The 56,591-nt window shown below is 64.9% G+C and carries 52 protein-coding genes and 3 tRNA genes (1 of these 55 cut by a window edge); 32 read left to right on the top strand and 23 right to left on the bottom strand.

Features of this window, described 5'->3' with window-relative positions; genetic code table 11:
• The 6 genes in view from CIMIT_RS05005 to CIMIT_RS05030 are tightly spaced (at most 60 nt apart) and all read right to left on the bottom strand, a layout consistent with a single transcriptional unit that may run on beyond the window.
• Positions 1–471, bottom strand: partial view of a spermidine synthase gene (locus tag CIMIT_RS05005; RefSeq protein ID WP_038590032.1) — the 5' portion only. 324 nt of this gene lie to the left of the window's left edge; the window shows 471 of its 795 coding nt (coding positions 1–471); its start codon is at positions 469–471; its stop codon lies off the left edge, out of view.
• Positions 472–489: 18 nt separating this feature from the next.
• Positions 490–1,233 carry an ABC transporter permease gene (locus tag CIMIT_RS05010; RefSeq protein WP_038590035.1) on the bottom strand — a complete coding sequence of 248 codons (744 nt, stop codon included), beginning with the start codon at positions 1,231–1,233 and terminating at the stop codon, positions 490–492.
• A gap of 2 nt (positions 1,234–1,235) precedes the next feature.
• Positions 1,236–1,982 carry an ABC transporter permease gene (locus CIMIT_RS05015; RefSeq protein WP_038590038.1) on the bottom strand — a complete coding sequence of 249 codons (747 nt, stop codon included), beginning with the start codon at positions 1,980–1,982 and terminating at the stop codon, positions 1,236–1,238.
• Entirely contained in the window at positions 1,979–2,893 is a 915-nt protein-coding gene (locus CIMIT_RS05020) for an ABC transporter ATP-binding protein (RefSeq protein ID WP_038590040.1), read from the bottom strand. Before CIMIT_RS05020 ends, CIMIT_RS05015 begins: the two co-directional genes overlap by 4 nt.
• 60 nt (positions 2,894–2,953) lie before the next feature.
• Positions 2,954–3,649, bottom strand: coding sequence for a response regulator (locus CIMIT_RS05025; RefSeq protein ID WP_038590044.1), 696 nt, complete (start codon positions 3,647–3,649; stop codon positions 2,954–2,956).
• Positions 3,646–4,785 carry a sensor histidine kinase gene (locus tag CIMIT_RS05030; protein ID WP_157727799.1) on the bottom strand — a complete coding sequence of 380 codons (1,140 nt, stop codon included), beginning with the start codon at positions 4,783–4,785 and terminating at the stop codon, positions 3,646–3,648. Before CIMIT_RS05030 ends, CIMIT_RS05025 begins: the two co-directional genes overlap by 4 nt.
• Positions 4,786–4,891: 106 nt before the next feature.
• Between CIMIT_RS05030 and mnmA the strand changes: the two genes are divergently transcribed.
• Positions 4,892–5,971 (top strand): tRNA 2-thiouridine(34) synthase MnmA, encoded by a 1,080-nt coding sequence (gene mnmA, locus CIMIT_RS05035; protein ID WP_038590047.1) that lies wholly within the window; start codon positions 4,892–4,894, stop codon positions 5,969–5,971.
• Here mnmA and CIMIT_RS05040 read toward each other — a convergent pair.
• Positions 5,968–6,342, bottom strand: a complete 375-nt coding sequence (locus CIMIT_RS05040) for a PH domain-containing protein (RefSeq protein ID WP_038590049.1) — start codon at positions 6,340–6,342, stop codon at positions 5,968–5,970. The two genes, mnmA and CIMIT_RS05040, sit on opposite strands and share 4 nt — an antisense overlap.
• A gap of 37 nt (positions 6,343–6,379) precedes the next feature.
• Here CIMIT_RS05040 and CIMIT_RS05045 point away from each other — a divergent pair, with 37 nt between their 5' ends.
• A complete protein-coding gene (locus CIMIT_RS05045; protein WP_038594121.1) occupies positions 6,380–7,231 on the top strand; it encodes a uroporphyrinogen decarboxylase/cobalamine-independent methonine synthase family protein in 852 nt (283 codons plus the stop codon).
• The gene (locus tag CIMIT_RS05050; RefSeq protein ID WP_038590052.1) at positions 7,228–7,593 is read left to right on the top strand and encodes a hypothetical protein; all 366 of its coding nucleotides are present in this window, start codon (positions 7,228–7,230) and stop codon (positions 7,591–7,593) included. The genes CIMIT_RS05045 and CIMIT_RS05050 overlap by 4 nt, the downstream gene beginning before the upstream one ends.
• Here the strand turns inward: CIMIT_RS05050 and CIMIT_RS05055 are convergent.
• Entirely contained in the window at positions 7,590–8,264 is a 675-nt protein-coding gene (locus tag CIMIT_RS05055; RefSeq protein WP_038590054.1) for a 3'-5' exonuclease, read from the bottom strand. The two genes, CIMIT_RS05050 and CIMIT_RS05055, sit on opposite strands and share 4 nt — an antisense overlap.
• 58 nt (positions 8,265–8,322) lie before the next feature.
• Between CIMIT_RS05055 and ligA the strand changes: the two genes are divergently transcribed.
• Positions 8,323–10,353 carry an NAD-dependent DNA ligase LigA gene (ligA, locus tag CIMIT_RS05060; RefSeq protein ID WP_038590057.1) on the top strand — a complete coding sequence of 677 codons (2,031 nt, stop codon included), beginning with the start codon at positions 8,323–8,325 and terminating at the stop codon, positions 10,351–10,353.
• Here ligA and CIMIT_RS05065 read toward each other — a convergent pair.
• Genes CIMIT_RS05065 through CIMIT_RS05080 form a run of 4 tightly spaced genes read right to left on the bottom strand, consistent with a single transcriptional unit; the run spans position 10,350 to position 12,853 of the window.
• The gene (locus tag CIMIT_RS05065) at positions 10,350–10,850 is read right to left on the bottom strand and encodes an ArsR/SmtB family transcription factor (RefSeq protein ID WP_038590060.1); all 501 of its coding nucleotides are present in this window, start codon (positions 10,848–10,850) and stop codon (positions 10,350–10,352) included. The genes ligA and CIMIT_RS05065 overlap by 4 nt on opposite strands.
• 21 nt (positions 10,851–10,871) lie before the next feature.
• On the bottom strand, positions 10,872–11,117 hold the full coding sequence (locus CIMIT_RS05070; protein ID WP_038590063.1) for a hypothetical protein: 246 nt from the start codon (positions 11,115–11,117) through the stop codon (positions 10,872–10,874).
• Positions 11,114–12,130: a serine hydrolase domain-containing protein gene (locus CIMIT_RS05075; RefSeq protein ID WP_038590068.1), complete on the bottom strand. Its 1,017-nt coding sequence runs from the start codon at positions 12,128–12,130 to the stop codon at positions 11,114–11,116. The genes CIMIT_RS05070 and CIMIT_RS05075 overlap by 4 nt, the downstream gene beginning before the upstream one ends.
• Positions 12,131–12,169: 39 nt before the next feature.
• The gene (locus CIMIT_RS05080) at positions 12,170–12,853 is read right to left on the bottom strand and encodes an ACT domain-containing protein (protein ID WP_038590071.1); all 684 of its coding nucleotides are present in this window, start codon (positions 12,851–12,853) and stop codon (positions 12,170–12,172) included.
• 88 nt (positions 12,854–12,941) lie between these two features.
• Here CIMIT_RS05080 and CIMIT_RS05085 point away from each other — a divergent pair, with 88 nt between their 5' ends.
• The 7 genes from CIMIT_RS05085 (at position 12,942) to gatB (ending at position 20,453) form a co-directional block, all read left to right on the top strand.
• Positions 12,942–14,180, top strand: a complete 1,239-nt coding sequence (locus tag CIMIT_RS05085; RefSeq protein ID WP_038590073.1) for a cytochrome P450 — start codon at positions 12,942–12,944, stop codon at positions 14,178–14,180.
• Between the two features lie 81 nt (positions 14,181–14,261).
• Complete coding sequence (gatC, locus tag CIMIT_RS05090; protein ID WP_038590076.1) at positions 14,262–14,564, top strand: Asp-tRNA(Asn)/Glu-tRNA(Gln) amidotransferase subunit GatC; 303 nt, start codon at positions 14,262–14,264, stop codon at positions 14,562–14,564.
• A complete protein-coding gene (gene gatA, locus CIMIT_RS05095; RefSeq protein WP_038590079.1) occupies positions 14,565–16,055 on the top strand; it encodes an Asp-tRNA(Asn)/Glu-tRNA(Gln) amidotransferase subunit GatA in 1,491 nt (496 codons plus the stop codon).
• Positions 16,030–17,349, top strand: a complete 1,320-nt coding sequence (locus CIMIT_RS05100) for an MFS transporter (RefSeq protein ID WP_231910351.1) — start codon at positions 16,030–16,032, stop codon at positions 17,347–17,349. The genes gatA and CIMIT_RS05100 overlap by 26 nt, the downstream gene beginning before the upstream one ends.
• A 43-nt stretch (positions 17,350–17,392) precedes the next feature.
• Positions 17,393–18,424, top strand: coding sequence for a 6-phosphofructokinase (locus CIMIT_RS05105; protein ID WP_038590082.1), 1,032 nt, complete (start codon positions 17,393–17,395; stop codon positions 18,422–18,424).
• A complete protein-coding gene (locus tag CIMIT_RS05110) occupies positions 18,425–18,943 on the top strand; it encodes a mismatch-specific DNA-glycosylase (protein WP_038590085.1) in 519 nt (172 codons plus the stop codon).
• Between the two features lie 10 nt (positions 18,944–18,953).
• A complete protein-coding gene (gatB, locus tag CIMIT_RS05115) occupies positions 18,954–20,453 on the top strand; it encodes an Asp-tRNA(Asn)/Glu-tRNA(Gln) amidotransferase subunit GatB (protein ID WP_038590088.1) in 1,500 nt (499 codons plus the stop codon).
• 54 nt (positions 20,454–20,507) lie between these two features.
• Here the strand turns inward: gatB and CIMIT_RS05120 are convergent, their stop codons facing one another.
• A complete protein-coding gene (locus tag CIMIT_RS05120) occupies positions 20,508–21,920 on the bottom strand; it encodes a YkvI family membrane protein (protein ID WP_038590091.1) in 1,413 nt (470 codons plus the stop codon).
• A gap of 267 nt (positions 21,921–22,187) precedes the next feature.
• Here CIMIT_RS05120 and CIMIT_RS05125 point away from each other — a divergent pair, with 267 nt between their 5' ends.
• Complete coding sequence (locus CIMIT_RS05125; RefSeq protein WP_038590094.1) at positions 22,188–22,670, top strand: GNAT family N-acetyltransferase; 483 nt, start codon at positions 22,188–22,190, stop codon at positions 22,668–22,670.
• On the opposite strand, the gene CIMIT_RS05130 is transcribed toward CIMIT_RS05125, so the two are convergent.
• Positions 22,667–23,728, bottom strand: a complete 1,062-nt coding sequence (locus CIMIT_RS05130; RefSeq protein ID WP_038590097.1) for a glutathione S-transferase family protein — start codon at positions 23,726–23,728, stop codon at positions 22,667–22,669. The genes CIMIT_RS05125 and CIMIT_RS05130 overlap by 4 nt on opposite strands.
• Before the next feature lie 105 nt (positions 23,729–23,833).
• On the opposite strand from CIMIT_RS05130, the gene CIMIT_RS05135 reads away from it, so the two are divergent.
• Positions 23,834–24,595 carry a DoxX family protein gene (locus CIMIT_RS05135; protein ID WP_038590100.1) on the top strand — a complete coding sequence of 254 codons (762 nt, stop codon included), beginning with the start codon at positions 23,834–23,836 and terminating at the stop codon, positions 24,593–24,595.
• Here the strand turns inward: CIMIT_RS05135 and ilvD are convergent.
• The 4 genes from ilvD to CIMIT_RS05155 form a co-directional block, all read right to left on the bottom strand.
• A complete protein-coding gene (ilvD, locus tag CIMIT_RS05140; protein WP_038590103.1) occupies positions 24,592–26,430 on the bottom strand; it encodes a dihydroxy-acid dehydratase in 1,839 nt (612 codons plus the stop codon). The two genes, CIMIT_RS05135 and ilvD, sit on opposite strands and share 4 nt — an antisense overlap.
• A gap of 12 nt (positions 26,431–26,442) precedes the next feature.
• Positions 26,443–26,973 (bottom strand): PH domain-containing protein, encoded by a 531-nt coding sequence (locus CIMIT_RS05145; protein WP_038594127.1) that lies wholly within the window; start codon positions 26,971–26,973, stop codon positions 26,443–26,445.
• 65 nt (positions 26,974–27,038) lie between these two features.
• Positions 27,039–28,103, bottom strand: a complete 1,065-nt coding sequence (locus CIMIT_RS05150) for an HNH endonuclease signature motif containing protein (RefSeq protein ID WP_038590106.1) — start codon at positions 28,101–28,103, stop codon at positions 27,039–27,041.
• 98 nt (positions 28,104–28,201) lie between these two features.
• Positions 28,202–29,581, bottom strand: a complete 1,380-nt coding sequence (locus CIMIT_RS05155) for a mechanosensitive ion channel family protein (RefSeq protein ID WP_038590109.1) — start codon at positions 29,579–29,581, stop codon at positions 28,202–28,204.
• 366 nt (positions 29,582–29,947) lie between these two features.
• Here CIMIT_RS05155 and CIMIT_RS05160 point away from each other — a divergent pair, with 366 nt between their 5' ends.
• The 3 genes from CIMIT_RS05160 to ilvC all read left to right on the top strand — a co-directional run bounded on the left by CIMIT_RS05160 (position 29,948) and on the right by ilvC (position 33,393).
• Positions 29,948–31,756, top strand: a complete 1,809-nt coding sequence (locus CIMIT_RS05160; protein ID WP_231910365.1) for an acetolactate synthase large subunit — start codon at positions 29,948–29,950, stop codon at positions 31,754–31,756.
• Positions 31,757–32,278, top strand: coding sequence for an acetolactate synthase small subunit (gene ilvN, locus CIMIT_RS05165; protein WP_038590115.1), 522 nt, complete (start codon positions 31,757–31,759; stop codon positions 32,276–32,278).
• Positions 32,279–32,379: 101 nt separating this feature from the next.
• On the top strand, positions 32,380–33,393 hold the full coding sequence (ilvC, locus tag CIMIT_RS05170) for a ketol-acid reductoisomerase (protein ID WP_038590119.1): 1,014 nt from the start codon (positions 32,380–32,382) through the stop codon (positions 33,391–33,393).
• A gap of 120 nt (positions 33,394–33,513) precedes the next feature.
• On the opposite strand, the gene CIMIT_RS05175 is transcribed toward ilvC, so the two are convergent.
• Positions 33,514–34,197, bottom strand: coding sequence for an Ltp family lipoprotein (locus CIMIT_RS05175; protein ID WP_051904814.1), 684 nt, complete (start codon positions 34,195–34,197; stop codon positions 33,514–33,516).
• 297 nt (positions 34,198–34,494) lie between these two features.
• Positions 34,495–35,016: a hypothetical protein gene (locus tag CIMIT_RS05180; protein WP_038590123.1), complete on the bottom strand. Its 522-nt coding sequence runs from the start codon at positions 35,014–35,016 to the stop codon at positions 34,495–34,497.
• Positions 35,017–35,291: 275 nt separating this feature from the next.
• On the opposite strand from CIMIT_RS05180, the gene CIMIT_RS05185 reads away from it, so the two are divergent.
• The 9 genes from CIMIT_RS05185 (at position 35,292) to CIMIT_RS05225 (ending at position 46,572) form a co-directional block, all read left to right on the top strand.
• On the top strand, positions 35,292–36,188 hold the full coding sequence (locus CIMIT_RS05185) for a cation diffusion facilitator family transporter (RefSeq protein ID WP_038594133.1): 897 nt from the start codon (positions 35,292–35,294) through the stop codon (positions 36,186–36,188).
• A gap of 21 nt (positions 36,189–36,209) precedes the next feature.
• On the top strand, positions 36,210–37,979 hold the full coding sequence (locus CIMIT_RS05190) for a DUF262 domain-containing protein (RefSeq protein ID WP_038590126.1): 1,770 nt from the start codon (positions 36,210–36,212) through the stop codon (positions 37,977–37,979).
• On the top strand, positions 37,963–38,823 hold the full coding sequence (locus CIMIT_RS05195; protein WP_051904815.1) for a hypothetical protein: 861 nt from the start codon (positions 37,963–37,965) through the stop codon (positions 38,821–38,823). The genes CIMIT_RS05190 and CIMIT_RS05195 overlap by 17 nt, the downstream gene beginning before the upstream one ends.
• Before the next feature lie 86 nt (positions 38,824–38,909).
• Positions 38,910–40,493, top strand: coding sequence for a phosphoglycerate dehydrogenase (gene serA, locus CIMIT_RS05200; RefSeq protein ID WP_038590129.1), 1,584 nt, complete (start codon positions 38,910–38,912; stop codon positions 40,491–40,493).
• A 118-nt stretch (positions 40,494–40,611) separates the two neighbouring features.
• A complete protein-coding gene (locus CIMIT_RS05205) occupies positions 40,612–41,628 on the top strand; it encodes a 3-isopropylmalate dehydrogenase (RefSeq protein WP_038590132.1) in 1,017 nt (338 codons plus the stop codon).
• 130 nt (positions 41,629–41,758) lie between these two features.
• The gene (locus CIMIT_RS05210) at positions 41,759–43,255 is read left to right on the top strand and encodes a hypothetical protein (protein ID WP_038590135.1); all 1,497 of its coding nucleotides are present in this window, start codon (positions 41,759–41,761) and stop codon (positions 43,253–43,255) included.
• 41 nt (positions 43,256–43,296) lie between these two features.
• Positions 43,297–45,171 carry a DUF294 nucleotidyltransferase-like domain-containing protein gene (locus CIMIT_RS05215; protein ID WP_038590138.1) on the top strand — a complete coding sequence of 625 codons (1,875 nt, stop codon included), beginning with the start codon at positions 43,297–43,299 and terminating at the stop codon, positions 45,169–45,171.
• A gap of 1 nt (position 45,172) precedes the next feature.
• Positions 45,173–45,742, top strand: coding sequence for a 3'-5' exonuclease (locus CIMIT_RS05220; RefSeq protein WP_038590141.1), 570 nt, complete (start codon positions 45,173–45,175; stop codon positions 45,740–45,742).
• Positions 45,743–45,780: 38 nt separating this feature from the next.
• Positions 45,781–46,572: a fumarylacetoacetate hydrolase family protein gene (locus CIMIT_RS05225; RefSeq protein WP_038590145.1), complete on the top strand. Its 792-nt coding sequence runs from the start codon at positions 45,781–45,783 to the stop codon at positions 46,570–46,572.
• Positions 46,573–46,585: 13 nt separating this feature from the next.
• On the opposite strand, the gene CIMIT_RS05230 is transcribed toward CIMIT_RS05225, so the two are convergent.
• Complete coding sequence (locus CIMIT_RS05230) at positions 46,586–47,734, bottom strand: isochorismate synthase (RefSeq protein ID WP_038590150.1); 1,149 nt, start codon at positions 47,732–47,734, stop codon at positions 46,586–46,588.
• An 86-nt stretch (positions 47,735–47,820) separates the two neighbouring features.
• On the opposite strand from CIMIT_RS05230, the gene CIMIT_RS05235 reads away from it, so the two are divergent.
• The 7 genes from CIMIT_RS05235 (at position 47,821) to CIMIT_RS05265 (ending at position 55,025) form a co-directional block, all read left to right on the top strand.
• Entirely contained in the window at positions 47,821–48,891 is a 1,071-nt protein-coding gene (locus CIMIT_RS05235; RefSeq protein ID WP_144311815.1) for a CE1 family esterase, read from the top strand.
• Between the two features lie 57 nt (positions 48,892–48,948).
• Positions 48,949–50,439: a glutamate--tRNA ligase gene (gene gltX / locus CIMIT_RS05240; RefSeq protein ID WP_084674271.1), complete on the top strand. Its 1,491-nt coding sequence runs from the start codon at positions 48,949–48,951 to the stop codon at positions 50,437–50,439.
• Positions 50,440–50,664: 225 nt separating this feature from the next.
• A tRNA-Gln gene (locus CIMIT_RS05245) sits at positions 50,665–50,736 on the top strand.
• Positions 50,737–50,772: 36 nt separating this feature from the next.
• A tRNA-Glu gene (locus tag CIMIT_RS05250) sits at positions 50,773–50,845 on the top strand.
• Between the two features lie 999 nt (positions 50,846–51,844).
• Positions 51,845–53,122 (top strand): ATP-binding protein, encoded by a 1,278-nt coding sequence (locus tag CIMIT_RS05255; protein ID WP_038590156.1) that lies wholly within the window; start codon positions 51,845–51,847, stop codon positions 53,120–53,122.
• A 115-nt stretch (positions 53,123–53,237) separates the two neighbouring features.
• Positions 53,238–54,425, top strand: a complete 1,188-nt coding sequence (gene chrA, locus CIMIT_RS05260) for a chromate efflux transporter (protein ID WP_038590159.1) — start codon at positions 53,238–53,240, stop codon at positions 54,423–54,425.
• Between the two features lie 524 nt (positions 54,426–54,949).
• Positions 54,950–55,025 (top strand) — tRNA-Glu (locus tag CIMIT_RS05265).
• 51 nt (positions 55,026–55,076) lie between these two features.
• Here CIMIT_RS05265 and CIMIT_RS12695 read toward each other — a convergent pair.
• Positions 55,077–55,253 (bottom strand): hypothetical protein, encoded by a 177-nt coding sequence (locus CIMIT_RS12695; RefSeq protein ID WP_157727800.1) that lies wholly within the window; start codon positions 55,251–55,253, stop codon positions 55,077–55,079.
• Between the two features lie 91 nt (positions 55,254–55,344).
• Positions 55,345–56,571 (bottom strand): IS1249 family transposase, encoded by a 1,227-nt coding sequence (locus CIMIT_RS05270; protein ID WP_084674229.1) that lies wholly within the window; start codon positions 56,569–56,571, stop codon positions 55,345–55,347.
• Positions 56,572–56,591 lie beyond the last annotated feature (20 nt).

The raw sequence follows: 56,591 nt of genomic DNA on the forward strand, positions 1-56,591 counted from the left end.
CAGCTCGCGCGGGGTGAGCGCCTGGGCGAACACGTCGCGGATCATCACATCGCGGGTTGAAGGCTTAAACGAGTCCGTGATCTCGCGCGCGTCGCCGACGCGGATTTTCACGGCGGGGGAGCGGGGGACGTCGAAAAGCTCGCGTGCGAGCTCGGCGAGACGGCTGTCGATCTCCACGACGGTGTTGCGCGAGCCGGGCCACGCGGCGGCGAAGTAGCGCGGCAGCGAGCAGGCCGCCCCGCCCAGGTGCGTCAGGCGCGGCTTCGGCCAGCGGGGTGTGCTGCCGAGCTGGAGCGAGTCGAGGAAGTCCGCGATCCAGCGCATGTACTCGAAGTCCAGGCGCTGCGGCTTGCCGGGCACGATGTGCGAGCTGGGCACCCCGTTGACAAGCAACACCATCGAGCCGTCGGGTTCGTGGTGGATTTCAGCCTCGCCGCTGTCGATGGGGTACGTCTCGCTTTTCGCAGCCATGCTTTGGGAGGGTAGTCGTTAGGCTTGCACGTCGACGAAACGCAGGTACGCGATTGATGCGAGCCAGCCTGCCGCGGTGAGCAGCAGCGCACTCGGGGCAATGCTGGCGAGCGTGCCTAAATCGAGCGCGTCTGAGCCCGCGACCGCGGTGCTGCCCATCCAGAGCGCCTTCGTCACACCGACGGGCGGGAGGACGAACTGCGCAGCTGTGACGCCGGCAGCGATCGTGCCGAAAGAAAGGATGCTCGCCATCACGCCGAGCGCGACCGGCATGGCGAAGTTGCGAATCACCATGGAAGCGAAACTCTGCCACGCGGCGACTGCCGTTGCCGGAATCACGGCGAGCAGCGTAGAGGCGAGCAATGCTCGCGGAGGCAGGCCCGACAGCCCGGCGACCCAGCCGCCGATCGTGCTGAAGAGAATGAAGACGCACTGCATGAGGACTGTGAGCGCGACAATGACGGCGAGCTTGGCGGTAATCAGACTCGCGGCCGGCTGGGATGAGGTGAGCAGTATGTTCCAATTGCCGCCGCGGTGTTCCACCCGCCAGACGGCGGAGGCGAGGATGGCGATGCCTGCCACCATGAAGAGCATCCCGTAGAACAGCGTCGCTTGGGACCAGTAGCTGTGCCAGCCGGAGTCCAACACCCCGGAGTTGGCGGCGTAGTTGCCCGCACCGAAGACGACTGCGATCAGGGGGATGGCAAGGGGGACGATGGCGATGTGTGCACGCCGGAGTTTAGCGAACTCGTTGAAAAGCATGGCTAGATTTCCTTCCCGTTGAGCGCGCGCGTCGCGAAGTAAAAGCCCGCGCCAAGCAGCGCGATGTAGACGCACCACAGCGCCCACCCCGGCTGCGTCGGTACGGGACCTGCGTCCGCGAAAGTGTAGGGGAGCAGCACGGCGAAATACCCGAAGGGGTTGATCGCGGCGAGCCAAGCGGGAGACAACAGCGAAACGATGCCGCAGAATCCGCCGACGACGCCGCACGCGAGCACTCCGATCTGCGATTCGGTCACCGCCGCGAGCAGGACCATGGCACCGGCGAGTGCGATGCTCGTGATGACAGCCGCGAGCGCGTAGAGTGCCCAGGCCCCGGCGGTGCTTCCGCTCGGCATCGGGGCCCCGAGCAGGACCGGAAACGCGATACACCCGCCGAACTCGAGCAGCTTGAGCGCGGCAATCAGGGGCGCGAGCACGCACAGCTTGCGGCGCAGCAGTGATCCTTGGCGGGTGCCCGCTACCGCGTTGAGCAGCCACCCGCCGCTTGCGTGTTCGTTGTCCACCGCGCGGCTGGCAAGCAGCGCCACCTGCAGCGGGGTAAGAAACGCCAGCGCCATCGCGACACCGATGAGCTGCCCAGACCACGCCCCGCCTGGATCGGCGACAAAGGTGTCCACCTGCCCATCGGCGAAGAGGTTCATCGACGCGAACAGCACGATGCCGAACGAAAGCAGCCCACCGAGCAGCAGGATACGCGTGCGCCGCAGTTTCAGGATCTCGACGTTCATGCGCTCAGGCCCTCCCGTCCCGTCATGCTGATGAAGATCTCCTCGAGGCTTCGGCGTGCCCGCACCACCTGGTGGATCGGGACGTCGTGGGCGACAAGCTGTGCGCACACCGCGGCGACGTCGTCGTCGCTGAGCCCGGGCACCTCCACGCCGCCGGAAACGATGCGTGGCTGTCGCTCACGTAAAACCGAAGTGGCCGCAGTGACGGCAGGGGTTTGGATGAAGAGGTCGGGGAGGTGGGCGTCGAAAAGCTCGCGCTGCGAGCCCTGGAAGACCAGCTTTCCCTGGTTAATGATGCTCAGGCTCGTCGCCATCTTCTCAATTTCCGAAAGCAAATGGCTCGAGACGAGGACTGTGCGCCCCTCGTCGCGCGCAAGGCTGATGATGAGCTCGCGGATCTCCTCGATGCCGGCCGGGTCGAGACCGTTGGTTGGCTCGTCGAGAATGAGCAGCTGCGGGTCGCGCACAAGCGCGATCGCGATGCCGAGACGCTGCTTCATACCGAGCGAATACTTCTTGACCTGCTTATCCATGTGGCGTTCAAGCCGCACGAGGCGCACCGCGCGCTGGGCATGCGCCGGATCGGCCTTGAAAAGTCTTGTGACGATCCGCATGTTCTCGGCACCCGTGAGATGCGGGTACGCCGCCGGCGACTCGATGAGCGAACCGATGTCGGCGAGCACCTCGCCGCGCGTGGCTCTCGTCATCGGCCGGCCCATGACGGTGATTTCGCCGGCGGTGGGAGTAGTCAGGCCGAGCAGCATCTTCATCGTCGTCGACTTGCCGGAGCCATTCGGCCCCAGCAGCCCGTGCACCGCTCCCTGGGGTACTTCGAGCGCAAGCTTATCGACGACCGCCTGCTTACCGTAGGTCTTCGTCAGACCCCGCGTCGCAATAATTGGTGTATCCATGGCTTCCACTCTCGCGGGGAGCGGCGGCGAAAACGTCGGAGCCGGGGACGATCTTTCGCGTCATACCTCGGGATGAGCGAGCAGATCGGCGCGGTCAACGAGGCCGGTGCGGTAGGCAAACAACGCCGCGTGTACGCGGTCGCGCGACTGCGTCTTCGCCAGGATACGACCCACGTGTGTTTTCACCGTCGGCATGGAGATGAACATGCGCTCGGCGATCTCCGAGTTCGACCAGCCACGACCGATGGCGACGAGGACTTCGTGCTCGCGGGCGGTGAGCTCGTCCAGCGCGAGGCGGTCCGCTTTCGGGAGTGCGGGTGCTGTCTCCGTGTGGTTGGCGAGCCGGGAGATGATGCGCTTGGTGGCGCGCGGGGAGATGACGGCGTCGCCGGCGGCGACGGTGCGGATGGCGTCGAGAAGCACTTCGGGCTCAGCGTCTTTGAGGAGGAATCCGCTTGCGCCGCCGGAGAGTGCGTTGACCACGTAGTCCTCGTCGTCGAATGTGGTGAGGACGACCAACTTGGTCTCCGGGAAACGGCGGGCAAATTCGGCGGTGGCGGCGATGCCGTCGAGCACCGGCATCTGCACGTCCATGAGTACGAGGTCGACCGGGCGCTGCGCGTGTTGTTCGAGCGCCTCGGCACCGTTGGCAGCGAGCCACTCCACAGACAGATCCGGCTGAGAGTCGATCACCCGCTGGATTCCGTGGAGGAACAGTGCTTGGTCATCGACGATACCGACGTGGATTGTGGTCATGTATGCCTCCTCATGTCGGGAGCGGGGTACGGGACTCGGAGCGTGGCAGTCCAACGCTGCGGGTCGCTCGGACCGGCTTGCACCGACCCGCCGATGAGTGAGGTGCGCTCGCGCATCCCCCGCAGCCCCTGGCCGGCATGTTCCATTGGTGCCCCGGTGAAGGGGTTGGCCACCGTGATTACCAGTGCGTCGCTGTGCCACGCGACATCGAGCGCCGCAGAGCCATCGCCGTGTTTCAGCGCGTTTGTGAGCGCCTCTTGCACCACGCGCTGGACCGCCAGCGAGGTAGCCAGCGGCAGCTGCGCCGGAGGCGTGCCGGTGACCGTGTACTCCACGTCGAGGCCACCAAGCTGGCTCGTGCGGACGAGCTCGTCGAGATCAAGCGAGGAAGGCGAAGGCTCGACCGGGCGCGACTCGGGTGTGCGAAGCAGCGCGACGACCTCGCGCATCTGAGACAGCGATTTCCGGCCAACCTCGCCGACGGTGCGCAGTGCCTCGTCCTTCTCCTCTGGCTCGCCGTAGCGGCCGCCGTCGGCCTGCGCGACCATCACGGTCAACGAGTGAGTGACCACGTCGTGGATCTCACGCGCGAGGAATGCGCGTTGCTCGGACATGGCGTGCTCAAGTTCAGCCCGCTGTCGCTTCAGTGCCTGCTCCAGCTCACGAGCGGCGGCTTCCTCCGTCCGTCTGCGCAGCTCGCCGAGAAGCCCGGCCGCGACAAGCAGTGTGGCGCTCCACGCAAGGTAGGGGAGGCGCTCGTCGAGAGGCATGCTCCGCAGCACCGGCGAGACCAACGAGATCGCGAGGACATCGCCCACGATGACGACGGTGGCGGCGACATCGCGGAGCACGGGTGGCAAATTCCGGCGGATGAGGTACGCGGCAAACGTCGCCACGACAATATCCGTCACGGTCAAAAGTGGGCTCATCGCCCGCACCGCAAGCAGCGCTACGGCGATGAGCACCGTAGCCAACGGCCAGCGCCAGCGGGAAAACGGCGCGATGATCAGCCACACAACACCAGCCACAATCGTCCACACCGGGACGGAGACGCTGACGACGCCAAGCAACGCAAATGCCGCCAACACGCCGGCGAGGATGAAGTCGCGCGTGCGGAGCTTCGGTGAGGGCGTCATCTGCGGCATAGCCTTAACCTAGCGATAGGGCGCGCGGCATGCGTCATGCCACAGTATGATCCGGCGCGTTTTCCCCGCCCGCGCGCGGCGGGTACACTTCCGCCACATGCGAGTACTAGCGGCGATGAGTGGGGGCGTGGACAGCTCGGTGGCGGCTGCGCGCCTGGTAGAGCAAGGCCACGACGTCGTCGGAGTGCACCTCGCCCTGTCGAAGGACGCGCAGCAGACCCGCGAGTCGGCCCGCGGCTGCTGCTCGCTCGAGGACTCCGCGGACGCGCGCCGGGTGTGCGACAAGCTGGGCATCCCGTTTTACGTGTGGGACTTCTCGGATCGCTTCAAAGAGGACGTGATTGATAATTTCGTCTGGTCCTACGAGCACGGCGAGACCCCGAACCCGTGCCTGCGCTGCAACGAAAAGATCAAGTTCGCAGCCCTGCTTGAGCGCGCGGTGACCCTCGGCTTCGACGCGGTGGCCACCGGCCACTACGCAATCATCGACGACGACGGCAACCTGCGGCGCTCCACCGACCCCAACAAGGACCAGTCCTACGTCCTCGGCGTGCTCACCCGCGATGAGCTCAACCGCTGTCTCTTCCCGGTCGGCGATACGGAGAAGCCGCAGATTCGCGAGGAGGCCGCTGCGTACGGCTTTTCGACGGCCACGAAACCGGATTCCTACGACATCTGTTTTATCCCGGACGGCAACACGCAGGCCTTCCTCGGCCGCTCCATTGGCATGCGCCCCGGGCTGATCAAGGATCAGGACGGCACGGAGCTCAAGGAGCACGACGGCGCGTTCCAGTACACGATCGGCCAGCGCCGCGGACTGGATCTGCGAGTGCCGGCTGCCGACGGCAAGCCGCGCTACGTCACCGACGTGGACACGGAAACCGGCACCGTGACCGTGGGCCCCCGCGAGGCGCTCAAGGTCCACCAGATCACCGCGGACCGGCTCAAGGTGCTTCACCCGGTCATGGAGGGCGAGTTTGAGGCGAATGTGCAGATTCGGGCGCACGGTGGCGTCGTCAAGTGCACTGCGCGCATCGGTGACGACCGCATGACCCTTGACCTGCACACCCCGCTCGAGGGCGTGGCGCGCGGCCAGGCAGCGGTGCTTTACCTGCCGGATCCAGATGGCCTGGGCGATGTGGTGCTCGGCTCGGGAACAATCTGCGCGACGGCCTAGGACGCGCCGAACACGCAGGAGGCGATCAAGCGGTCGATGCCGCGGATATCGATCTCCTTGCCCAGGTTGATCTTGAAGTGGCCGACGTTGGTCCACAGCTCAAGTTCTGCGTTCCAGTCGAGCATCCTGCCGGCGTTTTCGGTCGACCACATGGTCACCGCTTTGAAGGGGATGGAATACATCTCGACCTTCTTGCCTGTCATGCCCTGCGCGTCGCGGATAATCAGGCGCTTGTTGGTAAACACGGCCGCGTCGCGGATTGTTTTGAACGCCTGGATAGCTTGTTCGCCGTGGGCGAGGATGTCCTGAATGTCGCTGGGGATAGGGCAGGGGGAGATGAAGGTCCAGCCCGTGAATTGTTCGAGAGCCATGCACAGAGCATACCCGCACGTCCGTATCATCGGTGCCGTGAATGCAACTGCTTTTGGGCTTGGGCCCTTGCCCGGCGCGGATCTCGCGCAAGCCGCCGACGTCGTGCTTTCCGAGTCTCCGCTGCCGCATATCCCGCAGCTGCCGGAGCGCGGGGTGGGTTCGGATGCAATCGGGCGCACCACCGCGCTGCTGGATATCCCGATCGCGCCCGGGCCCCGTGGTTGGCGCGTCGCTGCCCGCAAGCGTGCCGACGCCGACCGCATGGCCCGCGACCTCGACGCGCTCGAGGTGGCCTGGCACGGCAAAACCGACACGGTCAAGGTGCAGCTGGTCGGCCCGTTTACGCTCGCCGCTGAGGTGGAGATGCCCAATGGACACCGCATGATCACCGACGACGGCGCGCTGCGCGATCTCACCGACGCGCTACTCGAGGCCTGCGCCGCGCATCGTAGCGATGTCGCCTCCCGCTTCGGTTCAACCGTGCTGCAGCTCGACGAGCCGCTGTTGCCTGAGGTCACCGCCGGCACGCTCAAGGGCGCGACCGACTACGAAACCATCCGCGCTATCCACGAGCCGCAGGAAACCCTCGCGCGCTTCGGCGAACACCTGTTGCACACACCGAAGCTTCTCGACGACACCCCGTGGCTCACCGTTGACCCCCGCACCTGCGACAAGGACGCGCTGGCTCGCTTGTTGGACCAGGGCAGCCGCATCGCGATCCCGACAATGGCGCCGCGCGAGCTCTACTGCGTCTTCGACGAGCTGCAGATCGACCCGGCGCGCACCGTGATCGACGTGTATGCGGAGCCAGCGGACACGCTGGTTGCTACCGCGGCGAACTACCGTGCGGCCCGTGAGATGGCGGAAGAACTTAGCATGGAGGCATGAGCGAACCGCTGACGTGGAGTAAGAAGCGACGCGACTATTCGACAGGCGTTACGTTCGGGGCGATGTTCTTCGTCGTCTTCGGTCTGCTGTTGGACGACCTCGTTATGGGCGTTGTCATCGGCGTAGTGTTCTTCATTGTCTTCTCGAACCCCTCAGAAAAACAAGCGGTGTCCTTCGATGGGCAGACACTGCGCTTGGTAGAAGACGATGAAACCACAGAGGTGCCTGCAGAACACATCGAGACCGTGGACCTGACGGACGGCGACATGATCGTGCGGACCAAGACTGGGGAGGTACACGCGCTGGAGTCTGATGACGACGGGCTGCGCGCGTTCGTCGAAAAGCTGCGAGAGGAGCTTTAGCCCACCATCGGCCAGCCCATGCTCACGTTGGACGCGTCGCGCCCGCGGGATTCTAGCCACTTCTTCAGGTCGGTCTGGATGCGGTAGTTCTCCACGGCCTGGTATTCCATGAGCTCGTCGGTGTCCATCTCCGCGAGCTCCGGCCATACCTTGCGCACTTGCTTCCACGCGATACGCGCCGCTGCCATCGCGTCCGAGGTGGCCTCGTGCGCGTTGTCTAGGCGCACCCCGTAATGCTCGCACAGCGCGCCCAGGTTGCGCTTGCCCTTGCGGTAGCGGTTGCGCGCCCTATCGATCAGCAGGGGATCAAACACTGGGCCGGTGACCGTGAAGTCGCCGGTGAGCGCGCGCAGCACGCTTAGGTCGTAGGGGGCGTTAAATACGATGAGGGTGAGCCCGTCCTCCCAGCCCTGCTTGATCGCGGCGACGGTCTCGTGCAGCACCTCGTCGTGGTCGCGGCCCTCGGCCCGCGCCTTTTCCGTGCTGATCCCGTGGACCGCGGCGGCCGCTTCGGGGATCTCCACGCCGGGGTCTGCCAGGGTCTCGTTGGCGGTGACCTCGCGCCCGTCGATACGCACCAGCGCGGAGGTGACAATGCGGGCCTCGCGCGGGTTGACCGAGGTAGTTTCCAGGTCGAAGGAGAGCATGCGGGACGCGTCGAAGTAAGCCATGTTTGCATGATAGCGGGGGAGGCGAACACGCCGGGGCGAAAAGCTATGCTGGCAGGTTGTGAGCGAGATTTCTGCAGATTTGCACCGTGAATGGACCGAGCTGGCAAACGACGTGCGCCACCACCGCGACCTGTACTACAACGGGCAGCCGGTGATCACCGACGGCGAGTTCGACGCGCTTTTTGAACGTCTCAAGGCGCTCGAGGCCGAGCACCCGGAGCTGGCAGTGCCGGACTCGCCGACCAAGGAGGTTGGCGCGCCGACCGCCGCGACTTCCGCGTTCGCCGACGTGACCCACCTCGAGCGCATGTACAGCCTGGACAACGTCTTTTCCCCCGAGGAACTTGCTGAGTGGCTAGAAAAGACGCCGGGGCCGTACCTGACCGAGCTGAAGATCGACGGGCTGTCGATCGACCTGGTCTACCGCAACGGCGTGCTCGAGCGCGCCGCCACCCGCGGCGACGGCACGGTCGGCGAGGACATCACCGCCAACGCGCGCGTGATCGAGGACATCCCGCATAAGCTTTCCGGCGACGCGCCCGCGCTGCTGGAGGTGCGCGGCGAGGTGTTCATCCGCCCGGAGGATTTCCCCGAGCTCAACGAGCAGCGCATGAAGGAGGGCGGCAAGCCCTTCGCCAACCCACGCAACACCGCCGCCGGCGGCCTGCGCCAGAAGGACCCCGCGGACGTGAAGAAGCGCAAGCTGCGCATGATCTGCCACGGCATCGGGGCCCGCGAGGGCTTCGAGCCGGAAACGCAGCACGAGGCCTACCTCAAGCTCGCTGAGTGGGGCCTGCCGGTCTCCGAGTACACCAAGCGGGCTGAGACGGCCAAGGACGTGCAGGACGCGGTGAAGTACTGGGCCGAGCACCGCCACGACGCGATTCATGAGATGGACGGTCTGGTGGTGAAGGTGGATAGCGTCGCAAAGCAGCGCCAACTCGGCTCCACCTCGCGTGCCCCGCGCTGGGCGATCGCGTACAAGTACCCGCCGGAGGAGGTCACCACCAAGCTCAAAGACATCCAGGTTTCGGTCGGCCGCACCGGGCGCGCGACCCCGTACGCGGTGCTCGAGCCGGTCTTCGTCTCCGGCTCCACGGTCTCCATGGCCACCTTGCACAACCAGCACGAGGTCAAGCGCAAAGGCGTGCTCATCGGCGACACGGTCGTAGTGCGCAAGGCCGGCGAGATCATCCCCGAGGTGCTCGGCCCGGTCGCCGATCTGCGCGACGGCACCGAGCGCGAGTTCGTCTACCCGAAGGAGTGCCCGTCGTGCGGCACCACGCTTGCCCCGGCGAAGGAGGGCGACGCCGACTGGCGCTGCCCGAATACCCGCTCGTGCCCGGCGCAGCTTTCGACCCGCCTGGAGTACCTCGCCTCCCGCGGTGCCTTCGACATCGAGGCGCTCGGCGAGAAGGGTGCCCAGGATCTCATCGCCTCGGGCGTGCTTATCGACGAAGCCGCGCTTTTTGACCTCACCGAATCCGACCTGAAGAAATCCACCGCCTACACCCGCAAGGACGGCCAGGTCAACGCCGTCGGCAAGAAGCTTTTGGCCAACCTCGAGACCGCAAAACAGGCCGACTTCTGGCGCGTGCTCGTCGCCCTGTCCATCCGTCACGTCGGGCCCACCGCCGCCCGCGCGCTCGCCGCGCGCTACAAGAGCATGCAGGCGCTTCTCGACGCTGACGTTAACGACCTCGCCGAAACCGACGGCGTCGGCGACATCATCGCCGAATCCTTCAAGGAATGGTTCACCGTGGATTGGCACCGCGACATCGTCGATACCTGGGCAGCAGCCGGGGTGCGCATGGAAGACGACCAGGACCAAGATGCGACCCCGCAGACCCTCGAAGGGTTGACCGTCGTGGTCACCGGCACACTCGAGGGCTTTAGCCGCGACTCCGCTAAGGAAGCGATCCTCATCCGCGGCGGCAAGGCCTCAGGCTCGGTGTCGAAGAAAACCGACTTCGTGGTGGTGGGGGACAACGCCGGCTCCAAGGAGCAGAAGGCGCGCGATTTGGGCCGCCCGATCCTCAACGAGGAGCAGTTCGTCACCCTGTTGGAGCAGGGCCCCGACGCGCTTTAGTGTGCCTCCGCTGCCGTGATAATCGCCATCAGCGGAATCACGCGCGCCGGGCGGAGCACGAATGCGCCGTGTTCTTTGTCCACCCAGCCGGCCGCGTGCAGCGCGTTGAGGTGGTGATACGCCGTGCCCGTGGAGGTGACCACCTCGGCGGCGACCAAGTCGGCGGCAGTCGCGGGTGCGGCGAGCAAGTGCCGCAGGATCTCGCCGCGCACGGGGTGGGCGAGTGCTGCGAGTCGTTCGATTTGCTCCGACCAGTCGTGTGCTGACACCCACTCCGTCGGGCGAGCCCACTGGTAGTCATAGGTCCCGGAGTCTGTGGTCACCGATCCGCCGAAGGCCACCGCGCCGTTGTCGCAGCCCTCGAGCGCGCGCATTGCCGTGGGCAGGTCAGGCAGATCCATGTCTCGTGAAGGGGTGTCCGAGCTGCCTGCGAGCGCTGATTCCAGGGCTGCCACACGCGCTTCGAGTGCGTCGAGTCGTGATGCATCAGAGGTCATGTATGTCTTCTTTCGAGAATTCTAAACACGCCGACATACCAATCGCCCGGCGGCAACGCCCACAAGCACCGACGCCCACGCTACGATCGCCCACCACAGCAAAATCGGCAGCTCAGCGCTGAAGTCCAACGGACTGGTCAGCAACCACACCACAACTGCGGTGAGGACCACGCTGAGCAGCGCGTGCCCGGGGCGCTTCGGTCCCCGCGTAAGTTTGATTGTTTCCCACGCCAACAGGGCGATGGAGACAACAACGAACGCGATCATTCTTCCTCCTTAAGCAGTTCGATGCCGATCTCATCGACCCAGGCTTCTGTGTCACCGGCGACGTAGACCGCGCGGTGCGGCTTGTCCGGGTCCCACACGAGCATGGTGCGAAAACCGCCGGTCCCGCCGTTGTGGAAGGTGTATTCGTCGAGAGTTGCCCAGCCGTAGTCGGGTCGGCCGTGCTCGTCGACCCATTCGATGTAGCGCGCCATGTCGGCCGCAGTCGAGCGGATAGCGCCCGCCGGTGCCCAGCCGTTCATGTCCCAGGGTTCGGCCGCGCGCCCGTTGCTGGCTAGGCCGCGCCCGAGCTGCTGCTTGTCGACGCCCCCTGGCCCCGCCACGTACGTATTCTTCATCCCCGCCGGCTCGAGGATCCGAGTGCGCACGAGTTCCTCGTAGGGCGTGTCAGTCGTGCGCGCTAGCAGCTGGCCGAGCAGCGCGTGCCCGTAGTTGGAGTAGGCTTCCTTGCCACGGTCCTTAAGCTCCATGTCCGGCGCAGCGGCGAGGATGTCTTCGGGGGAGTCGTTGCGGTACGCGTTGCCGCCTTCGGTGAGGTTGGCCCAGAGAATGTCGCCAATACCAAGCGGGCCCATCGCCTCAAGCCCGGCGGTGTGGTTGAGCAGCTCCTCGATGGTCACTGTATCGATCGGTGTCCCGGATTCGCCGAGGATGTCGCCGACGGTGGTGTCGAGGGTGATCACGTCCTCGTCGATAAGCTGGCGCACGAGCTCCGCGTTGAACGTCTTGGTGATTGAGCCGATCTCGAACTCGGTGTGCTCGTCGGCCCCGAGCCCGCCGAAGGTGACCTCGCCTTGGTCGTAGACCAGTGCGGAGAGCGTGTGGTGGCCCGGCTCCGCCCTGGCTAAGCGTTCGAGGGCGGCGGCAAGTTGCGCATTGCCTTTGTGTTCTTCGGCCAGGGTGATCTGGCGAGGGCCGAAACCCAGCATGAGTGCAGCAGTGACGAGCGCCGCGAGTGTGCCGACGCCGAGGGCACCGTACTTGAAATTCTGCATGGATTCTAGAATTCCAAAAAGCTAGACTTGTGGCAAGATTTAGCTCAGGATCGCGCCAATAATGCTGCCGAGGTCGCCGATCTGCGCGACCTCGGAGGCCAAAAAGTCCGGCCCGCCGACGCGCCCGACCACGAGCACCAGGTCGGTACCTGGCAGGCGGGTGATAGACAGGGCAGTGTCCAGCAGCCACCAGGCCTCGGGGACCCACGTGTCAGCATCCGGCAGCAGGATGCGCGCCTTATCTACGTTCGCCATCTCGGGGTGCGAGCCGTCGTCCTCCGGCGCGGCTTGCGACGCCGCAACCCTGACCAAGCCGTCCTCGGTCTCGCGCAGTGCCACCGCCCACGAAGACGTCATCGAACGCGGGATCGCGCCGACGAGCTCTTCCATCGCGCGCTGCTCGTCACCTGCGGCTGACACGATGCGGGAGAGCATCTGGATCTGGCCGCGCCGATCCACGCGCCCGGTAAACGGCCGGATCGAATCCACCTCGGCACCCTGCACGGACGCGACGGCGGTAATCAGCGTATCCACCATCGTGCCCGTGGGCAGTTCCACGACGATGTCGTCGGTGACCATGCCGGCTCCCTCTGATCCCGCCGCAGCCACGGTGTCCACAATGTCCACGGACTGGATGTTGGCGTCGATCATGCCGAACGCCTCCGCGAGCTCGCCGAGGCTGCCCGGGACGTCCGGAAGGGAAACGCGAATAAGGTAAGACATGCACCCAGTTATATCAGTCGGCCTGAACACTCGTCCGCGAAAGGGGCGTTACGCTGGCGAATCTTAACGGAAAGAAGGGAACGAACTCATGCACGCGAACAACCTGCCATCCGCACCAACCGCCGATACCGACCCGCGCGCGTACGGCGACACCCAGCTCGCCGCAGACCGCCGGCTTGTGCGCAGCGGCGACGAGGTCGTCGTGCTTGGCAATGCGCAAGCCCGCGCCGTCGCCGAGGATCCGGCCCACTATTCCTCCGGGGTGTCCCGCTTCATGCAGCTGCCCAACGGCCTCGACGGTGCGCAGCACGAGCAATTTCGCTCGCTTATCGACGCCTACCTCACCCCCGAGGCACTCGACCCCTTCGAACCAGCGTTTCGGAAAGCCGCTCGCAGCGTAGCGGCCGATATTCGCGCCGGCAGGGCAGAAGGCATCTCACTTACAGAGCCCGTCGACGCGGTCGCCGACATCGGCGCGCCGTTTGCGGTGCGCGCCATGCTCGCGTGGCTCGGGTGGCCGGAGCACATGGAAACGCGCCTTATCGAATGGGTAGCAGACAACAACGCCGCGACCCGCTCCGGCGAGATTGAGCGCACCGCAGCGGTTGCAGAGGCCTTCGACGACATGATCCGCGAAGTGGTCGAGCCCTTGAAGGCCGGCACAGACGGCACCGCGCAAGCGCGTGACGCGCTTTCCCCCTTGCTCGGAAAAGACCACGCCTTCCCGGCACCAAGTGTGACCGAGCAACTGGTCAACGACAGAAGCCTCGGTCGCCCCCTCGAATTCGAAGAGCTCGTCTCCATACTGCGTAACTGGACCGCCGGGGACTTAAGCTCGATGGCCTACTGCATAGGCGTGTTGATCCACGCGCTTGCCGGCAACGAGCCGGTGCGGCGCCGCCTACACGCCGGGGTATCGCACGAAGAGTTCACTGCGATCGCGGATGAGATTCTGCGCCAAGACTCGCCCTTTGTCAGCAACCGGCGCGTGACCACCTGCCCGGTCAACCTGGACGGGGTAGAGCTGCCAGAAGGCCAACGTGTCCGCATCCACTGGACAGCCGCGAACCGTGACCCAGACGCGGTCGGCGAGCCGGACGCATTTGCGCCAGGGGAGAGCGGCAACGCGGCCGCCAACCTGGTCTGGTGCGCAGGCCCGCACGCCTGCCCGGGCAAATACCTGTCCATGCTCGAGCTGAAGTGCTTTACCGAAGAACTGCTCGCAGTCTTCGAGCTGACGCAGGTCGACGAGGGCGGAGCGCGCCGGGAGGCCTACCCGGTTGGGGGTTGGGCCGAGCTGCCGACCTATCTCAAAGTGCGGGAGTAGCGGCGCTCGCAGCTACCTCAGCGCCGTGACGTAAGATGAGTGTCGTTTTATTAACCACGTACACAAGAGATTGGAACCGTTTTGGCTGAGATTTCCCGCGAGGAGGTCGCCCGCATCGCCCGGCTTGCCCGCATCGCGCTGCAGGACGACGAGCTCGAGCAGATTTCCCAACAGCTCGACCAGATCATCGACGCTGTCTCGAAGGTGCAGAGTGTCGACACGGAGGGCGTAGAGCCGATGAGCCACCCGCACTCCATCGATGCGGGTATGCGCCCGGACGTGGAGAAGAAGACACTGACGCAGGCACAGGCGCTGGACCAGGCGCCCGAGGTGGAAGAGGAGCGCTTCGTTGTGCCGCAGATCCTGGGGGAGGCTGACGAGTAAATGACCCAGCAGACGAACTACACCATTCCCGCGGAGGGCCTTGTGTCCAAGCCCGCCCACGAGCTGGCCCGCATGATCCAGGCCGGTGAGGTCACCTCCCGCGAGGTCACCCAGGCCTTTTTGGACCGCATCGCGGAAACCGACGAGACGCTCGGGGCCTTCCTCCACGTCGGCGCGGAGGAAGCGCTCGCTGCGGCAGACGCCGTCGACGCGCAGGTCAAGGCGGGCGAGGAACCCGCTTCTGCGCTCGCTGGCGTGCCGCTGGCGCTGAAGGACCTCCTGGTCACCACCGATGCGCCGACGACCGCTGCGTCGAAGATGCTTGAGGGCTACATGAGCCCGTATGACGCGACCGTCGTGAAGCACTTGCGCGAGGCGGGCATCCCGATTCTTGGCAAGACCAACCTCGACGAGTTCGCGATGGGCTCTTCCACCGAGAACTCCGCGTACAAGGTCACCCGCAACCCGCACGACATTGAGCGCGTGCCGGGCGGCTCTGGCGGCGGCACCGCGGCAGCGCTCGCAGCGGGCCAGGCACCGCTGGGCATCGGCACCGACACCGGCGGCTCGATTCGTCAGCCGGCGTCGCTGACCGGCACCGTCGGGGTGAAGCCGACCTACGGCGGCGTGTCTCGCTACGGCGTCGTGGCGTGCGCCTCCTCCCTGGACCAGGTCGGCCCGTGCGCCAACACGGTGCTGGATACGGCTCTGCTACACGAGATCATCGGCGGCCACGACGAGTTCGACGCCACCAGCGTTGATCGCCCCGTGGGCTCGCTTGCCGACGCCGCCCGCGAGGGCGCATCCGGCGACCTCAACGGCGTGAGGATCGGCCGCATCAAGCAGTTCGCCCGCCCGGGCACCCAAGACGGCGTCAACGCGCGCATCGACGCAGCGTTTGCCCAGCTCGAGGCCCAAGGCGCGGAGATCGTGGAGGTCGACTGCCCGCGCTTCGACGACGTGATGGGCGCCTACTACATCATCCAGATGTCCGAGGTCTCCTCGAACCTCGCGCGCTTCGACGGCATGCGCTACGGCCTGCGCGCCGGCGACGATGGCAAGCACTCTGCTGAGCAGGTCATGGCCGCCACCCGCGGCGCAGGCTTCGGCGACGAGGTCAAGCGCCGCATCATCCTCGGCACCTACGCGCTCTCGGTGGGCTACTTCGACGCCTACTACCTGCAGGCCCAGCGCGTGCGCACCCTGATCGCGCAGGATTTCGCCCGCGCCTTCGAGCAGGTTGACGTGCTCGCGGGCCCGACCGTGCCCTCGACCGCCTTCAAGATCGGGGAGAAGGTCGACGACCCGCTGGCGATGTACAACTTCGACCTGTTCACCCTGCCGCTGAACCTCGCCGGCCTGCCGGGCATGTCCGTGCCTGCGGGCACCACCGAGGACACCGGCCTGCCGGTCGGCCTGCAGCTGATCGCCCCGGCCTTCGAGGACGCGCGCCTCTACCGCGTCGGTGCCGCTTTTGAAGCCGGCCGTTAATCCCTGGAATACCCTCGCAGCCCTGGCTGCGGGGTATTTTCTTGTCCTGATCGATCAGGGCTTCATGCCCGTGATCACGCCGCTTTTGCCTTTCGACGTAGGCTCCGCCGTGTGGCTCACCAGCATCTACCTGCTGTGCACGGTGGCCCCGATGCCGGCGACGGGCAAACTCGGCGACGCCTTCGGGCAACGCGGCGTGTTCCTCATCGGCCTTGCCATTTACGTGGCCGCGCTGGTGCTCGCGGGCGTGTCCTGGTCCTTCGGGTCTCTGATGGTGGCGCGAGGCCTGCAGGGCGCGGGTGCCGCGGCGTTCTTGCCGCAGGCGTTCGGGCTGATCCCGCGCGTGTTCTCGTCGGACACACAGGGGCGGGCGTTCGCCGCGTGGGGCGTGATCGGCTCGGTGGCGTCCCTGATCGGCCCGGTCGTCGGCGGGACAGTAGCTGACAGCCTCGGCTGGCGCGCGGCGTTTTTTGCCCAGGCGGCACTTGGGGCGGTGGCGCTGATCGCCGGACTGATCGCGCTGCCGCGACTGCCGCGCAGCGGCGAGCGGGTCGCCCTGCTGCCTGTGCTGCTTTCCTTCGGCGGCCTTGGGCTGCTGGTTTACGGCATCCAGTTCGGGCAGTGGCCCTCGATCTTCTTCGGCGCGCTGCTAATCGGCGTGCTGGTGCGCTCAGCCCGCAACGGCACCGACAACGGATTTCTGCCCGTAGAGCTCATACTGCATCGCTCCTTCGCGCTAGGAGCCCTGGGCGTCGCCGCGATGGGCTTTAGCGTGGCGTCGATGTTCATCCCGCTGATGTACTGGCTGCAGACCGTCGCTGGTGCCTCACCGACCGCATCCGGCGCGATCACCGCGCCTATGTCAGTGTTCGCGTTGGTGCTGACCCCGGTCGCCGGGTACCTGACGGACCGGCGCAACCCGGGCAAGCTCTGCGCCGCTGGCTTCAGCATTTCCGCGGCCGGGCTGGCACTCGCTATCGCGCTGATCCACATGGGGGCGGGCGTGTGGTGGTTCACTGCCGTGACCTCGCTACTGGGCATCGGCGGTGCGTTCGTCTGGGCACCGAATGCGGCGGTGACCATGCGCGGCATCCCTGAGCACGAAACCGGTGCCGCCTCCGGGCTCTACAACACCGTGCGCCAGGTCGGCAGCGTGCTCGGCGTCGCGCTCGTGGGTGCGGTGCTTGTGCGCGGCGACATCGAGCAGACCGCGCACGTCGCGATGCTGCTGCCGCTCACGGCGATGCTTATCGGCGCAGCGAGCTCGTTAGCCCTGCGCCGCGACGTCGGGTGAGCTGGCTCGGCCTCGCGGCGGCGAACGCGCTAGGGTGGACGGTATGCGACTTGCGACACTGACTTCCGGCGGCGACTGCCCAGGCTTGAACGCCGTCATCCGTGGAATTGTCCGCACTGCCAGCGCCGAGTACGGCTCCACCGTAGTCGGCTACCAGGACGGCTGGGTCGGCCTCATGGAAGACCGCCGCGTCGACCTGTACGACGACGCCTTCATTGACTCGATCCTGCTGCGCGGCGGCACTATCTTAGGCACCGGCCGCCTCCACCCGGACAAGTTCAAGGCTGGGCTGGACACGATCAAAGAGAACCTGGCCGACGCGGAGGTCGATGCGTTGATCGCCATCGGCGGCGAGGGCACCCTCAAGGGCGCGAAGTGGCTCTCCGACAACGGGATTCCCGTGGTCGGCGTGCCGAAAACAATTGACAACGACGTTGCGGCGACCGACTACACATTCGGCTTCGACACCGCTGTGTCCGTGGCCACCGACGCGATCGACCGGCTGCACACGACTGCGGAATCGCACAACCGCATCCTCATCGTCGAGGTGATGGGCCGCCACGTCGGCTGGATCGCCCTGCACGCGGGCATGGCCGGCGGCGCGCACTACACCGTCATCCCGGAGGAACCCTTCGACATTGCCGATATCTGCAAGGCGATGGAACGGCGCTTCCAGATGGGGGAGAAGTACGGCATCGTCGTCGTCGCCGAGGGGGCCATCCCGAAAGAAGGCACCATGGACGGAGGCCTGGGCGAGGAAGACGAGTTCGGCCACATCACCTTCAACGGCATGGGCCAGATCGTCGCCGACGAGATCAAGAAGCGCCTGGGCTACGACGTGCGCACCACCGTGCTGGGCCACATCCAGCGCGGCGGCACACCGACAGCCTACGACCGCGTGCTGGCCACACGCTATGGCGTGCACGCGGCGCGCGCGGCGCACAACAACAACTTCGACACATGCGTGGCTCTGCACGGCGAGAACATCGAGCTCGTCCCGCTTGAGTCCGCGATCGCGCAGCTGAAGACCGTGCCGGAGCACCGCTACACCACCGCCAAGGCGATGTTCGGCTAAATGCGCGACCGGATCACCGATCCCTGCCGCCTGCTGGTGGTCGGGATCAACCCCGGTCGCTTGAGCTACGCCCACGACGCCCCCTTCGCACATCCCGGCAACCGTTTCTGGCCCGCCTTTGAACGCGCGGGCATCACCCCGTACCGCGTCGACGCGACGGGCGGGATTTCGGAGGAAGACGCGGCGATGCTCGCCGAGCTGGGCATCGGCTTTACGAACTTCGTCGACCGCATGACGCCGCGCGCCGCGGACCTGAAGCGCGAGGAGCTTGTTGCTGGCGGAGAAAGGGTGCGGGTGTGCGTCGAAAAGCATAAGCCTCGCGCGGTAATGGTGGTGGGCATCGGTGCCTACCGCGACGCGTACCGCAAGCCTGGCGCCACCCGCGGGCTGCAACCGGAGCTCCTTGCTGGCGTGCCTGTGTGGGTGGTGGGCAACCCGAGCGGGCTCAACGCGCACGAAACGGTCGACACGCTGGCGGAAAGTTACCGCGAGGTGTGGGAGGCGAGCGTCGGGAAGTAGGATAGAGCGCATGACTGCCTACGACTTGATGGATTACGACGAAGTACTGGAAAAGTACGACCCCGTGATGGGCCTCGAGGTGCACGTGGAGCTTGCGACGGAGACGAAGATGTTCTCCACGTCTTCCGCGCACTTCGGTGCCGCGCCGAACACGAACATCGACCCGGTTTCGCTCGGCCTGCCGGGCGCACTGCCGGTGGTCAACGCGAAGGGCGTCGAGTGGGCGATCAAGATCGGCCTGGCGCTGAACTGCAAGATTGCCGAGAGCTCCCGGTTCGCGCGCAAGAACTACTTTTACCCGGACCAGCCGAAGAACTACCAGATCTCGCAGTACGACGAGCCGATTGCCTACGACGGCTACCTCGACGTGCAGCTCGAGGACGGCACCGAGTGGCGCGTCGAGATCGAGCGCGCTCATATGGAGGAGGACACCGGCAAGCTGACGCACCTCGGCTCGACGTCGGGGCGCATCACCGGCGCGACTGCCTCGCTGGTGGACTGCAACCGCGCGGGCGTGCCGCTGATCGAGATTGTGACCAAGCCGATCATCGGCGCCGGCGAGCGCGCGCCCGAGGTGGCTAAGGCGTATGTCGGCGCACTGCGCGAGCTGGTCAAGGCGCTGGGCGTCTCCGACGCGCGCATGGACCAGGGCTCGATGCGCTGCGACGCCAACGTGTCGCTGCGCCCGATCGGGCAGGACGAATTCGGCACCCGTACCGAGACGAAGAACATCAACTCACTGAAGTCGGTCGAGCAGGCCGTCCGCTTCGAGATGCAGCGTCAGGCCGCCGCGCTGGAAAACGGCGAGGAGATCGTCCAGGAGACCCGCCACTACCAGGAAAAGGACGGCTCCACCTCGAAGGGCCGTCCGAAGGAGGAGGCGAGCGAGTACCGCTACTTCAACGACCCGGACTTGCCGCCGGTGATCGCGAAGCCGGAGTGGGTCGAGGAGATCCGCCAGACGCTGCCGGAGCTGCCGTGGGTGCGCCGCGCGCGCATCCAGGAGGAGTGGCAGCTGCCGGAGAAGGAGTTCCGCGACCTGGTCAACGCGGGCGCGCTCGATCTGGTGGTGGACACCGTCGAGGCCGGCACCACGCCGGACGAGGCGCGCGCCTGGTGGGTCTCCTACATCCAGGCAAAGGCGAACGAGGCGGGCAAGGAACTCGACGCACTCGGCGTCGAGCCGACGGACGTCGCCCGCGTGGTGGAGCTGGTCAAGGAAGGCAAGCTGACCACCAAGCTGGGCCGCCAGGCCATCGACGGCGTGATCGCGGGTGAGGGCCGCGTGGACGAGGTCGTCGCCGCCCGTGGGCTCGAGGTTGTGCGCGATGATGGCGCGATCGAGAAGGCCATCGACGAGGCGCTTGCTGCCAACCCGGACATCGTGGAGAAGTACCGGGCGGGCAACAAGAAGGTCACCGGCGCAATTGTCGGCGCGGTGATGAAGGCGACCCAGGGCAAGGCCGACCCGGGTGAGGTCAACAAGATGATCGCCCAGAAGCTCGCTTAGCGACGCCAAAAAGAGGCGCCCCCGTTATTCGGGAGCGCCTCTTTTTATGTGCCTCTACTTGGCCGACTTATCCTCGGGCTTGACTGCGGGGAAGCTACCGGTCTCGTAGACCTCTTTGTAGGCGTCCCAGTCGATGCCTTCGCCGTCGGATTCCGGCGAGCCGCTGTAATCAGCGTGCTCGGGGTCGAGGGACGGAGCGTCCTCGAGGTTGAACTCGCTGTCGTTGTCGGCGTCGAGGTCGGCTGCGACCTCCTCCTGGACGGAGTGCCACAAGTTCGCGTCCTCGACGTGCGACTCGGCGACGAGGGATTCGACCTCCTTGCGCTGCTTGGCAGAAAGGCGATCCTCGGTCGGGTCGAGCGCGGTTTCGGCCAGCTCGGCGAGGCGCTCGCGGCGCTGCGTCTCTTCCTTGATGTTGCTGCGGTCGCGGAACCAGCCGATAAGGATCGCAATCGTCAGGATGATGCCCAGGTAGCCGATGAACGGGTAGACCCAGCTGATCAGGTCGGCGAATCCGACGAAGGAAAGCAGGAAGCCGATGCCCACGACAGTGAAGTACACGGGGCGGAAGCGTTCCGGGTGCTTGTGGGTCAGGCGGCGCGCCATGGCGTAGAACATGCCAACCGCAGTGTTGTAGATCATCATGTAGATGATGATCGACACGATCACGCCAACGGTCGGGTGCATCGAGTCGAACACAGCCAGCAGCGGCATGTCCGCGCCGGCGACCTTGTCCATGTTGAAGAACAAGATGAAGTTCAAGATGACCAGCAGGATGGCGAAGATGAGGCCGCCGAGCAGGCCGCCGACGCCAGCGGTGCGCGGGTTCATCTGCGAACCAGCGATGACGAGCATCATGGACACCGCCATGATGTTGACCAGGGTGCCGTAGTTGACCGCAGCGAGCAGCCAGCTATTAAACACGCCGTCGGCAGGCGACTGCTGCAGTGCGATCTCGTTCATCTCGTTCAGACTGTCCGGCATGTGCATGATCGTGATGCCGAAGGCGACGATGATCGCCACGATGAGGAACGGTGTGATGACAGAGATGACGTCGGTGATGCGGTCGACGTCCAAGAACCCGGAGAGCACCAAGAACACGGTCATGATGGTGGCGCCAATCCACGGGGCGAACCCGAACTGCTGGTTCAGGTTCGACCCTGCGCCGGCAACCATGACAAAGCCGAACGCGAAGAGGCTGAACATCGTGGCGTAGTCCATGTACTTGGACACGATTGGGCTGGAGACGCGGTTGAACACCGCCGAGTGGTCGTCGGCAAGGTAGTAGGAGCCGAGCTGGAAGATCGTGGTGCCCACTACGAAGATGATGGTGCCGGCGATGACCGCACCGACGATGCCGATGTAGCCAAACGACAGGAAGTACTGGATGACCTCCTGGCCGGAGGCGAAGCCCGCGCCGACCAAGAGGCCGACGAGCGCCATCGCCACTTTTATTGTTTGTCGCATAACGTTAATCCTTGGTGTTTCGATAATCTAAGAAAATGAACAGAGGCCGATGGTAACAAAGCGCCGCACGGCCTGCGAATAGGTATTGTGCGTGAGTACGGGGCATTTTTGCGCTCGCGACCGAGTGAAACACCAGCGTATCCACCCCCGCGCGAACCCAGGCTCGCGTCAGTTTTGCATTTTTCCACCCAGGAAAACGTTATGAGTTTGTGATAGTCGATGTCCGAATGTGTGGCTTTCGCCCGCCGTCCTTTAGACTTTGCTCCCATGACCAAGATTCGCGAAGCCGTAGAGGCTGACACCCCCGTCATCTACGAGATGATCAAAGAGCTCGCCCTCTATGAGAAGGAACCAGACTCCGTCACCTCTACCGAAGAGGACGTGCGCACCCACCTTTTCGGCGAGAACCCGAGCGTCTTCGCCCTGGTTGCAGACAACGACGGCGTACTCGAGGGCATGGCTCTGTGGTTCTTAAGCTACTCCACTTGGGAGGGTCGCCACGGCATCTGGCTCGAAGACCTTTACGTCCGCGAAGAACACCGCGGCAAGGGCCTTGGAACCGCGCTGCTGCAGGAGCTCGCACGCATCGCCGTCGACAACGACTACCGACGCGTCGAGTGGACCGTGCTGAAGTGGAACACGCCGTCGATCGGCTTCTACGAGGCCATGGGCGCCGGTGACATGGGCGAGTGGTCCACGATGCGCCTCGATGGCGACGCACTGCGCGTTCTCGGCAGCACCCGCGACTAGCGCTGGAAGGGCGCGGGGTGTTTGACCTCTTCGCCCGCGCGGACTGGCCGCGGCGGGGTCACGCCGTCGGCGAAGGGAGCGCCGGGGAGCCGGTCGCGCTGGTGGGCGTCGATAAGCCAGCGCATGTCGGGCCCGGCAGGGACGACGCCGGTCGGGTTGATCTCCGCGTGCGTGATGTAATAGTGCTCCTTGATCTCCTGAAAGTCGGTCGTGTCGCCGAAACCGGGGAGCTGGAAGAGCTCCTGGAGGTACCCACGCAGGTTGGGCATCTGCGCGATGCGGTTGCGTGAGGCCTTGAAGTGCCCGACGTAGACGGGGTCGAAGCGGATGAGGGTGGGGTAGAGGTAGATGTCGGCAAGTGTGATGTGCTCGCCGACCAAAAAGCGGTGCCGCCCGAGGTGGTCTTCCAGCCAGTCCATGTGCTCCCACAGGTCGGCGTAGGCCTCGTCGTAGGCGTCCTGCGAGCCAGCGAAGCCCGCGCGGTAGACGCCGTTGTTGACGTGGCGGTAGATCCGGTCCGTGACCTCGTCGATCTCCGCGCGCAGCTTAAGCGGGTAGAGGTCGGGTGCGCCGTCGCGGTGGTGTTCGCGCCAGGCGTCTTGGAAGTCGATGGGGATGCGGTGGAAGTCGTTGGTCACCGCCGCGCGCGTTCGCTTCTCGACGACCACCGGCACCGTAATCCCCCGCGGATAGCCCGGAAAGCGCGCCTCGTAGGCGTCTTTGAGGAAGTGCAGGCCCGTCTCCGGGTCCTTGCCGTTCGGGTCGAGGTCGAAGGTCCACGAGCGGGCGTCGTGGGTAGGGCCGGCGAGGCCGAGCGAGATCGCGTCCTCCAGCCCTAGAAGCCGGCGGACGATGATGGCGCGGTGGGCCCACGGGCAGGCGCGCGCCGCCATGAGGCGGTAGCGCTCCGCCTCGACGGGCCAGGCGTAGCTGCCGTTTTCGGCCGGCTGCGGGTCGCTGCCTGGGGCAAGATCAGCACTGAAGTGGTCGTCGATGTAGGTGGTGTCGCGGACGAACTCGCCGTCCGGGGAGGCGTTGCGTGCTGGTTGAGGGCTCATGGGAACGAGTATCCCCACCAGACGGTGACGTGTCAACCAAGTTTTGTTGGGGCGCGCCGAGGACATTGCCAGCTGCGGCAGAGCGCGTGGCATAGATTTACAAGCATGGACAAGAACAACGCACGCGACGTCACCCCTGAGGACTTCGACCCGATCGACGGACTGCCGTACGCCCCGCTCGGCGATAAGGACGCGGCTGGCGGATCTACGGCGGTGGGGGCGTCGAGAAGCGAAGAGCCCGCGACGCTCACCGGCAAGGCGGCACCGACCGAGGTCATGCCGGAAACCCCCACCGAGACCGTGAGCCTCGCACAACCCGAGCCCGAGCCGGTCCCCGTTGAGCCGCCCGCGAAGCGCGGCACCATGGATTTCGGGCTGCTGTTGCTGCGCCTGCTGCTCGGCGGTTTCCTGATCCTCGAGTCGTTGACCACGCTGTTCCGACTCGGCGGCTCCGAAGGGATCGGCGCGCTGCGCGACGCCTTCGACGCCTACACCTACGCCAGCGGACTTTCCGTGGTCGTGCCGGTGCTGCAGCTGACCGCGGGCGTGTTCCTCGTGCTCGGGCTGCTCGCGCCGATCGCCTCGCTCGTGTCCGTGGTGGTCACTGGTTTTATGGCGCTGCACGGCATCGTCGACGGCGCCGACAGTTGGAACGCCTTCGCGTGGGACGCCAACGTGTGGCTGCCGATCGTGCTCTTCGGGCTTGCGCTCGGGCTGCAGTTCACCGGCCCCGGCTTCTACGGCGTTGACGCGAAACGCGCCTGGACCCGCCGCCCGCTCGGCTGGGCCTGGGCGTGCGCGCTGCTCGGCCTGGTTATCGCCGGCGCCGTGTGGTGGTTCGGCACCGGCGTGAACCCGCTGAGCTAGTCGACCTGGCGGACCGCGCCCTTGTCGGCGCTGGTCGCCATCTTCGCGTACGCGCGCAACGCCTTCGACACCTCGCGGACCCGGTTCGGCGTCCACGGGTGCTCCGAGGCCTCCATTGCTTCTCGACGCCGCGCCAACTCCGCCTCCGGCACATCCAGCTTCAGCTCACGATTCGCCACCGAAATAGCGATCGTGTCGCCGTTTTCGATCAGGCCGATGAGCCCGCCGTGTGCAGCCTCGGGGGAGATGTGGCCGATGGACAGGCCGGAGGTGCCGCCGGAGAAGCGGCCGTCGGTAATCAGCGCGCACTTCTTGCCCAGGCCGGCGCCCTTGAGGAAGGACGTCGGGTGCAGCATCTCCTGCATGCCCGGACCGCCGGCGGGGCCCTCGTAGCGGATCACCACGACCTCGCCTTCGAGCACCTCGCGGTTGAGGATCATGGAGACGGCCTGCTCCTGCGAATCCACCACGCGGGCGGGGCCACTGAACTCCCACAGGCCCTCTTCCACGCCCGCGGTTTTCAGGATCGCGCCGTCCGGGGCGAGGTTGCCGCGCAAAACGACCAGGCCGCCGTCGGAGGTGATCGGGTGCTCCACGTCGTGGATGACGCCGTTCGCGCTATCCGTATCGAGGGACTCCCAGCGCGCCGACTGGGAAAACGCCTCCGTGGTGCGGGTGCCGCCCGGTGCCGCGTGGTAGAGCTCAATGGCTTCTGCGCGCGGGTTTTCGCCGCGGATATCCCAGTCGTTGAGCCATTCGTCGAGGCTGGGGTAGGCGACCGAGTGGACGTCGTCAAGCAATAGGCCCCCGCGGTGCAGCTCGCCGAGGATGGCGGGGATGCCGCCAGCGCGGTGGACGTCCTCGACGTGCGCCTCGCCGTTCGGCGCGACCTTGGACAGGCAGGGGATGACGTGCGAGAGCTCGTCGATGTCGTGCAAGTCGAAGTCGACCTCGCCCTCCTGCGCGGCGGCGAGGATGTGCAGGATCGTGTTGGTGGACCCGCCCATCGCCATGTCCAGCGCCATTGCGTTGCGGAACGCATGTTTGGTGGCGATGCTGCGCGGCAGCACGGACTCGTCGCCCTCGCCGTAGTAGCGCTCGCACATCTTCACAATGTGCTCGCCGGCCTGCGTGAACAGCGTGCGGCGGGCGGTGTGGGTGGCGAGCGTCGTGCCGTTGCCCGGCAGCGACAGGCCCAGCGCCTCGGTCAGGCAGTTCATCGAGTTGGCGGTGAACATGCCGGAGCAGGACCCGCAGGTGGGGCAGGCGTTGTTGGCGATGTCGTCGAGCTGCTCGTCGGTCACGGCGTCGTTGGCGGAGAGTGCGATGGCGTCGATAAGATCCGACTTCGGCTTGGTCACGCCGTCAACCGCGAAGGCTTTACCGGCCTCCATCGGGCCGCCGGAGACGAAGACCGCGGGGATGTTCAGGCGCATTGCGGCGTTGAGCATGCCCGGGGTGATCTTGTCGCAATTGGAGATGCACACCATTGCGTCGACCGTGTGTGCGTTGACCATGTACTCCACCGAGTCCGCGATGATCTCGCGGCTGGGCAGCGAGTACAGCATGCCGGAGTGGCCCATCGCAATGCCGTCGTCCACGGCGATCGTGTTGAACTCCTTCGGCACGCCGCCGGCCTTGCGCACCGCGTCCGCGACGATGTCGCCGACGTTCTTCAGGTGGACGTGGCCCGGCACGAACTGCGTGTACGAGTTCACAATCGCCACGATCGGCTTGCCAAACTCGTGCTCGCCGGTGCCCGTCGCGCGCCACAGGGCGCGGGCACCAGCGGCTTGGCGGCCAACGGTGGTAACTCGTGAGCGGAGGGGAATCAACGGGTGCTCCTTTTATATGTTGTCGGTCGTGGGGCGCGGGCCCGGCGTATCCGGGTGCTCTTGAAGGTACTCCTCGTACTCCTCGCGCGAGAGCAAAACGTGGTGATTGTCCTTATCGATGATCTCGTACTTGCCGTCGGCAGCTTCCTGCGCACCGGTGATCACGTCAGTGATGCGGCCGCGCGAAGCCTCGGCGAGATCGGGCAGTGAATTAAAAGACACGCCCGGCATCATGTATTCCTTACCGCCCTTGGTTGTGGCGAGCGCGCGGGCACCCTTGAAGCCGATGCCTTCGAGGTCGTCCCACTCGATGCGCGTGTTGGGGCGCGCGACGTAGCGCAGGCTGATGCCGCGCTCGTCCACGGTTGTCGAGGCGCACAGCACCCACACAATCCACGCCAGTGGGAACAGCAGAAGCCAGCCGAGCATCAGCGGCGCCCAGGAAATGCCGATCAGCGCGATGCCGACCATGAGGACAACCCCCACGATGTGCTCTCGGGACGGCCTAAAAATCTTCTGCTGATCATCCGGCTGTGCAGTCATGCCCAACATGCTAGTCAAAGGGCATGCCAGTGAGCGCCAGGGGGCTGGCGCTTATCGACGACCCACTACTCCGGCGGTCCTGTTGCTGGGATGTGCGCGGCTCGGGCGTGTCTTCGTGCAGGCTCAGTGTGTTTTATGCCGCGGGGCGTGAGGTAGCCTTTCGGGCTTTGCCACATGATCTGGCCGCCGACCCGCTGCATCCGGCCCCGGTTTGGCCTGCCGTTTTGCCGGTTGTGGTAGGTGCACAAACAGCACATATTCTCAATCTCGGTCGCCCCGCCTTTAGACCACTCTTGGATGTGGTGCGCCTCGGAAAAATCCGCCGGCTGGTTGCAGCCAGCCCACGCGCAGGTGGCACCATCCGCGCTCATTAGGGCGCGCAGCTCGCGGGTGGCGTGGCGCTCAAATTTCACCGGGTAGAGGTTGACCGGCCCGTCCGTTGCCGAGATCAGCGCGATGTACCCGGCCGTGTGCAGCTTCCGGTTGACCAGCTCTGCACCGCGCAGCCACTCGCCGTTGGTCAGCTGGACTTCGACCTCGCCGTCGTCGCACATGCGCCACTGGACAAAGTCGCCGATGTCCATGTTCAACACGGTAGTAATCGCCGCATCGCCACCCGTGCGTGTGTCCCTCAGCCACGCCTGCGGGTCGTCTTTCGCCGCCCGGTACACCGGCAGGATATCCGTGGTGCGCCCGGTGATGTGCACGGTCGACCACCCTTTGTCGTGGAAAGTCACCGACGCTTTCGGCGCACGCGGTGCGGGCGGGTTGAGTTCCTTCTTCAAGGCTTTCGCGCGTTTGACCACGGTGCGCAGATCGCCTTCGGTTTCGCACAAACGCTGGCGGTAGTGCCACCGGTCTTTATCCGAGTCCAGCGACCGCGACGACCGTGCGATATAGGCCAAGGTTTCCAGGCGGTGCGCATTCTCCCGCGCCGCCGCGACACAGGCGGCCTGCGCCTTCGTGTTGCGCACCGACCCGTAGAACACCTCGGCGGCGAGCGAGAGCTGTTCGGCGCGGTCGCGGTCCATGCCACGGGCGACCAGCTCGGAGACGCTCGCCGAAGCCGCGTCGGCAACGATGGCGATGCCGGCGCGGTCCTGGGCGATCAGTGCGTCTACGAGGTTCATGCCACCCACAATAAACACCCACGACCAGCACAAACAAGCAAATGTGAGAAGTATTCCACTTTCGGCCCAAAAGGGAACCGAAGCCCCAAAACGTGCGTCTAATAGGGTTCGGTGTTTTCAGCGACAGATTCGGTGGGCTGGGTCTCCACGCTCTGCGGAGTGGCCTCGGTGGAGGGTGGCACCTCCGTCGTCGGGACGGCGGAAGACGCCGGAGAAGGCGTCGAAAACTGCGTTGTCACCGCGCTGGAGTACGTGGGCTCGGTGGCGTAGGTGGGTTCCTCGGGCACGTAGCTCGGTGCCACGGCGGACTCCGTAACGGAGGTGCTGGAGCGGGCCGGCGGCGCGAGGAAACCGCTGTTGGCCTCGCTGTCCTCGCCGGGCTGGACCATGAAGCCGCGGATCAGCAGCAGCACCGCGAACACCACGAGCAGGGCAAACGTGGACACTCGCATGAGCCCGTCGAGGAGGCCCTTCGGGCTGGAGGACTCGGTGTCTTCTTCATCCTCGGGTTCCAAGGTTCGCGTCGGGGGTTCGGCGGCGGGGTCTTCCTCCGGGTTGGGGCTGAGGTGTACGGCCGGGGCCACCGCCGTGGCTGCGGGGTCGGCGGGGGAGGAGTTGAGCGTGCCGTCGATAGTCGCGGCGGAGCCGTATTCCTCCCAGAACTCGTTGAGGATGGCCAGCCGGATGGCGCGCTCGACCATCCATTGGCTCAAGGGCTCGACCTTGACCATGAATCGCATGTCCACGGTCCATGGTGAGCCGACGGTGGCGGGCGGGTGGATGTCCACCGCCGGGTGAACCTGGAGGTCGGCCTGCACTTTCGGCGCGATCTCCGGGGCGGCGAGCGCCTTCCGGGTGGCGCGCTCGGAGCGGGCAACTACCTCTTCGGCGGAGGAGGAACCGAGGAGCGGCACGGGGATGACCACCAGCGCGTTCGACCAGCTATTGGACTGGTTGATGCACACGCGCGCGGTGGAGTTGGGGATGGAGATCGTTGCCTGCTCGATGGTGCGGATCTGGGTGGCGCGCATGGTTAGCTGGATCACGTCGCCGGAGACGTCGATGCCGTTGCCCTGGAAGGTGACGTAGTCGCCGACGCCGTACTGCTTCTCTGTGAGGATGAAGAAGCCGGCGAGGAAGTCCGCGATGATGTTTTGCGCGCCGAAACCGATCGCGGCCGAGACGACGGTCGCGGGGATCGCCGCCCCGGCGAGCGAGAACCCGATCTGCTGCAGGGCGAAGAGGAGCAGGAGGAAGTAGGCGATGATCTCGCCGATGTAGACGCCCGCGCCGACGAGCGCGAGGCGCGTCTTGCCTTCGTCGGCGGTGCCTGCACGCGTGACTTGGCGCTCGAAGTAGCGGTTGATAAATCTGCCCGCGCGGGGCACCAGCAGCGCGGCGGCCAGGAGAAGTGCGAGGTTGATGCCAGTTTCGGCGATCCAGTGCCACAACTCGATGAGGATGTACTTGAAGGGCATAGTTCTGCCGAGTGTAGTCCTCGTGCCGCCGGAGCAGACCGTGAAAACCCTGCCAAAACGCCCCGAAGAGTGGGATATGAATTTTAATCAGTGAAATTGCCCCTCACGACTGCACGGTTGTGTAAGGTAAGCCACATGATCAACCAGCGACTAGTAGTACGAATTCCCACGCGGCGCTTGCCGTAGCGGGTTCGTTTTCCTACGCCGCTGACAACAAGCGCCCTCGACAGCACCTACCGTGCTGATTCGGGGGCTTTTGTTTTGATCGACACTTCTGACCGACATTTTTCACCCAAGGAGCTTGGAATCGTGGCAGCCTCACAGGAGCCCCCGACAAAGAACTCGCAACCGATCGCGCCGGAACGTATGACAGGCGCTGACGCGGTAGTGCGGAGCCTCGAGGAACTAGGAACCCGGGTCGTCTTCGGGCTGCCGGGCGGCGCGGTGCTCCCGCTTTACGACGCACTCTTTGCCGCCAAGAAGCTACGCCACGTCCTCGTGCGCCACGAGCAGGGCGCAGGTCACGCCGCCGAAGGCTACGCCGTGGCCTCCGGCGAGGTCGGCGTCTGCCTGGCAACCTCCGGCCCGGGCGCGACCAACCTGGTCACCGCGATCGCGGATGCCTACCTGGACTCGGTGCCGATGATCGCGCTCACAGGCCAGGTCGGTTCGCCGCTGATCGGTACGGACGCCTTCCAGGAGGCCGATATCCGCGGTATCACCATGCCGATTACGAAGCACAACGTCATGGTCACTGACGTCGAGGACATTCCGCGCGCTATCGCTGCTGCGCACCACCTGGCCACCACGGGCCGCCCCGGCCCGGTGCTGGTGGACATCCCGAAGGACATCCAGGCCGCGGAGTTCGAGTTTTCCTGGCCGCCGGAGGTCGATCTGCCCGGCTACAAACCGAACGTGAAGCCGCACAACCGCCAGATTGCGCAGGCGGCGAAGATGATCGCGGCGTCGAAGCGCCCGGTGCTCTACATCGGTGGTGGCGTGGTCAAGGCTGGCGCGCACGAGGAGCTGCTCGCGTTCGCCGAGCGTACCGGCGTGCCGGTGGTGACCACCCTGATGGCGCTCGGCGCCTTCCCGCAGTCGCACCCTCTGTATATGGGTATGCCGGGCATGCACGGCTCGGTGCCCGCGGTCGGCGCGTTGCAGGAGTCCGACCTGCTCATCGCGATCGGCACGCGTTTCGACGACCGCGTTACCGGCGATACCTCCACGTTCGCCCCGCACGCGAAGACGATCCACGCCGATATCGACCCGGCGGAAGTCGGCAAGATCCGCGAAGCAGACGTGCCGATCGTCGGCGACGCCAAGCGAGTCCTGGCCCAGTTGACGGAGGCGTTCCGGGACGAGAAGAGGAATGCGCCGCCGTCGATAAGCAGCTGGATCGCGCGCCTGAACTCGCTCAAAGAGCGCTTCCCTCGCGGCTACGACCCGCAGCCCGACGGCAAGCTCTCGCCGCAGTTTGTCATTGAGACGCTGTCGAAGACGGTGGGCCAAGACGCGATTTATGTCTCGGGCGTGGGCCAGCACCAGATGTGGTCGGCACAGTTCCTTGACTTTGACAAGCCGAGGCACTGGATCAACTCCGGCGGCCTGGGCACCATGGGCTTTTCCATCCCGGCGGCGCTCGGCGCGAAGGCTGGCTGCCCGGACAAGGAGGTCTGGGCGATCGACGGCGACGGCTGCTTCCAGATGACCAACCAGGAGCTGACCACCGCCGCGATGGAGGGCTTCCCGATCAAGGTCGCGCTGATTAATAACGGCAACCTCGGCATGGTGCGCCAGTGGCAGACGCTGTTTTACGACGGCCACTACTCCCACACCAAGCTCGGTGGGGAGGAGGTCTACGTGCCGGACTTCGTCAAGCTGTCTGAGGCGCTCGGCGCGGAGGCGATCCGCGTGACGAAGGAGGAAGAGGTCGTGCCCGCGATTAAGAAGGCGCGCGAGATCAATGATCGCCCGGTCGTCGTCGAGTTCATCGTCGGCGAGAACGCGCAGGTGTGGCCGATGATCGCGGCCGGTGCCTCCAACTCGGACATGCAGTACGCACTCGGCATGCGCCCGTTCTTCGACATGGAAGAATCTGCGGGCGAGACCCCGGAGGCGATTAGCGAAACCATCGATGCGCTCGACAACCAGCCCGCACAGGAGGAAAAGTAAATGCCACAGCAAGAACCCATTACCCGCAATACGCTTTCGGTGCTGGTGCAGGACGTCGACGGCATTATCACCCGCGTGACGGCGCTGTTTACCCGCCGCGGCTACAACCTGGTGTCGCTGGTGTCCGCGAAGACGGAGACCGAGGGGATTAACCGCCTGACCATCGTGGTGGACGCCACCGAGTACGCCATCGAGCAGATCACCAAGCAGCTGCACAAGCTAGTCCAGGTGATCAAGGTGTGGCGGCTGGAGAACGACTCGATGATCGCGCGCCAGCTGCTTCTGGTGAAGGTCGCCACGACGAACCAGAACCGCCCGCAGGTGGTGGACGCGGCGAATATTTTCCGCGCCCGCATCGTGGACGTGTCGCCGGAGTCGGTGGTCATCGAGGCCACTGGTTCCTCCGACAAGCTCAAGGCTTTCCTCGAGCTCATGGATACGTTCGGCATCAAGGAGTTGGCGCGCTCCGGCAATCTCGCGCTCAATCGCGGGCCGAAGACGATGGCTCCTTCGAAGAACTAAGCAATCGCTTTTCGACGCCGCGTTTTCCCCACAGCCCACGGCACTTGTGCCATAATATGAAATAGCTGTCTCATAGAATAGGAAAGGTGAGTGTTCCACTCATGGCTATTGACGTGTTTTACGACAACGACGCAGACCTGTCCATCATCCAGGGCAAGAAGGTCGCCGTCATCGGCTACGGCTCCCAGGGCCACGCCCACGCGCAAAACTTGCGTGAGTCCGGAGTAGAGGTCGTCGTCGGCCTGCGCGAAGGCTCCAAGTCCGCAGCGAAGGCGAAGGAAGCCGGCTTTGAGGTCAAGACCAACGCCGAGGCCGCCAAGTGGGCCGACGTGATCATGCTGCTGGCACCGGACACCTCCCAGGCAGAGATCTTCCGCAACGACATCGAGCCGAACCTGAACGACGGCGACGCCCTCTTCTTCGGCCACGGCCTGAACATCCACTTTAAGCTGATCGAGCCGGCCGAGACCGTCACCATCGGCATGGTCGCGCCGAAGGGCCCGGGCCACCTGGTGCGCCGCACCTACGTTGACGGCAAGGGTGTGCCCTGCCTGATCGCCATCGAGCAGGACCCTCAGGGCAACGGCCGCGACCTCGCCCTGTCCTATGCCGCTGCCATCGGTGGTGCCCGCGCCGGCGTCATCCCGACCACCTTCGAGGCCGAGACCGTCACCGACCTCTTCGGCGAGCAGGCAGTGCTCTGCGGTGGCCTGGAAGACCTGATCATGAAGGGCTTTGAGGTGCTCACCGAGGCCGGTTACGAGCCGGAGATGGCCTACTTCGAGTGCCTGCACGAGATCAAGCTCATCGTCGACCTGATCTACGAAGGCGGCCTCGCCAACATGAACTACTCCGTGTCCGACACCGCGGAGTTCGGCGGCTACCTCTCCGGCCCGCGCGTCATCGACGAGGGTGCCAAGGACCGCATGCGCGACATCCTCAAGGACATCCAGTCCGGCGAGTTCACCAAGCGCCTGGTCGCCAACGTCGAGGGTGGCAACAAGGAGCTCGAGGGCCTGCGCGCCAAGGTTGCGGAGCACCCGATCGAGAAGACCGGTGCGCAGCTGCGGGACATGATGAGCTGGGTGAAGAACCCGCTCAACGAGACTGCCTAGTCTTCCTGCACAACAGAAGGGCCGCCACGAGGTTTTCCTTGTGGCGGCCCGTTCGTATGTTAAATCCAGAGGCTGTTGAGGTGCTGATCGGGCTCAGTCGTCGAAGACCGAGGCTGGATGCTAGTCGTCGAGGTGGTCGATGGCGTACTGAGCTTGTTCGGGTGTGAACTTTTCTCCGTAGTCAGAAGTGAGTTGGTCGAACAGCTGGCTATCGGACATAGGCATTATCTCTTGGTAGTTCTTTGCGGATTTAAGTGCCTGCTCGTTCCAGTCCACATCTAGATTGTCAAGTGCATACTGCGCAGCTTCTGCAGGATAGCCTTCACCATATTCGCTAGTTAGCTGTTCGTAGAGACCATCGTAGGAAAAGCCCGACATTTTTGTATACGTCTGGGCAGAACGGAGCGCATTTTTGTATTCGCGGGGTACGTCTTGGGGCTTTTCGGAATCGTCCTTTTGAGTCTCTGCCGACGGTGGGGTGTGGTCTGCAACGGCATCATTTCCATCGGACGCTTCGGTATCAGAATTCGTATTCTCTGCTGCGTCCTCGTTTGGTGCTACGGAATCTTCACTCTTTTCGGCGGGGCTGGAACTCATAACTGTGCCGTTATCCGGGGTCTCTTCACCGCCGCAAGAGCCGACAATAGCGAGAAGAATGACTACACCGAGCCCAATTCCTCCCCATTTTAAGCAGCCTCCCTTCTTTTTCTCGTCCGGAACGGTCAAGTGCTTATCGGAAGAAGACGTCGTGTCATACGGATTCTGAGGCTGCTGGTTTTCAGAGCCTGGGAAAGCGGTGCTCACAGGTGCATCCTTTTATGTAGTTGTCGGCCAAAGGCGACAGGAAACAAAGACAGGCAATTCGAGAAGAATTGCACATTGGAGATTGTCTCATATCCACTGTACTTTAGCTGTATTTAGTCTGTATTGGATGCATATCGGTTGGTTTAGCGCTTCTGGAGGAATCAACTGGCCAGTGATCCCAACATGGGTACTGGTTGATATTCCCCTGGAGGTGAGTAAGCCGCCCCTGGGCCGTCACAAAAGTGAGGGTCCAGGGGCGGCTGTAGGGGATATATAGCGATTCGGTCGCTCGGCGGCTTAGTTCTCGCCGGTGATTGCGTCGGTTGCGTCATCTGCCGCGTCGCCGACGGCGTCGGTGGCGTCCTCGAGCGCCTCGCCCGCCTGCTCGGTCAGGTCCGTTCCCTCAGCGTCCTCGGCGTTCTCAGTGCCCTCTGCGTCTTCGGTCGCAGCCGGTGCTTCTGCGGGCTCGCCTTCCTCGGCGGCACCCTCAGCGCCTTCGGTGGCACCCACCGTGACGGTCTCCTGGCTGGTCTCGGTGGCGACGGTGGAGGTCTCGGTCACTGCCGCGTCACCTTCGTCGTCGCTGTCGCCGTTGAAGAGGCCGAGCAGCAGCCAGACGAGCAGAAGCGCGACCAGGATGCCCAGCAGCCACTTCCACCAGCCGCCGCCGTTGCCGCCGGCGGCAGCTTCGGTCTCCTCGGCGGTTACTGCGGTGGAGCCCGCGGTCTGCTCTGCGGCGCTCGCCGGCATCACCTTGGTCTCGTCGGTTTCGTGCGCGCCGCGCTTCGGGTCGTTCGGGTTCGGCTGGGAAGTGTTCATAGGTGTGTCCTTTCGCTTGAGTAGTTCAACCTCCTACCGTAACAAAGGTCGCCCGAGCGTGTCCGAATCCGCCCGCTGGCACCCGTTTTCATTTAATTGTCAATAACGCGGGCGGGTCGTACGCTTAAGACATGGCACACGAGCAAGACATGGCACACGAGCAAGACATGGCACACGAGCAAGACATGGCACACGAGCAAGACATGGCACACGAGCAAGACATGGCACACGAGCAAGACATGGCACACGAGCAAGACATGGCACACGAGCAAGACATGGCACACGAGCATCACCACCACGATCACGACCACTCCAGCACGCCGCTGCGCGCACTTGCGATCGCACTGACGATTACCGGCACCGTGTTCTTCGCGGAGCTGATCGGCGGCTGGTTGGCTGGCTCGATGGCGCTGATGGCCGATGCGATGCACATGCTTTCCGACGCCGCGGGGTTGATCATTGCGGTGATCGCGGTGTTGGTTGGGCGTCGACAAGCATCGGCCCAGGCTACGTACGGCTACCGGCGGGTGGAGGTGCTTGCGGCGCTGGCGAACGCGGTGATGGTGTTGGCGATCTCGGTGTGGATTGTCGTCGAGGCGGTGCGCCGCCTGCAGAGCCCGGCTGAGGTGCAGGGCACAACGATGCTGGTCATCGCGGTAATTGGCCTGGTGGCGAACGCGGCGTCGGCGTGGGTGCTGAACCGGCACCGCGAGTCGTCGATCAACGTCGAGGGGGCGTTCTTGCACGTGCTGGTCGATATGCTCGGCTCGGTGGCGGTGATCGTGGCCGGCATCGTGGTGCTGACCACCGGGTTCGTGGCGGCGGACGTGATCGCTTCCCTGGTGATTGCGGCGATGGTGCTGCCGCGTGCGTGGCAGCTCATGCGGCTGTCGGTGAGCGTGCTGCTCGAGCAGGTCCCAGAGGGCTTCGACGTCAGCGTGGTAGAGCCCGCGCTTCGGCAGGTCGACGGCGTCGCCGACATTCACGACCTGCACCTGTGGAGTCTGGACGGCGTCAGCGTGCTGGCGACCGTGCACATTGTCCGCGACGGCACCGTCGGCACCGGCCCGCTGCTGGATGCGGCCCAGCACGCCCTGCGCGAACACGGCATTGAGCACTCCACCATCCAGATCGAGCAGCCGGAGCACGAATCCCACGAGACGGTTTGCTGATTCTGTTCTAGTGTTGGGGCCATGGGATTTACCACGCCGAGCTACTCCTTAAAAGACCTCTTCGCCCGCGCCGAGCGCGGCGAGCTGCAGCTGCCCGATTTCCAACGCGAATACATTTGGGACGTCGACCGCGTCCGCACACTCGTGACCTCCGTGCTGCGCGGGTACCCGGTCGGATCCTTCCTCGCGCTCGATACCCGGAACGCGCCGATGCGCTTCCGCCCGCGCCCGCTCGAGGGTTTGCGCCCGGGCGATCGCGAGCCGGGGCTGTTGCTTCTCGACGGGCAGCAGCGCCTCACCTCCCTCTACCACGCCTTCAAGGGCGACGGGGTCATCCCTTCGCTTGATTACCTCGGCCGGCGCATCGAGCGCCGCTTCTTTGTCGACGTGCGCGCGGCGGTGTCGGCGGACCCGATGCCGGTGGAGTCCGTCTTCGCCGTGGACTTAGACGGGCAGGTGCGCTCGCACTTCGGCCCGCAGATCGACGGCGGGATCACCTCGCGTGCCGACATGCTCACCCACGGCGTGGTGCCGATCTCGACGCTGCTCTGGAAGGAAGGCGCAGACCTGCTCATCGACCTGGCCGCGGAGTCTCAAGACCCGGGGATGCGGGAGGCGGTCAAGGCCTTCCAGCATAGCGTGCTGCGCTGGTTGCCGGCATACGACGTGCCGGTAATCCGCATCGACCGCGAGACCTCGCAGATCGGCGTCGGTCAGATCTTCGCGCACGCAAACTCCGCAGGCGTGCAGATGGATGTCTTCGAGCTGCTCACTGCTGTCTTTGCCTCGGAGGATCCGGAATTCAGGCTGAGCGAGCACTTCGCCACCCAGGAGGCGCGTCTGCGCGAGTACCCGGCGCTGGACAACATTGGCCGGATTGAGTACCTGCGAGCCCTGTCGCTGCTGCTCACCAGTAGGCAAGGACACGCGGTGGGGCACCGGGGCGACATTTTGAACATCTCGCTTTCGCAGTATCTCGACCACGCCGAGGAACTTACCGACGCCTTCGTGGCCGCCGCGGAGTTTTTGGCGGAGCGCTGCATTTTGGGCGTCGACCAGGTGCCCTACGCGGCCCAGATTGTGCCGCTGGCGACCATTTTGGCCCGCCTCGCCGAGGACCCGGCGGTGCTGGAGCAGCAGGAGGCGAAGGACCGGCTGAACCGCTGGTTCTGGTCCGGCGTATTCGGCGAGCTCTACGGGGCGCATGCGCCGTCGATTCGCGCAGGCCTGGACGTCACCCAGGTCACGCCCTGGGTGCGGGGAGAAACGGACGCGGTGCCGCGTACGGTCACCGACGCCACTTTTGCGGAGTCGCGGCTACACACGGCGACTGCGGAAAGCGGCGTCTACCGCGGCCTGTACGCGCTGTTGATGGCCCGCGGCGCACTGGATTGGCGCACCGGCAAGCCGTTTACGCGCGAGACGATCGGGGAGTTGCTGCCGCGCTTCCACACCGTCTTCCCGCGCGAGTTCTGCCTGGCTGCGGGGGCTGACGAGGAGTTGGCTGACTCGGTGCTCAACCGCACGCCGATGGGCCGGCGCACCGACGTCGTGATGGAGAACAACGAACCGAAGCGCTATCTGCCGCGCCTGCAGTCGAAGTCGCTGATGGACGACGCAGAGTTTGACGCGATGCTCCGCGGCCACGAGATCCGCCCCGCTGACCTGTTGAATTCCGACTGGGAGGGCTTTATCACCTACCGCCGCGAGCACTTCGTCGGCATCATTGAGTACGCGCTGGACAAGGCCGTCGTGCGCGACGTGCGAGAGGGCGATGGCGCTGCAGAGTAGTGTTTGCGGCATCGTCGCCGCGCTGTGCGCCTGTGCGCTGGCGCTCGGCGGCTGCTCGGAGGAGGCCGAGCAGTCCCCGCTGGAAAAGGCGCGCACCGCGAACCAGTCGCGCCACGTGGCTGCGTCTTTCGACGATCGCCCGGTCGTCCTTGACGACACCAATGGGCTGGTCAGTTCCGAGTACTTCTTCGTGCGTTCGGAAACCCTCGTGGTCTCTGATGCTACGCCGGAGGCGCAGTTGCGTGCGGCGTCGATAGCCGCTTATGCGCACGCGCCTTTGCTTGTCTACGACGAGCAGCACCATGCTCAGGTGATTCAAGAAATGGAACGCTTGAAGGCACACACGGTGCTTACCGTCGGCGATGTGCCTGTCGCCCCGCTGAGCGGTGAAGTGAAAGTCAACCGCGATCCGGGCGGGCTCGAGGCGTTAGGAAAGATGACTTCGGTGCGTTTCCGCGAGCGCGCCGTGCAGGATCCCTCGCAGGCGCAGCGCGTGGTTACGGAGCTCGATACCTCGCTGCCTACTTGGCTCAACGCGTCGTGGGCGCAGCCGACGGTGAAACCGAACGCGAAGGCGCGGCCTTTCCCGGTGCATTCGCGGCGCGATGCCGACATGGCGCCGCAGGTGGTAGCGACGGGGGAGTCCTCGATTGCCTCGATCTCGAATGCGCGGGCGTTTGGGGCGGCGGTGGCGTATGTGGACGACCCGGACCCGCGGGCGTCGGAAAGCACACTGCTCGCGATGGCGGGGCTGGCGGACGCACCGCTCGTGCTGCTGGGCACGCAGTTTGGCCGGGCAATCGATATTCCGGAGCGTATTATGCAGGCGGAAGAAAATTATTAGCCGGGAATTGCAGACAGTGGCGCTTCCGCGGGCTAGAATGACGCGCGTACCTATTGAGATATCGAAATGCACAGGAGTCGATCCCAGTGTCCAAACCGGTCGTGCTGATCGCTGACAAACTGTCCCAATCCACCGTCGAAGCGCTCGGAGACGCAGTCGAGGTGCGCTGGGTCGACGGGCCGAACCGCGAGGAGCTCCTCGCCGCGGTCCCGGAGGCTGACGCGCTGCTCGTGCGCTCCGCAACGACCGTCGATAGCGAGGTCATCGCGGCCGCGAAGAACCTGAAGATCATCGGGCGCGCGGGCGTGGGCCTGGACAACGTCGACATCCCCGCAGCCACCGAGCGCGGCGTGATGGTCGCGAACGCCCCGACCTCGAACATTCACTCCGCTTGCGAGCACGCGATCGCGCTGCTGCTGGCTACCGCGCGCCAGATCCCGGCCGCGGACGCGACGCTGCGCGCCGCCGAGTGGAAGCGCTCCTCCTTTAAGGGCGTGGAGATTTACGGCAAAACCGTGGGCATCGTCGGCTTCGGTCACATTGGCCAGCTGTTCGCGCAGCGCCTGAGCGCTTTCGAGACAAACGTCATCGCCTACGACCCCTACGCTAACCCCGCCCGCGCTGCGCAGCTCGGCGTGGAGCTCGTTGAGCTGGAAGAGCTCATGGGCCGCGCCGACTTCGTCACCATCCACCTGCCCAAGACGAAGGAAACCGCGGGCATGTTCAACGCGGACCTTTTGTCGAAGGCTAAGGAGGGGCAGATCCTCATCAACGCCGCCCGCGGTGGGCTGGTGGATGAGCAGGCGCTTGCCGACGCCATCGTGAACGGCCCCATCCGCGGCGCCGGGTTCGACGTTTACGCCTCCGAGCCGTGCACCGACTCGCCGCTGTTCGCCCTCGACGAGGTCGTGGTCACCCCGCACCTGGGCGCTTCCACCGTGGAGGCACAGGACCGCGCGGGCACCGACGTTGCCGATTCGGTGCTCAAGGCGCTTGCTGGCGAGTTCGTTGCGGACGCGGTCAACATCACCGGCGGCCGCGTCGGCGAAGAGGTGGCGCGCTGGCTGGACCTGGCTCGCAAGCTCGGCCTGATCGCCGGCGAGCTGCTGGATGAGGCGCCGGTCTCGCTGAAGGTCACCGCTCGCGGCGAGCTGTCGACCGAGCAGATCGACTCGCTCGGCCTGTCCGCGGTGCGCGGGCTCTTCTCCGGCATCGTGGATGAGCCGGTCACCTTCGTCAACGCCCCGCAGATCGCCGAGTCGCGCGGGCTGACCTACTCGGTGGAGACGCAGACCGAGGCGCGTGCGCACCGCAGCGCGCTCGAAGTACAGATCGTCTCTGGCACCGGCGAGACAGTCACCGTCGTCGGTGCGCTGACCGGGCTGGAGGGCGTGGAGAAGATTGTGCGCATTAACGGCCGCGGCCTGGACATGCGCGCCGAGGGGCGCAACCTCTTCTTCCGCTACACCGATGCGCCTGGCGCGCTGGGCACGGTGGGCTCCAAGCTCGGTGCCAAGGGCATCAACATCGAGGCCGCGGCGCTGACCCAGGCTTCGAAGGGCGATGGCGCGATCCTGATCCTGCGCGTCGAGTCCGAGGTGCCGGCTGCGCTTGTGGACGAGATTGCAGAGGCACTCGGTGCTTCCGCGCTGCAGGTAGTGCTGGACTAAGCCGCATGCGCGCGTGATTTCGCCCCCGCACGGAGAGTTTCGTGCGGGGGCACACTTTTGCCTGGGTGGGCTGCTACACTCACAGGCAAGTCCATTTGGTGAGAAAGGAATCTCAAAAATGAAGATCGCAGTGATTGGCGGCGACGGCATCGGCACCGAAGTCATGGCTGAAGGCCTGAAGGTGCTTGCCGCGGTGCGCGACGACGTGGAAACCACCGACTACGACCTCGGTGCGCGCCGCTACCTGCGCAACGGCGAGCTGCTCACCGACGCCGACCTGGACAGCCTGAAGGAGCACGACGCGATCCTGCTCGGCGCGATCGGCGACCCAGCGAACGTGCCTGCGGGCGTGCTCGAACGCGGCTTGCTGCTGCCGCTGCGCTTCAAGCTGGATCACTACGTCAACCTGCGCCCCTCGCGCTTGTACCCGACGTCGACGAGCCCGCTGTCCAACCCCGGCGAGATCGATTTCGTGGTCGTGCGCGAGGGCACCGAGGGCCTGTATGCGGGTAACGGCGGAACGCTGCGCCAGGGCACGGTGCACGAGGTCGCTTCCGAAGTCAGCCAGAACACCTACTTCGGCGCCGAGCGCGTGGTGCGCTACGCCTTCGAGCTGGCGATGACGCGCCGCAAGAAGCTTACGCTCGTGCACAAGACCAACGTGCTGGTCAACGCCGGTGGCCTGTGGAAGCGCGTCGTTGACGAGCTGTCGCAGGAGTTCCCTGAGGTGGAGGTGGACTACAACCACATCGACGCCGCGACGATCTACATGGTCGACGACCCGGCCCGCTACGACGTGATCGTCACCGACAACCTCTTCGGCGACATCCTCACCGACCTCGCCGGCGCGGTCACCGGCGGCGTGGGCCAGGCCTGCTCCGGCAACATCAACGCCGTGGGCGAGTTCCCCTCCATGTTCGAGCCGGTGCACGGCTCCGCGCCGGACATCGCCGGCCAGGGGATCGCCGATCCGACCGCGATGATCCTGTCGGTGGCCATGATGCTGCGCTTCCTTGGCGACGAGGACAACGCCGCGCGCATCGAGCAGGCAGTCGAGGCCGACGTCGCCGCGCGTGGCGACGGCCCGGTATCCACGACCGAGGTCGGCGACCGAATCGCCGCCGCGCTGAAGTAGCCGCTTTCATGCGCATGCCCCGCCAAGCGCGGGGCATTTCGCGTTTTAAGGAAGCCACAACACCCAGCGCCGGTGGCGGGGCCGTAGAATTGTGAAAATCATGTGACCGTAGAGAAAGGGGCCCGTCAGTATGCGATTGCACACCTCCCGCGCCAGGGTCGTCAGCGCCTGCGCGCTGATCGCCGCACTCGTGATGACCGTGCTCGGCCTTACCGGCGCGTTCCAGCAGGTGTCGGGCTCCCCGGAGGCCGCTGGCGAGGGAGAGCGGCTCGCCACCGACGGTTCTGAGGTGATCGCGGACGCAGACGGCACCGGCGTGGAGGTCTCCAAGCTGCTTTTCGACGCCGCCGGCACGGTCGTGGTGGCGGGCCCGAAGCGCGAGGACCAGCTCCGCGCCGCAGCCATCGCAGTCGAGAAAGGCGTCCCGCTGCTGACGCGGTGGCCGAACACGGATGCGGCCGTCGACGAGGAAATCACGCGCCTGGGCGCCAACACCGTGATAGAGGTGCCCAGCGACGACGCCGAGGTAAACGAGGCCGAGCCGGTGGACAGCCACGCGCCTGAGAATGATGCCGCGGCGATCGCCGCGCTCGACACACCGAATGCACAAGACCGGCAGCTTCCGCCGATGCTCGCGAGCCCGCAGACCTCGCGGGCAGCGGCGGCGACAGCGCGTGCGGCAGGTGCCGAGATTGAGGTGGTTGCGGCACCGGATCCGCGGGCGACGTCGACAAGCATGCGCACCGTGGCAGAGCAGGACACGCTCGCGCTCGGCAGGCAGTGGGGCACGACCGAGGACTTCCACTCGCGCATCGAGCTGGCAGGCAACGGCGAGCTGCCCGGCGGTGGCGGGCTGGTCTTCCCGGGCCGACGCATGATCGCGCTGTACGGACACGCGTTTGCGCCCGAGCTGGGCGTGATGGGCGAGCAGCCGCCGGCGGAGGCCGCGGCGCTGGCGAAGGAGTACGCGGAGAAGTACCAGCCGCTTGCCGACGAACCGGTGATCCCCGCCTTCGAGATCATCGTGACGGTGGCGTCGAACTCGCCGGGCGAGGACGGGGACTACTCCAACGAGGCAGACCCGGCTGCGGTCGTGCCGTACATCGACGCCATCACCGAGGCGGGCGGCTACGCGGTGATCGACCTGCAGCCGGGCCAGGGCGACTTCCTGCACCAAGTCAGGCTGTACGAAGAGTTACTCAAACGCCCCAACGTTGGCCTTGCGCTGGATGCGGAGTGGAAGCTCAACCCGGGCGAGGAGCCGCTCTCGCGCGTCGGTTCCGCGACCGCGGAGGAGATCAACGTGGTGGCCGACTGGCTCGCCGAGTTTACCCGCGAGCACAACCTGCCCCAGAAGGCGTTCGTGCTGCACCAGTTCCAGCTCGGGATGTTCCCAGACCGCGAGAATATCCGCACCGACCACGACGAGCTGGCCTATATCCTGCACGCGGACGGGCACGGCACACCGGGGCAGAAGTTTGAGACCTGGGACCTGCTGCGCAAGGACCTCGACCCGGGCTTCTACATGGCGTGGAAGAACTTCATCGATGAGGACGAGCCGACGTTTAGCCCGGAGCAAACTTTCAACGACGTCAGCCCGCGACCCTGGTTTGTGAGCTACCAGTAAAACCGCCACATTTGTGTGTGATCTCACGCTAATGTTGGGGCATGAGCGTCGAACTTGAAGAGGTCAGCGGCTTCCTCGCCCAGCACGAGCCTTTCTCGCACCTGCCCGAGGATGAGCTTGCCGCGTTGCCCGCGCAGATGGGCATTACCTACGTGCGCCGCGGCACCACTGTTGTGGGCCTCGGCGAACCGAACGACACGCTGCACATCATCCGCTCCGGGGCCATCGACATTGTCGCCGAGGACGGTCTGCTGCTCGACCGGCGCGATGCGGGAAAGAATTTCGGCTACTCCACGCTTGTCGGCGACCGTGAGTCGCAGTACACCATGACCGCGGTGGAGGACTGCGTGCTGCTGTTGCTTCCGCGCGAGACGTTTATGCAACTTTTGGACGCGCACCCGGACCTGGAGCGCTTCTTCCAGACTGCGTCGCGTCGAGTAGCGGCGGCGGCTAAAGAAGTACGCGATTCGGGCTCGGCGCAGGTGCTGCGCACTCGGCTTTCGGAACTCATCCGCGACCGCGAGTTGCGCACCATCGAACCTACAACCCCGATCGCGGAGGCGGCGGCCACGATGGATCGCCACCGGGTGACCTGCCTGATCGTTGAGGCGGGGGAAGGGGAGCCGGGGATCCTCACGGATCGCGACCTGCGCTCGCGCGTAGTGGCTCGGCGTGTGGACCCGGACAGGCCGGTGGCCGAGATCATGACTTCTCCGGTGCGCTCGATCGCGGCTTCCGCGCTTGTCTTCGAGGCGATGCTGCTCATGGGCGAGGCGGGCATCCACCACCTGCCGGTGGAAGGCGAGCACGGCATCGAAGGTGTCGTGACTTCCTCCGACATCATGCGCCTTCTGCAAGCCGACCCGATCTATCTGGCAGCGGACGTGGAGCGCGCGAGCTACGAGGAGCTCGAGGGCGCGTACGAGCGGGCGGCCCAGGTGGCGATGCGCTTCTACGAGCGCGGTGCGTCGGCCACCGAGTCGCAGCGGATCCTCACCTCGATCGCGGACGGGATCGCGCGGCGCCTGTGTGACCTGGCCATCGAGAAGCTTGGGCCCCCGCCGGTGCCCTTCGCGTTCGTCGCGGTTGGCTCCCAGGCGCGCAGGGAGATGGGGCCCGCCTCGGATCAGGACAACGCGCTGGTGCTGGGCAACGCCTTCGACCCGGCGGCGCACGGCGCGTACTTCGCCGAGCTGGGCCGCTTCGTCTGCGAGGGGCTCGGACACGCCGGTCAGGCGCTGTGCCCCGGCGACATGATGGCCGCCAACGACGCCTGGCGCATGACGCAGACGCAGTGGGAGCGCACCTTCCACGGTTGGGTCACCGCCCCCGATCCGGACGCGCTGCTGCACGCGCAGGTGTTCTTCGACTTCCGTACCATCTTCGCCTCCGACGCCGCGGCCGAGGCCGCTGCCCGCGAGGTGCACGACGCGGCGCTTGCCTCCGCCCGCGGCTCGCGCCGACTGCACACGCACCTGGCCGCGCTGGCGACGTTCCGCGAACCGCCGATTGGGTTCTTCCGCGGCCTAGTCGTCGAGCGCAGCGGCGAGTACGCCTCCACCCTGGACATCAAGCGCGGCGGGACCGCGGCGGTGGTGCAGATGGCGCGGCTGTACTCGATCGTTTCGGGGGTGGATGAGGTAGATACGGTGGCGCGTATTTTGGCGTCGAGAAGCGAGCCGGGCGCGATCATCTCGACGAAGGGCGCGGAGGACCTGCTGGGTGCCTACGAGTACCTGGCTGACCTGGTGATGAAGCACCAGGCGAGGCAGCTGCGCGCTGGCGAGCGGCCGGACTACCACATCGACCCGAAGCAGCTGAGCGAGCGCGACCGGGCGGCGCTGCGCGACAGTTTCCGCGTGATCAAGTCGCTGCAGAACGCGCTGGCGAACAAGTACCCGGTACAGGCGGTGTGAGATGTTCTTCGGGACGCGCGCGAAGCGCAGGCAGCTTATCGACGGCGCGCTGCTGGCCGTCGACGTCGAAACCACCGGCCTCAAACCCGGACGCGATGCCTTGGTCGCCGTGGGGTGGGTGCCGGTCAACGGCGAAGTGATCGACCTGGCCGGGGCGGAGTATCACGTGCTGGCCGGGGCGCAGGTGGGAGATTCGGCAACGATCCATGGCATTACTGACGATGAGGTGGCGGCGCGTGGCGAAGCCCCGGAAGCAGTGTGGGAGGCCTTCTCGCGCGCCATCGAAGGGCGGCAGCTGCTCGCGCACTTTGCGCAGATGGAGACGGGGTTCCTCGGGCAGTTGAGCGCGCAGGTGCGCGGGAAGCGCTGGGCGCTGCATGATTCCGAGGTAATTGACACGATGACGATGGAGCGACGTCACATGGAGCGCATGGGCACCTATCCGCGCGGCGAAGATCTCCGGCTGCCGCGGGTGCGCCAGCGTTACGGGCTGCCGCGATACACCAACCACGGGGCGCTCACAGACGCGATTGCGTGTGCTGAGCTTTACCTTGCCCTGGTCAGTGAGTGATGTGTCACTTCCCGATACGTTTCGGTATGCTCTTGCCTATGCGTTTTGGACGAATTGCAACACCTGAAGGGATGACGTTCGCCGTCATCGACGAAGCGGGGGAGGTAGCCAAGGCAATCGCCGGCACACCGTATACCGACCCCGAGTACACCGGAAAAGAGTACAAGCTGGAAGACGTGCGCCTGCTCGCGCCGACGCTGCCCAGCAAGATCGTGGCGGTGGGCCGCAACTATGCGGACCACGTCGCCGAGGTGTTCAAAGAGTCGGCAGAGCACCTGCCGCCGACCATCTTTATCAAGCCGCCAACAGCCGTTGTTGGCCCGGGCGCGCCGATTCGTATCCCGGACTTCGCCACCGGCGTGGAGTTTGAGGGCGAGCTTGCCGTGGTCATCGGCGTGCCGTGCAAGAACGTCAAGGCGAAGGACTGGAAGTCGGTGGTCCGCGGAGTGACCATCATCAACGACGTGTCCTCCCGCGACCTGCAGTTTTCCGACGGCCAGTGGGCGCGCGCCAAGGGCATTGACACCTTCGCCCCGCTCGGGCCCTGGATCGAGACGGACCTGGATAAGTTCGACTTCTCCGACCTGCCGATCAAGGCACACCTCACCCACGACGGGAAAACCGAGACGAAGCAGGACTCCAACTCCAAGCAGATGATCATGAACATCGGCGAGATGATCGAGTGGGTCACCCAGTCCTTCACCCTGCTGCCGGGCGACGTGATGGCCACCGGTTCGCCTGCTGGTACCGCCGAGATGGTGCCGGGTGACTTCATTGAGGTGGAAATCCCGGGCATCGGCAGCCTGGGCAACCCGGTCGCTCGGGCCTAAACCGGCCCGAGTATCAAAGACCAAGCGCGCGCATGATGGTGCGCAGCTTGGCGCTGGTCTCGTCCAGCTCCGCCTGGGGGTCGGAGCCGAGGACGAGGCCGCCGCCCGCCCAGGTGCGGGCGCTTGTGCCGGAGGCATCGACCTCGGCGCAGCGGATCGCCACCATGTACTCGCCGTCGCCGTTGTTTTCGGTGTAGCCGACCGCGCCAGCGTAGAAGCCGCGGTCGGTTTCCGCGGTGGTGATCAGCGCCTCGGCGGCCTCGGGCGGCGTGCCGCAGACGGCCGGGGTGGGGTAGAGCCGCAGCGCGAGGTCGAGCGCGGTGGGCGCGGGGTCCTTGAGCTCGCCGCGGATGGGGGTGGCCAGGTGCCACATCTCGCTGGTCTTTTCAATCTGGGGGCGCTCCGGAATTTCCAGGCGGGTGCACAGCGGGGCGAGGATGCCGCGGATGTGCTCGACGACGTAGGCGTGCTCGTCGAGATCCTTCGCCGAATTGTAGAGCGCTTTGGCTGCGGCCTCGTCGGCTTCGCGGTCGTGCGGGATGCGCGCGGCAGAACCCGCCAGCGGGTGCGAAGCAACCTCCATGCCGCGCCGCTTGACCAGCACCTCAGGTGAGGAGCCGACGAAGAAGTTGCCGGGGCGGCCGGCTGGGGTCAGATCGGCGATGAAGCCGTCGCGGGTGAAGGAGAGGTCGATAAGCCGCGCCGCGACGAGGCGCGGGTCAACTGGCGGATCGAAGGCGATGTCCACCGCGCGGGCGAGGACCACCTTGTCCAGTTTGGAGGCCTCGATCGTGCCGAGCGCTGCCTCGATTCTGCGAAGGTGCTCCTGGGGAGCGGGGTCGTAACTGGTCACGGAAGCGGAGAGGCGTGAGCCGGGTCCGACGCGGTAGTACGGGTGCGGCTCGAGCGTGCCGGATTCGCGCACGATGGTCTCCGGCACCGTGAGCGCGGCGGGGCAGTTTTGGTCGAAGGGCAGCGCGCCGACGACCATGTCGACCTCGCCGGCCTCGATTGCGTCGATGGCGGCGAAGGCATCGGAAAACTGGCGCACCGAGCCCTGCGTGCGCACGGAGCCGTGGGCGCGGGACAGTAGGAAGTCCGGGGCGCTTGCGGGGCGTCTGTGATCAGGGGTCGGCGAGTTGTGCGCGGGGGTCTGCGGCATAAGGGGAGACTTTAGCAACCGCGAAATATACAGCAACTGTGGGGCAGTTTTATGCGAAATGCCAGCGGCCTGTAAGGAGGGGTAATGTGACAGGAGTGAAAATTGTGAAAACTCTTGCCGGTGGCCTTGTTGCCCTGCTGTTGGCCACTCAGGCCACCCCGGCTGCTGCTCAAGATCTGTCCTCAACGCTCGATGGGCAGGTCAACGCAGCGATGGAGAGCGCGAACAACGCCGTCGCCGACGCCACGCGCAACGCGAATGCGGAGTGGAACAAGTTCGTCCGGATGGCCAACGAGTCATTGCCACCCGGGTCCTCGCTGCCGCATAACCCGGTCCCCGAGCCAGCGCCGGTGCCGAAGGTGCCGGGTGGCAGCGGGTGGGCACCGCAGGCAAAAGCCCCGATTGCCCCGGGCCGCAACGGAGAGATTGTCGGAGCGGGCCGCAGCTACCTCGTGTGGGTGCCTGCCAACTACAACCCGGCCCGCCCGACGCCAGTGATGGTGGGCTACTCCGCGTACCAGGACTCCACGGAGAATTTCCGCAACTACTCGCGGTTGCGTGAGTCCGCCGTGGGGCAAAACGCCATCATCGTGTACCCGCGCGCCATCGGGGCGTCGTGGGAGGGTTCGCCGACGGCGGTGACTCGCCCGGGCCAGGATATCCGCTTCGTTCGCGCAATGATCGACGATGTGCAGCGCTACTACAACATCGACCGCCGCCGCATTTACGCCACCGGCATGTCCACCGGTGGCGGGATGGCAGCGGTCTCGGCCTGCCACATGGCCGACCTCTTCGCTGGTGTGGCGGGTGTCTCTGGCGCCTACTATGCGCCGGTCAACCGCGGCTGCCAGCCAATCCCGGTCGCCTTTATGGCGGTCCACGGCACGGGGGACACACTCACGCCCTACCACGGCACGGTCCGGCGAGGGGAGCGCGTGCTGCCGGTGCCGGCGATGTTCGCGTCCTACGAGCGCCGTAACCGCTGCGCAGGCGGCGTCGACCGCGCCCCGGTCGGGCCGAACGCCACCCGCGTGTCCGGGCGCGGCTGCGCCAAGGGTGTGCAGGTGATCCAGGTGCACGGCTCGAACCACTACTGGTGGTACTCGCCGTCCGCCGCAGATGAGCTGTGGTGGTTCCTTTCGCGGTACGCGAAGTAGGGGAGGCGGTGGGCGTCGAAAAGCGACTGCCCGCACGTAGGGGCTACTATTTACCCCATGACTGAATCTGCAATGCGAGTACGTTTTTGCCCATCGCCCACTGGCACCCCGCACGTCGGGATGGTGCGCACCGCCCTGTTTAACTGGGCGCAGGCGCGGCACAGCGGCGGCACGTTTGTCTTCCGTATCGAGGACACTGACGCCGCCCGCGACTCCGAGGAGTCCTACCAGGCCATCATCGAGTCGCTTGAGTGGCTCGGCCTGACCTGGGACGAGGGGATCAACGTGGGCGGCCCGCACGAGCCGTACCGCCAGTCGCAGCGCATGGACATCTACAAGGAAGTCCTAGACAAGCTGATTGAGGCCGGCGAGGTCTACCCGGCGTACTCCACCAACGAGGAAGTGCAGGAGCGCCATAAGGCCGCCGGGCGCGACCCGCAGCTGGGCTACGACAACTTCGACCGCGACCTCACCCAGGAGCAGATCGACGCATTCGAGGCAGAGGGCCGCAAGCCCGTGTGGCGCCTGCGCATGCCGGATCAGGACTGGACCTGGAACGACCTCGTGCGTGGCGAGGTGACCTTCAAGTCGGAGACGCAGCCGGACTTCGTGGTCGCCCGCTCCAACGGGGCCCCGCTGTACACCCTGGTCAACCCGGTCGACGACGCGCTGATGGGCATCACCCACGTCCTGCGCGGGGAGGATCTGCTTTCCTCCACCCCGCGCCAGATCGCGCTCTACGCGGCACTGCAGCGCATTGGCGTCACCGACTTCACGCCGGAGTTTGCCCACCTGCCGTTTGTGATGGGGCAGGGCAACAAGAAGCTGTCCAAGCGCGACCCGGAATCGAACCTGTTTAACCATCGCGATGCCGGCATCATCCCGGAGGGCATGATCAACTACCTCGCGCTTCTGGGCTGGTCGCTGTCCGCGGACCAGGACATCTTCTCTGTCGACGAGTTTGTCAAGGCCTTCGACGTTTCAGACGTGCTTGGCAACCCCGCGCGCTTCGACCAGAAGAAGCTCGAGGCGATCAACGCGGATCATATCCGCCTGCTCGAGCCCGAGGACTTCCGCGATCGCCTGCGCGCCTATCTCACCGAGTACACCGATTTCCCGGCCGATTACCCGGCGGAGAAGTTCGCCCTGGCCGCCGAGCTGGTGCAGACCCGCATCAAGATGCTTGGCGACGCCTATGGGCTCCTCAAGTTCCTCGTCACCCCAGATTCCGAGCTCGAGCTCAACGAGAAGGCCGCCCGCAAGAACCTCAAGGAGGATGCGGTCGAGGCGCTCGATGAGGGTATTGCGGCGCTTGAGGCCATCGACGAGTCTGAATGGGCCACCGATGCCATCGACGCCGCGCTCAACGAGGCACTCATCCAGAAACTCGAGCTGAAACCGCGTAAGGCCTTCGGTGCCCTGCGCGTCGGCGTCTCCGGCGAGCAGGTCTCCCCGCCGCTGTTCGAGTCCATGGAGCTCCTGGGCAAGGAGTCCACGCTCACGCGCCTGCGTGCCGCCCGCGCGGTCACGCCTTACGCAGCTGAGTAAGGTTTTCGCTTCTCGCTCGCTTCTCGACGCCCGCGTGCCCGCCCGGCACGCGGGCGTCGTCGTATTTGAGCACACTTACAACGGCGTCATTTTAACGCCTAAAAAGCGGCGATACGCAGGCGATTTGGTATGTATTGTACCTTCTGGTTATAGTAATCATCGTTGTTCAGAGCGAGCAAGGAAAAACTTCACAAAGAGTTTACTCCGGTAAGCACTGAAAAACGATGGCCTATGGTGTAATTGGCAACACAACGGTTTCTGGTACCGTCATTCTTGGTTCGAGTCCAGGTAGGCCAGCAACAGAACTTCACAAAAGTTGTTCTGTGTCCTAATGCCCCGTTCGTCTAGCGGCCTAGGACGCCGCCCTCTCACGGCGGTAACACGGGTTCAAATCCCGTACGGGGTACAACATACCGAGGCGGTCGGCTGAAAAGCTGGCCGCCTCGGTTCTTCGTGTGTCTGGGGTGGCGGGGTGCGCTGTTTGTGGCTGTTATGTCTATAGAGTTTTTGGACACGGAGTCTAATGACTTATTGGACACGGAATCCATGGAGTTCTTGGACACTTTCTAGCGGATCATTCTCGTGGTCTGTGCTGCGGTCACAAGCAGGACAGTTACGGGGTGCTTCGCCGTGCTTGATCGTGCTTCGTTGCCTCGGCAAGGTGAGGTTGGCTCACCGGCCGTGCGGCCCGTGGCGTACCGCTGCCGGAGGCTGCGCACTGAAGAGCTCTCGCCGCCAGGGGCTGTGTAGATCATCTCGGGGCTGTCGGCGGCGACCAGGGCTTAAAGCACGTGCTCCTTGAGTCTTAGGGTGGTCTGCCGTCGGCGGCTATACACGCACCGCTGCTCCCGCGTAGTTGGCCTTGGACTTTCATCCGCGCTTCTGAACGACGCCATCGGAGTGATGGCTTTGTCGACATTAGGGGACTCGAGGGCAACCAGCTCGCGGCGTTTTTCTATAGCGAAAACCATTCAGCCTTTCCGCTACTGGGAATGTCCAAAATGCCCTTAGACATCCCGTCCAAAAAGTCGTTGGACTCCTTGTCCAAAAAGCCCTTAGACATGACATGCGCTGTTTGTGGCGTGGCCAAATGGAGCTAGCTCCGTTTAGGAGATCGGTCAAGTGGCGACCTGGGGTTTTGCTGGCGGGGCGTGGCCAAATGGAGCTAGCTCCATTTAGCACGACGTTGCTATGTCGGACATTCCTTCCCCAGGCAACCAGTCTGGGCTGCGGCCCTAGAACCATTGGACACATATTGCGTGGTCCTAATTGACAATTTTGGGTAATAAAACGTGTACATTTTGGGTAATTCAACGTGTGCAATTTGGGTAATAGAATGTGTACAATCTGGGTAACATTCCGTTCTACCTGGCGTTACTCTACAATCCCGTGCTACGGTTTGAGCATGGATGAGGCCACAGATTCAACGAAATATGTGAGGAGGGAGATAGATACCCTCCTTGACGAGGTCATGCCGTACTTTCCTGCGATTGCGCTGGAAGGTGCAAAGGGCGTGGGGAAGACCCAAACGGCGTTGCAGCGTGCTGAGCATGTGCTTCAGTTGGACTCCCCGGGGATGAGTGACTTGCTTGCGGCTGATCCTTCGATCGTGCACTCGCGGCAGGGCAGTGTGCTCATTGATGAGTGGCAGAAATACCCACCGGTATGGGATATCGTCCGTCGGGCGGTGGACGCGGGGGCACCGGCTGGGTCTTTTCTTCTGACAGGAAGTGCGTACCCGCCACATGGGGCCGGAATCCATTCTGGGGCCGGAAGGATCGATGCAGTACGGATGCGCCCATTCGCAATGCAGGAGCGTTCGTTGGCACGTACCAAGGTGCGTATCGCGGATATCTTTCATGGAATGCAAAGCAACGTTGAAGCGGAAGAGGTTGCTGTCGGTGTGACGGATTATGCCGAGGAGATTTGTCGCTCGGGGTTTCCCGGCATCATGGAGCTTCCGCCGCGGCTGCGGACGATGCGCCTGAATTCTTACGTCGAGCGTCTTGCAACGCACGAGTTCGAAGAACTGGGGCAGCGTATTCGTGATCCGCAGTCTGTGATCCGTTGGCTCTCCGCGTATGCTGCCGGCTCATCGCGGACAGACAGCTATCAGTCGATCCTTGATCGCGCGACACCCGGTGAGGCTGACAAGCCCGCGAGGAAAACGACGCAGGGCTATCGTCGTCTCTTGGAGCAGTTGATGATCCTCGAGCCGCTTCCCGCATGGGAGCCACTGCAGGCTGGATTTCCTCCGCTGATCCGTTCGCCTAAGCACCACCTGTGTGATCCAGGCCTGGCCGCAACACTGCTCGGTGCGACGCCGGCTTCTCTGATCTCGGGGGATCCAGCGCAAAGCGAGTTGTTTGCCCAGCTTTTCGAGTCTTTCGTGCTTTTGAGTGCTCGCGTCGCAGCAGAGACCTTTGGCGCGAAAACGTGGCACTTGCGTGCGCGGAGGGGCGAGCGTGAATTGGACATCCTCGTCGAGGACATGGAGAAGCGGATACTCGGGATCGAGGTAAAGGTTTCGCCGGAGGTCCGTGACGATGACGTGGCGCACCTGCACTGGTTGAGAGTTCAGTTGGGGCCGAAGTGGGCTGGCGGCATGGTGGTGCATGCCGGTAGCCACCTGTACCGGCGCGCTGACGGAATCTGGGTCGTCCCCTTGGCTGCGTTGGGCTAGTGGCACTGCTTTCGTGCTGCGAAGCGCCTATGCTTTTGCTACGGTCAGGTGCGATAAAAACCGGCCCCCAGCGGGCGCTTGAGCCATGCCGCCGTTTTACCGAGAAGGACTCCCCATGGAAACCTCCGCACAACGCGGTAACGCCGCCGAAGTGTTCGCCGCGTTTCTCAAACTCGGCTGCACGTCTTTCGGCGGCCCGGTCGCGCACCTTGGTTTCTTCCGCGAGGAGTTCGTCGCTCGCCGCAGGTGGCTCAGCGACGCCGAGTACGCCGACCTCGTCGCCCTGTGCCAATTCCTCCCCGGTCCGGCCTCCAGCCAGGTTGGTATGGCGCTCGGGCTGCGCCGGGCTGGCATGCTGGGGTTGGTAGCGGCGTGGGTGGCGTTTACGGCACCGTCGGCAATCGCCCTGGTCTGCTTCGCGCTCGGCGTGAGCAAACTCGGCAACGTCGCAGACGCTGGCTGGCTCATCGGCATGAAAGCCGCGGCGGTCGCCGTGGTGGCGCACGCGCTGATCGGGATGGCGACGTCGCTGGTCGCGGACAAGTGGCGCGCGCTCATCGCGGTGGTTGCGATGGTGCTGGTGCTGCTTGTGCCGAGCCCGCTCATCCAGGTCGCTGCGATCCTTGTCGGCGCGGCGGCCGGCTACACACTGCTGCGCGAAGCCGCCCCCGCGAACGAGCCCACGTCGGCGCCGCCCCTCCCAAAGAGCACTGGAATCACGAGCCTGGCCATCTTTTTCGGGTTGCTGCTCGCGTTGCCGATCATCGCCCGTGGCAGCGACGTGGGGCTCATGCTTATCGACGGCTTCTACCGCGCCGGTGCCCTCGTCTTCGGCGGCGGACACGTCGTCCTGCCGCTGCTGGAGCAAGCCGTGGTGCCGACAAGATTGGTGAGCGCCGACGTCTTCCTTGCCGGCTACGGCGCAGCCCAGGCGGTGCCCGGCCCGCTGTTTACGTTCGCGTCCTTCCTCGGCGCGAGCGCGACCGGCATCCACTGGGCGCTGGGCGCGGTGCTCGCCACGGTGGCGATCTTCCTGCCCGCGGCCCTGCTCGTCGTCGGTGCAATGCCGTTTTGGGACGCGCTACGCGCGCATCCGGCGAGCCGGAGCGTGCTGGCCGGTGCCAACGCGGCAGTCGTAGGCATCCTCGCCGCCGCGCTGTACACACCAGTCTTCACCGCCGGTATCGCGGGGCCGGCAACGATGGCGCTCGCGGCTGTGGCTTTTGTTGCTCTGCGCTCGTGGAAGGTACCTGCCTGGGCCGTGGTCATCGCTGCGGCGGCAGTGGGACTCGTTGCGCTGTAAGCCACCCCATACCAGTGTGATGGGCCACACGTTGTATCGTGCGCTGTTACGTTTCGACGGGGTAGAACCAGTGGCCGATTTGCGCAAGGGTCTTCCGCGCTGGTCTGTCCCCGTCTAGGGTGAGACGTAGCAGGTCAGACGCCCTCCCCGCACAATAGAACGCAAGGGGAGCAGAGCCGAAGACACGCTGGAAGTGAAGCGTCGACAGGAAGGAGACCGGATGACAGCAAGTGATACTGAGCATCACGACGGTGCCTCCGGCGCGGGCAATACGCCATACGCGGCATAGCCATAATCCGACTTCCAAATCGCAAGGGATGCGAGAAGCGGAGCTTCCGGCGAAACGGTTCGCGTAAGGAGCTGCACCACCAGCAATAGGCTGGACGCGACGAAAGAAAGGCGCACCTTAAGAGGGTGCGCCTTTTAGCATGTAGAAGACATTAAAAAATGTGCTCTACGCTGGTGATTTGTGCGTTTAATGTGACACCCTCTATTGTTTTAAAAGTCGCAAGGAAAGCGAACGCGCCCCGTTCGTCTAGTGGCCTAGGACGCCGCCCTCTCACGGCGGTAACACGGGTTCAAATCCCGTACGGGGTACCACATGAAGTGGCCGGCATCAGCAAAGATGCTGGCCACTTTTGCTTTATCCGGTCACCACCACTTCGCGTCGGCGCTATCAAACGGCAGGTTCCACCGCTTCGCCATTTGCGCGAACACTGCCCGCTCCTGCGCACCCGAGAGATCGACGGTGAGTGCGCCCTGGTCGATCGACTTGCCGTAGGGGACCATGTACAGTGCCCAGCCGTTGTTGTGCGACTTAAGTGACAAAATGTGTGCTTTTCTCGGCGTGTCGACTTAAGTGACAAAATGTGTGCTTTTTCAGGGGGCCGGGATGGGGGGTAGGGGTGTTGTGCTGGGGTTATGAGCGTCCTGCCCAGCCGTGTCGGATGGCCCAGGAGGGGTTGAAGTCGGTGTCGATGCCGGTGTCGTAGACTTTCGGCCGGCCGTCGGGTGAGTTGGCTTGGTCGCGTTCACGCATGTGTGCCTGGCGGGCGTGTGCGTAGCCTGCGTGGCCGAAGTCTTGCTCGATTGCTAGCGCCAGCGGGTCATCGTGGTGTTGGGTGTGCAGGTAGAGCCACCAGTCCATGATGATTCGTTGGTGTTCGTCAAATGCGCCGCGGTGGGCTCGGGCAAGGTGTTTCAGCTGTGCGTTCACGCCGCCTTCCAGGCTGTTTGTGGTGGTCTTCAACTCGGTTGTGGTGCGGTGTGGTGGGTTGAGCCAGACGAAGAGGTGGCCTTGTTGGTAGAGGCGCTCGAACCGGCGGTAGGCTCTGCGGGCTCTGGGATGGGTGTACCACCATTGCTGGTTGTCGCGGATGCGTTTTGGGATCTCCTCTGGGGCGACTTGGTTGCGGTAGGTGCGGTCTTTGAGCCAGTCACCGTAGAGGTCATGGAAGCGGTTGAGGCGAAGTGCCCAGTCAATTGCCTGATCGCGGGTGGTGATGTGGGTCAGCTGGTTGCCGAGGCGAAGCAGTGCTTTGTGGGCGGTAAGTGTTGGTTGGCGTGTGGTGTCTTTGATGGTGTCGCGGCGTACGTGGACGAGGCAGCGTTGGATAGCAGCGTTTGGCCAGCATTGTTTGATGGCTTTGTGGGCGCCACCGGAGCCGTCTGTAGTCACGACTAGGGGTTCGGCGATCAGGTCGAAGAGTTTGGCGTAGTCGTAGGCGGTTTCTCGTGTGCACCAGTGCCAGGCGACGACGTGCTCGCTGGTTGCAGCGACAAGCAGGCATTTCTTGTGGAAGTAGGTCCCGTCGATAAAGAGCTGGTCGTAGACGCGGTACGGGTCTGGTTTGCACGGGACAATGATGAACCAGAAGTAGGTGAACCAGCGGATCAGTGTGCGCCTGGAGACGTTGTGTGCAGCAGCTACAGCGTCGAGGGGGCGTTGGCCGGTGATCCAATCGATGAAGACGGAAAACCGATATGCGCTGGTCTTGGCCGTGTTGGGGTTGGTGAAGGTGTGCCCGCAGTGTGTGCAGCGCCATCGCTGTGTTCCGCTGGAGGTGGTGCCCATTTTTGTGGCGGTGTGCTCGCATGCCGGGCATAGGGGCCTGTTGTGTTTTCTCTTTCTGTGTTGAGTTGGCATGCAGCTGGTTTAACAGCCTG

This window comes from Corynebacterium imitans (assembly GCF_000739455.1).
Taxonomy (GTDB): domain Bacteria; phylum Actinomycetota; class Actinomycetes; order Mycobacteriales; family Mycobacteriaceae; genus Corynebacterium; species Corynebacterium imitans.

Coding starts and splice junctions, on each gene's coding strand:
- CIMIT_RS05010 (WP_038590035.1), bottom strand. CDS start 1,233: ATGCTTTTCAACGAGTTCGCTAAACTCCGGCGTGCACACATCGCCATC.
- CIMIT_RS05015 (WP_038590038.1), bottom strand. CDS start 1,982: ATGAACGTCGAGATCCTGAAACTGCGGCGCACGCGTATCCTGCTGCTC.
- CIMIT_RS05020 (WP_038590040.1), bottom strand. CDS start 2,893: ATGGATACACCAATTATTGCGACGCGGGGTCTGACGAAGACCTACGGT.
- CIMIT_RS05025 (WP_038590044.1), bottom strand. CDS start 3,649: ATGACCACAATCCACGTCGGTATCGTCGATGACCAAGCACTGTTCCTC.
- CIMIT_RS05030 (WP_157727799.1), bottom strand. CDS start 4,785: ATGACGCCCTCACCGAAGCTCCGCACGCGCGACTTCATCCTCGCCGGC.
- mnmA (WP_038590047.1), top strand. CDS start 4,892: ATGCGAGTACTAGCGGCGATGAGTGGGGGCGTGGACAGCTCGGTGGCG.
- CIMIT_RS05040 (WP_038590049.1), bottom strand. CDS start 6,342: ATGGCTCTCGAACAATTCACGGGCTGGACCTTCATCTCCCCCTGCCCT.
- CIMIT_RS05050 (WP_038590052.1), top strand. CDS start 7,228: ATGAGCGAACCGCTGACGTGGAGTAAGAAGCGACGCGACTATTCGACA.
- CIMIT_RS05055 (WP_038590054.1), bottom strand. CDS start 8,264: ATGGCTTACTTCGACGCGTCCCGCATGCTCTCCTTCGACCTGGAAACT.
- CIMIT_RS05065 (WP_038590060.1), bottom strand. CDS start 10,850: ATGACCTCTGATGCATCACGACTCGACGCACTCGAAGCGCGTGTGGCA.
- CIMIT_RS05070 (WP_038590063.1), bottom strand. CDS start 11,117: ATGATCGCGTTCGTTGTTGTCTCCATCGCCCTGTTGGCGTGGGAAACA.
- CIMIT_RS05075 (WP_038590068.1), bottom strand. CDS start 12,130: ATGCAGAATTTCAAGTACGGTGCCCTCGGCGTCGGCACACTCGCGGCG.
- CIMIT_RS05080 (WP_038590071.1), bottom strand. CDS start 12,853: ATGTCTTACCTTATTCGCGTTTCCCTTCCGGACGTCCCGGGCAGCCTC.
- CIMIT_RS05085 (WP_038590073.1), top strand. CDS start 12,942: ATGCACGCGAACAACCTGCCATCCGCACCAACCGCCGATACCGACCCG.
- gatA (WP_038590079.1), top strand. CDS start 14,565: ATGACCCAGCAGACGAACTACACCATTCCCGCGGAGGGCCTTGTGTCC.
- CIMIT_RS05105 (WP_038590082.1), top strand. CDS start 17,393: ATGCGACTTGCGACACTGACTTCCGGCGGCGACTGCCCAGGCTTGAAC.
- CIMIT_RS05110 (WP_038590085.1), top strand. CDS start 18,425: ATGCGCGACCGGATCACCGATCCCTGCCGCCTGCTGGTGGTCGGGATC.
- gatB (WP_038590088.1), top strand. CDS start 18,954: ATGACTGCCTACGACTTGATGGATTACGACGAAGTACTGGAAAAGTAC.
- CIMIT_RS05120 (WP_038590091.1), bottom strand. CDS start 21,920: ATGCGACAAACAATAAAAGTGGCGATGGCGCTCGTCGGCCTCTTGGTC.
- CIMIT_RS05125 (WP_038590094.1), top strand. CDS start 22,188: ATGACCAAGATTCGCGAAGCCGTAGAGGCTGACACCCCCGTCATCTAC.
- CIMIT_RS05130 (WP_038590097.1), bottom strand. CDS start 23,728: ATGAGCCCTCAACCAGCACGCAACGCCTCCCCGGACGGCGAGTTCGTC.
- CIMIT_RS05135 (WP_038590100.1), top strand. CDS start 23,834: ATGGACAAGAACAACGCACGCGACGTCACCCCTGAGGACTTCGACCCG.
- CIMIT_RS05145 (WP_038594127.1), bottom strand. CDS start 26,973: ATGACTGCACAGCCGGATGATCAGCAGAAGATTTTTAGGCCGTCCCGA.
- CIMIT_RS05150 (WP_038590106.1), bottom strand. CDS start 28,103: ATGAACCTCGTAGACGCACTGATCGCCCAGGACCGCGCCGGCATCGCC.
- CIMIT_RS05155 (WP_038590109.1), bottom strand. CDS start 29,581: ATGCCCTTCAAGTACATCCTCATCGAGTTGTGGCACTGGATCGCCGAA.
- CIMIT_RS05160 (WP_231910365.1), top strand. CDS start 29,948: ATGACAGGCGCTGACGCGGTAGTGCGGAGCCTCGAGGAACTAGGAACC.
- ilvN (WP_038590115.1), top strand. CDS start 31,757: ATGCCACAGCAAGAACCCATTACCCGCAATACGCTTTCGGTGCTGGTG.
- ilvC (WP_038590119.1), top strand. CDS start 32,380: ATGGCTATTGACGTGTTTTACGACAACGACGCAGACCTGTCCATCATC.
- CIMIT_RS05180 (WP_038590123.1), bottom strand. CDS start 35,016: ATGAACACTTCCCAGCCGAACCCGAACGACCCGAAGCGCGGCGCGCAC.
- CIMIT_RS05185 (WP_038594133.1), top strand. CDS start 35,292: ATGGCACACGAGCATCACCACCACGATCACGACCACTCCAGCACGCCG.
- CIMIT_RS05190 (WP_038590126.1), top strand. CDS start 36,210: ATGGGATTTACCACGCCGAGCTACTCCTTAAAAGACCTCTTCGCCCGC.
- CIMIT_RS05195 (WP_051904815.1), top strand. CDS start 37,963: ATGGCGCTGCAGAGTAGTGTTTGCGGCATCGTCGCCGCGCTGTGCGCC.
- CIMIT_RS05205 (WP_038590132.1), top strand. CDS start 40,612: ATGAAGATCGCAGTGATTGGCGGCGACGGCATCGGCACCGAAGTCATG.
- CIMIT_RS05210 (WP_038590135.1), top strand. CDS start 41,759: ATGCGATTGCACACCTCCCGCGCCAGGGTCGTCAGCGCCTGCGCGCTG.
- CIMIT_RS05215 (WP_038590138.1), top strand. CDS start 43,297: ATGAGCGTCGAACTTGAAGAGGTCAGCGGCTTCCTCGCCCAGCACGAG.
- CIMIT_RS05220 (WP_038590141.1), top strand. CDS start 45,173: ATGTTCTTCGGGACGCGCGCGAAGCGCAGGCAGCTTATCGACGGCGCG.
- CIMIT_RS05225 (WP_038590145.1), top strand. CDS start 45,781: ATGCGTTTTGGACGAATTGCAACACCTGAAGGGATGACGTTCGCCGTC.
- CIMIT_RS05230 (WP_038590150.1), bottom strand. CDS start 47,734: ATGCCGCAGACCCCCGCGCACAACTCGCCGACCCCTGATCACAGACGC.
- gltX (WP_084674271.1), top strand. CDS start 48,949: ATGACTGAATCTGCAATGCGAGTACGTTTTTGCCCATCGCCCACTGGC.
- CIMIT_RS05255 (WP_038590156.1), top strand. CDS start 51,845: ATGGATGAGGCCACAGATTCAACGAAATATGTGAGGAGGGAGATAGAT.
- chrA (WP_038590159.1), top strand. CDS start 53,238: ATGGAAACCTCCGCACAACGCGGTAACGCCGCCGAAGTGTTCGCCGCG.
- CIMIT_RS05270 (WP_084674229.1), bottom strand. CDS start 56,571: ATGCCAACTCAACACAGAAAGAGAAAACACAACAGGCCCCTATGCCCG.